A 54,767-nucleotide genomic window follows, 5' to 3' on the forward strand; every position below is an offset into this window, starting at 1 on the left:
GCGCACATCGGCACCGGCAATGCTGCGCAGCGTGCGTGTGCTGAACACCCAGGTGGGCGGTGTGTACGGCCAGGGCTGGCCCGCATCGATGGCATGTTTCAGCATCCATTCGTAGGTGTGTGATCCCATGGCCAGCGCGCCCACGCTGCGGATGAAGTCGGGGTAGCTGGAGCCTTCGATCTCGCCAAATTGCAGCAACCAGTCCAGGTCATGGTCGGGCGTGGCGATGAAGCCGTCGAGGCTGGACGCGCCGTAGAACTGTGTAGTGGTCATGCCCGCGCACTGTAGGGACCGGCTGCTGACAACGTGCTGGCAGCAGGCGCGGGTGGGGTCTGCCCGGTGCATTCATCGGCCAGAGGCCCCAGGTGACTCAAGGCAGCTGCACCGTCTCCGCCAGGTGCCCGTATACCGTCGCAATGCGCCGCAGGTGGCGCGACTCCGGGTGGGTCAGCAGCCACAGCTCGGTTTCGCCATCGGCCAGCGCGCCCGTGAGCGGGCGCAGGTCGCTGCGGCTCTGGGCCAGAAAGAGGGGCAGCACCCCCACGCCCATGCCCAGGGCCACCAGTTCCATCACCGTGAGCAGGTTGTTGACGCGGTAGGTGGGCTGTGCCCGGGGGTATTGCTTCTTGCGCCAGCGCACTGAAGGGTGGTCGGGCAGCGCGTCGTCGGGCGCAATCCAGGCGGCGCGGCCGGCCTCCACGTCCGACAGGGCCAGCGGGCTGGCAGCGCCTGCATACAGGGCCGAGCGGATCATGCCCAGCTGGCGCCCCACCAGGTGCTGCGGCGGGCGCTTGGTGGCGCGCACGGCGATGTCGGTGTCACGCCGCGTCAGGCTCACCAGCTCGTTGCCGGCATGCAGCTCGTACACCAAGGCCGGATGCCGGGGCTGCAGCAGCTGCAGGGCGGGGGCGATGAGGCCATGCAGGATGGTGTCGGTGGTGGAGATGCGCACCGTGCCCGACACCTGTTCGGGCTGTGCCTGCGCGGCAGAGCGGGCGGCCTCCAGGGCGGCTTCCACACGCTCGGCCTGCTCGGCCAGGGCCTGGGCCAGTTCCGACGGGCGATAGCCAGCGCGTGACCGGTCGAACAGCGACTGGCCCAGCCCGCGTTCAATGCGCTGGATGGCGCGGAACACCGTGGACGCGTCCACACCCAGCCGCTCCCCGGCGGCGGCCAGGGTGCCGGTGCGCACCATGGCCAACAGCACTTCCAGCTCGGCGGCGCCCAGCTGGTATTGCACTGATGCAACGGTTGATTTCATGGTCGCTTATTTTATTTGCGTTGTTGCAAGCGTAGATTCTGCCTGTCGCTGGCCGTTGCTGTGTACCGATGGGTATCCGTGGGTGCCGAGGAGCGACATATTCCAACCCTTTTTACAGAAAGCCCCGTTCCCATGAAGCTCTACTACGCCCCCGGTGCCTGCTCGCTCGCCGTGCACATTGCCCTGCGCGAGGTCGGCGTTCCGTTCGATCTGGTCAAGGTGGATCTGGTGCACCACACCACACAGACCGGTGCCAGCTACCTCGACATTTCCCCGCGCGGCTATGTGCCCCTGCTGGAGCTGGCCGACCAGTCGCGCCACACCGAAGCGGCGGCGCTGCTGCAGTACGTGGCCGACCTGGACCCGTCGCGCGCATTCATCGGACAGCCCGGCTCCAGCGAGCGCCTGGCCGTGCTGGAGTGGCTTACCTTCGTCAGCACCGAGCTGCACAAGGGCTTCAGCCCCTGGCTGTGGCACAAGGAGACGGCCGACTCCACGCGCCAGGCCGTCAAGGCCAAGCTGGCTGTGCGTTTTGCCGAGATGGACGCCGTGCTGTCGCGCAGCGACTTTCTGGCGGGCCGCTACAGCGTGGCCGATGCCTATGGCTTCACCATCGTCAACTGGTCGCACCTGCTGGGCATCCCGCTCAATGCCTACCCGCACCTGCAGGCCTGGATGGCACGCGTGGCGGCTCGCCCGCAGGTGCAGGCTGCGCTGCGCGCTGAGGGGCTGCTGGCATGACTGCCCCGAACACCGGGCCCGCAGCGCCCGCAGCGGCACCCGCCGCGCTCACGCTGGTCTCGCACGCGCTGTGCCCCTACGTGCAGCGCGTGGCCATCGTGCTGCACGAAAAGGGCCTGGCGTTTGACCGCCGTACCATCGACCTGGCCCGCAAGCCCGACTGGTTTCTGGCGATCTCGCCGCTGGGCAAGACCCCGGTCTTGCAGGTGCGCGGCCAGAGCCTGTTCGAGTCGGCCGTGATCTGCGAATACCTGGACGAGGTGGCCATGCCCGTGCTGCACCCGCAAGACCCGCTGCAGCGCGCACGCCACCGGGCGTGGATGGAGTTTGGCTCTGCGGTGCTGAACACCATCGGCGCCTTCTACGCCGCGCAGGACGAGGCCACGCTGCAGGCCCGCGCGCAAGACCTGCGCAGCCGCTTTGTGCAGATCGAAGAGGCGCTGGGCCAGCGCAGCGCACCGGGGCCGTACTTTGCGGGGCCGCACTTTGGCATGGTGGATGTGGTGTTCGGCCCGGTGTTCCGGTACTTCGACGTCATCGACACCTTGCCAGGCATGGATGACTTGGCGCTCTGGCACGGCTTGCCGCTGGTGCAGCAGTGGCGCGCAGCGCTGGCGGCGCGCCCTTCGGTGCAGCAGGCCGTGGGTGCGGACTATGCCGAGGGCTTGCGGGCCTTTCTGCGTGCGCGCGGGTCAGCGTTGTCTCGGCGCATGCAGGCGGTGGCAGCGTAGACCCACACGCCTGCTGGCTCAATCTGCCCAAGTTCCCGGTGCCAGCCCGTCCAGCGTGTACGGTCCGATGGCCGCGCGGATCAGCCGCAGCGTGGGGTGGCCCACGGCGGCGGTCATGCGGCGCACCTGGCGGTTGCGGCCTTCGCGGATGATGAGTTCGATCCAGGTGGTGGGAATGTGTTTGCGCTCGCGGATGGGTGGGGTGCGGTCCCACACTTGGGGTGCGGGCTCCAGCAGCCGTGCGCGGGCGGGCAGGGTGGGGCCGTCGTTCAGCACCACGCCGTTGCGCAGCGCGGCCAGCGCAGCCTCATCGGGGATGCCCTCCACCTGCACCCAGTAGGTCTTCTCCATCTTGAAGCGCGGGTCGGCAATGCGGGCCTGTTGCTTGCCGTCGTTGGTCAGCAGCAGCAGCCCTTCGCTGTCGGCGTCCAGCCGCCCGGCCACGTACACGCCGGGCAGGTCGATGTAGTCCTTCAGGCCCTGCCACTTGCCCTCGGGCGTGAACTGGCTCAGCACGCCGTAGGGTTTGTTGAAACGGATCAGGCGCGGGGTCATGGGGCTGGTTTCAAGCAAAAAGGGCCGGATGCGCTAGTGCAATATGCACTGGATGCTATCAATTGCATAGTAATGAAGCCCTGCACCATCAGGCCGGCACGAACAGCGCGGGGTCCACCATGGTGCGGTTCAGCATCACGCCCCAGTGCAGGTGCGGGCCGGTCACGCGGCCGGTGGCGCCCACCTTGCAGAACGCGTCGCCGGCCTGCAGCACATCGCCCACGCGCACGTCCATGCTGCTCAGATGGCAGTACATCGTCAGCAGGCCTTGGCCGTGGTCCAGCCACACCGTTCCGCCGTTGAAGAAGTAGTCGCCCACGTCAATCACCCGGCCCGGCAACGGCGCCACGATGGGCGTGCCGGTGGCGGCCGCAATGTCCATGCCGCTGTGCGGGTTGCGCGGCTGGCCGTTGAACACGCGCCGCAGCCCGAACGAGCTGGACCGTCGCCCCGGCACGGGCACCCGCATGCGCAGCGATGCCAGCGCCACACCGGCGGGTTGCTCGGTGAAGGTGGCCATCACCTGGGCCTGGTGGTCGCGCTCGCGCTCGTAGCGGGCCTGGTCCTCGGGCGACAGGTCCACCGTGCGGGGCGATACCTTGAGGTGCTGCTCCTTGTACTGCTTGGGGGCCACGCTGTAGTGCACCAGGCGCGGGCTGCCGCCGCCTTCGGGCAGCACGCTGATGAAGGCATCGCCCGGCGCCGCAGCCAGCGGTATGCCCACGATGGCCGTCCACTCGATGGCATCGCCCACCACGCGCAGCGGCACATCCACCTCGCCCTGGCGCACCTGCGCCACCGGCCGCGTGGCCGCTGGGCCCAGCGACAGCCGTGCCACGCCCCCGGGCACCTGCAGCGCCTGGGGCCACACCGTGGGTGCGGGGGGCAGAGGCTTGGCGTGCAGGGGCGCCACCAGGGCAGGCTGCGCCAGCAGGCCCGCCGTGCCGATCAAGGCGCTGCGGCGGGTGACGGAGAGGGTGGGGCGGAGGGGAGCAGGGCGGGCAGATTCAGACACGGCAGAGAAGGGCGAGAGCAAAAGACAAAGAGGCAGCACGAGGGGGGCGATGGACGGAGCGCACCGCTGTCGCGGCCGACAAGGGCCATTGTGCCCCCGGTGTTGGCGGCGTCCGCCTACATCGCGCGTGCATGGTGCCACCTACCATCGAGCCATGCCACCCGCCGCCCCTCGCCGCCGCCGCTCCACCATGCTCACTGTCTTGCTCACGGCCCTGGCCACGGGGGCCCTTGTCCTGTTGGCACTCAACTTCACGGCGGGCGAGAAAAAAGTGCAGCAGCAGCTGCCGCGCCAGTACAACACGGCCCACCCGCAGTTCGAGCGCGCCTTGGGCAGTCTGCTCGGCCCGGGCATTGTGGGGGGCAACGCGGTGACGGAGCTGATCAACGGCGACCAGATCTTTCCGCCCATGCTGGCCGCGATCAAATCCGCTCAGAAAAGCGTCACCTTCGAAACCTACATCTACTGGTCGGGCGACATTGGCAAGCAGTTTGCCGACGCCCTGAGCGAGCGCGCCCGCGCCGGCGTGCCTGTGCATGTGCTGCTGGACTGGGTGGGCAGCGCCAAGATGGAAGAGAGCTACTTGGCCGAGATGAAGGAGGCCGGGGTGCAGATTGAAAAGTTCCACAAACCCCACTGGTACAACCTGGCCCGCCTGAACAACCGCACCCACCGCAAGCTGCTGGTGGTGGACGGGCAGGTGGGCTTTACCGGCGGCGTGGGCATTGCGCCCGCGTGGACGGGCAACGCGCAAGACCCCGACCACTGGCGCGACTCGCACTACCTGGTGCGCGGCCCCGCCGTGGCGCAGATGCAGGCCACGTTTCTGGACAATTGGCTCAAGGTCACCGGCAAGGTGCTGCATGGCGAGGCGTACTTTCCGGCCATTGCACCCGCGGGTGGGCAAAAGGCGCAGATGTTCTCCAGCTCGCCATCGAGCGGTAGCGAGAGCATGCAGCTCATGTACCACCTGGCCATCACGGCAGCCGAGCGCAGCATCGACCTGTCGGTGGCCTACTTTGTGCCCGACGACCTGACCCGCAAGCTGCTGATGGATGCGCTGGCACGCGGCGTGCGCGTGCGCCTGGTCACCCCCGGCGAGCACACCGACACCGAGACCGTGAAGGCCGCATCCCGCGCCACCTGGGGCGAGCTGCTGCAGGCCGGGGCCGAGATTTATGAATACGGGCCCACCATGTATCACTGCAAGGTCATGATCGTGGACCAACTGCTGGTGTCGGTGGGCTCCACCAATTTTGACAACCGCTCGTTCCGCCTGAACGATGAGGCCAACCTGAACGTGTATGACGCCACGTTTGCGCAGCGCCAGACCCAGGTGTTTGAAGACGATATCCGGCGGTCACGCCGCGTGACCTATGAGGCCTGGCTGGAGCGGCCGTGGAGCGAAAAGCTGCACGAAAAGATGACCGGGCTGCTGCGCTCGCAGTTGTGAGGCGACTGCAGCGCCCGGTGTTTCACGGGTCAGTGCGTCACAAACTCGTACGCTACTTCTTCGCTCTCCACCATCTCCAGCACCTCGTTGAGCTCGTCTTCGTTTTCGCTGCTGCTCCACATGTCTTCGGGGTCGTTGGCAAACAGGGGTTCGATGGCCAGATCCAGAAACTTGTTGTCGGCCATCTGGATGACGGGCGTGCCTTCTGAGGTTTCGACCAGTTGCCAGTCGTCGGGTACGGTCATTTCGAGCTGGATGGTGACGTTGAGTTTTTTCATGAGGTTCCTTGTTGGGTAGGGGCGGTGGGTGGTTGGCGCCAGCCGTTGGCAGCGCCTTCAGGGCATGCAGGGTAACCCAGCAGGGGGCAATGCCTGCGCGGTGCCATCATGGGGCACGCACAGTGACACGCACATGGCACGTTGAATGCTTGGTGCTGGCGTATTCTTTGGTGGCCCCGCCTCGTCTGGTGCGCGCAGCATTGGCCGGGCGGGCCGATTCATCCCTTCTGCACCCCTTTGCCTTCTGGAGCCCTTTCCCATGATTCCCAAGAAATCACTCGCCGTGGCTGCGGCCGCCCTGTTTGCCGCCATGTCCCTCGTCTCCCAGGCCGCGCATGCCGGCCCCCGGCTCGACAAGATCATGGAGGCCAAGGTCATCCGCGTCGGCACGCCCGGCGACTACCGCCCCTTTGCCATCAAGACCGATGCGGGCTACAGCGGCCACGACATCGATGTGATTGAAACCATGGCCAAGGAGCTGGGGGTGAAGATCGAGTACGTGCAGACTTCGTGGCCCAACCTGGTGAAGGACCTGCAGGGCGACAAGTTCGACGTGGCCGTGGGCGGCATCACCCGCAACGTCAACCGCATGCGCATTTTTGACATGCTGCCCGGCTACGCCCCCTTCGGCAAAGTCGCCCTGGTGCGCGCGGCCGACAAGGCCAAGTACACCAGCGTGGACGCGATGAACCAGCCCACCGTGCGCGTCATCAAGAACCCCGGCGGCACCAACGAGACCTATGTGCTCGCCAACCTCAAGGCCGCCCAGGTCAGCACACACGACAAGAACGCCGAGATCCCCGCACTCATCGCCGAGGGCAAGGGCGACGTGATGATCACCGAGACGTACGAAGCCCTGCACTACGCCAAGGCCGACCCGCGCCTGGCCGCCGCGTTTGTGGACGCACCGCTCACGCCCAAGAACTACCTGGGCTTCATGCTGCCCACCGACGACGCCGACTATGTGCGCGTGATGGGCTTTGTGTGGGGCCTGGTGGACAGCCGGGGCACCATCAAACAAGCGGCAGACAAGTGGCTGAAGTAATTCAGCTGCAGTGACCTGAGCCGGGAGTTCTGCGCGTGTGTGTCACTCGCCCGGAATCTCCGGCTCCACCAGCAGCGCCAGTAGCTGCAGCGACTCCTGCCAGCCGAGGTAGCACATCTCGGTCGGGATCACCGCCGGGATGCCCGCCTGCACGATGGACACCTCGGTGCCCGTCATCACTTTTTTGAGCTGAATGGTGGTGCACATCTCGCCGGGCAGGTTCGGGTCGTCAAACCGGTCGGTGTGCACGATGCGCTCGCCCGGCACCAGCTCCACATACTCGCCGCCAAACGCGTGCGTGCCGCCGCTGCTCAGGTTGGTGAACTGCATGCGGTAGCTGCCGCCCACGCGCGCATCCAGGCTCAGCACCCGGCCCGTGAAGCCGTGGGGTGGCAGCCATTTGCACATGGCGTCTGCATCCAGAAACGCGCGGTAGATGCGCTCGGCCGGGGCGCGCAGCACACGGTGCAGGGTGACGGTGCCGGTGGCGGCGGTCGGGGCTGCGGAGGGGTTGGGGTTCGTCATGCAGGGTCTCCTTGCGGGAATCGGGGTGGATGGATGACAGCGTGCGCTCCAACACCATGGCGGTCAATGGCCTGGGGCGTCAACGCGTTCACACCTCTACGACGAACGGGCCGGTGCGTTTTCGACAACCGGCCCTTTGCATCACCACATTTTTTTGTGGCGCCGGCTCAGGCGGCGATGGTGCGCACCGCAAAGCGCTCGCTGCCCTGCGCCCAGGCCAGCAGCCGGTCGATGTTGGGGTGCTTGCCCGGAAAGGCGCGCGCATCCGCCACATGCTCCGCATACCACTCCAGCCCCAGGCTGGCGGCTGCAGGCGTGATCTGCCCGCCATACAGCGCCGCCAGCGCGGCATACACCACCAGCGACCCGGTCTGGCCGGGCTTGTTCTCGATGGTGGCCTGCACCTGGCCGTCCGCGCCCAGCAGTTGCAGGGCGGCGAGGTGGCTGGCGGAGGGGAGTTGCTTAAGGCGGTCTGCGAAGTTCATGGCGGTCAAATTCAAGTGAAATGAGCCGCAAGCGCTAGAAGATCATGCGCGAGCAGCTATAAAAAAGTGAGTGGTTGAATCAGCGGGGCGGAATCTTAGATGATGCGCGTGGGGCCCAGACTTAGAACAGGCGCCTCCCTTGACTAGGCGCTCACGCCTGCCACACCCCAAACCCCGCCGAGCGCAGGTCGATGCCGATCTCGATCTCCCGGTCCACCGCCTCCTCGTAGGTCATGGGGTTGAAGCCCTCGTACAGGTCCGGCAGCAGCCGCAGGCCGTACTGCGTCACAAACCGGTTGGCCTGGATGCCCGCCTTGTGCTTGTCAAACCGCACATCCGGGTCCAGCCCCGTCATGCCCACGTACACGCAGGGCTTGCCGTCGATGTAGCCGGGGTTGCATTTGCGAAAGCGCGGCTCCAGCAGCACGTCTTTGGAGAGCTCGACCACGTAGACGTGGTGGTGGGGCTTGCGGCGGCGCATGGGGGGCTGGTGGGGTGGGGCGGTGTGGGTTTGGGCTGCTTTGCGCAGTCCGTCTGGCGGGCTACTCGTCGTCCTCGTCCGCCAGCCCGTCGTCCCGCAGGCGCCGGTCCAGCTTGCCGCGCAGCGCATCGGCGTCTTGCAGGAACTGGTCCACCGGCACCGCAGGGGCCACGCGCAGGGCGGGCGGGAACAGGCTGCTCATGTACAGCTCGCTGCCCAGCCGCATGCGGTTGAGCCACTGCGCACCCAGCCACGACGGCACGCCCAGCAGCACCACGGCCGCCATGGCCCAGGCCAGGCCCACGCGGCGGCGGGGCAACACGGTAGCCAGGTGCGCGTACAGCGCGCCGGCCAGCACCAGCACCATCAGCACCGGGGCAAACCGCGACAGCGACTCTAGCGAGAACGCGAAGGCCGTCAGGTAGCTCAGCAGTTGCACCGCGTCGGCCACCAGCACGGCGGCGCACGCAATGCGCACGTGGCGCCAGAACTGCAGCTGGCTGCCAAACAGCTTGTTGGCCACAGCCCATGCGCCCGACCACAAGGTCACTACCGCCAGCGTGGTCAGCAGCAACAGGGGCACCGCCTTCAGGTATTGCGCGGCGTCGCGGGCCTCTAGCCACGACTCTCCCAGCCCGGCCAGCAGCACCAGCACCGCCAGCACTGCAGTGGTGCCCACAGTGCGCCACGGAAACTGCGGCAGCGCCTGCTCCTCGGCAATGGGCGCATCGGCCAGGCGCAGGTTGATGTGGGTGTGGCCCAGGTCGATGGGCGTGCCATCGGGCCAGTCAAAGCGTTCGCCCTGGGCATGCTGCTTGCGCTGCAGGCGTGCGCCGTTGCGTGTCTCCAGCACCTCCACCTGCACGGTGCGGGGCTCGTCCACCGCGCGGTCAATGCGCACGTGCCGGGGCGCCACAAACGGGTCGTCCAGCACCAGGTCGCAGTCCAGCGCGCGGCCCACCGTCACGGGCCAGCGGGTGATGGGCGCACGCGCCAGCAGCGCGCCGTGGCGGTCAAAGGCCTCGATCAGCCCCAGGGTGGTGGTGGTCGGCATCGCGCTCATGGTGCGGCCTCCCAGCGGAAGGCCTTGAGGTAGTGGCTGGCCAGCTTCATGCCGTTGTCAAACGCAATGCCCTGCACATCCAGGCGGCCCAGCACGCCCTGCGTGGGCTGGTTGACCGAGATGGCCAGCACCGTCATGTTGTACAGGCCGGTCAGCTTGCGGTAGGCCGACAGGCACACCACCGCGCGCAGCGGCACGCTGCCGGGGTCCACAAACCGCTCGGTGCACTCGGCCGCCGTCTGGTGGCGGTTGCCGCGTGTGGGCAGGCGCTCGTTGGCAAAACTTTGCGAGTACATGCGGGCAAACCGGGCGGCGCCCAGCGTGGGCGCGTTGTAGGCCTCGTAAGACAAGCGCACCGCGCCGGTGCTGAAGTCGCCCGCCACCACATCGCTGTCGGCCTGGCATTGCGTGCGTTCCAGGTTGAGGCCCGGAAAGGCCGGGTCACGCCCCGATCCCCAGCACCGCGCCAGCGCGTCGTCGGGCACCGGCAGGCGGTAGTTGCCGTGGCGCTGCTCACGAAACGGCGCTTTCAAGAACCGGTCTGTCAGCAGTTGCTGGTGCTCCATCAGCTGCCGCGTCATCTCGGCGTGCGCGGCCTGCGTGATGGGCTGGGCATTGGCTGCGCGCTGCACCAGCGCCTGCGCAAACTCGGCCGGTATCAAGAAGCTCACCTGCTCACCATCGAGCCGCTTGGCCACGTTGACGCCCAGCACCCGGCCCGCGTCGTCCACGGCGGGGCCGCCGCTCATGCCGGGGTTGAGCGCGCCGCCAAAAAAGATGCGCGGGTAAAAGCTGCGCTTGACCAGGCCGTTGTAGGTGCCCTCGGTCACGGCAAAGCCGATGTCCAGCGGGTTGCCCAGCGAGTAGATGCGCTCGCCCTGCGCCAGTGGGTCGGTGGTGGGGCGAAAGCTCAGCACCGGCGCTGCCGCCGTGCGCCCCTTGGCGCGCAGCACGGCCAGGTCGCGCTGCACGTCAAACGCCAGCAACTCCACCTCGCCCTCTTGCCCCTCCATCGTCACGTACACGCCCCGGTAGCGCTCGGGCTCCAGCGCCAACTGGCTGGCCACGTGAAAGTTGGTGACGATCAGCCCATCGGCCGACACAAAAAAGCCCGAGCCAATCGACGCCTGAGTGTTGGCGTTGCGCAGCAGCGTGCGGATCTGCACCAGCTTGTCGCGCGACAGCTCGTAAATGCGCCGCGCGTCGCGCGAGAGCAGGGCCGCATCGGCGGCGGTGGGTGCGGCGGTTGTAGCGCCCCCCGGTGTGGGTGCTGAGCCATCCACAGCGGCACTGCCCACCGGGCGCGTGGCCGGGGCGTTGGCAGCAGCGGGTGGAGGGGCGGGCTGTGCGTGCGCCAGCGCACACAGCAGCAAAAGCAGCGACGAGGTCGCCAGCCGCAAGGGCCGAATCGAAGGGAAGGGCATCGCGGTATTCTATGAACGCCGTGCGACAAGCCTTAGAACGTGTTTACGATCTTTTCGGGGCCGCGTTGGGGCGCAATCGGGATGAGTGGATGCTTCGGATGCGCCGCATGGGCTCGTGCCCATGCAAGCAGTCGAGGCGTCCAATCGCCCGATTTCGCCCCAACCCTTCGGGCAAGTGCCTTGCCGGGCGGTATGCGGCGTTGCGGCGCTTGTGGATAGCCGGGCTATCCACGGCGCACCGCGCCTTGCATCCCATCCCGGCAAGGTACTTGCGCGGCCCCGAAAAGATCGTAAACACGTTCTTAGAGCGGCTAACAAAACTCTTCTGGCGTCGTTGCTGTGTCTTGTCGTACTGCGCGTACTGCCTGCGACACAGCGCCTGGCCAGAACCGCTTCGCTGAGTTTTGTTAGCCGCTCTTATTGGCGTTGTCCTTTCCGTCGGCCCCGTTTTGCCGCCGGGCCCACCATTCACCTGCCACTCCATTCCAAGCACCCATGCAACCCACCTCCACCTATCCCATCGGCACACCCGGCCAAGCCTGGGGCGCAGCAGAACGCGACCAGTGGCGCGCACGCCAGGTGCGCCAGCGCAGCTACGCCGACGACGTGCTCACGGCCATCGAGGCGCTGCGGGGCCGGTTGGATGTGGAGATGTATGGCGACGTGATTTATGCCGATACCCAGCACCCGGCAGAGCGCTTTCCCTTGCGGGCCCTGCGCAGCCGCAACTGGCAGTCCGGCCTGCCCAGCGTGCTGGTCACCGGCGGGGTGCACGGCTACGAGACCAGCGGCGTGCACGGCGCGCTGCGGTTTGTTGACATGCAGGCCGAGCGCTTTGCCGGCCGCGCCAACCTGCTGGTGGTGCCCTGCGTCAGCCCCTGGGCGTATGAGCGCGTTCAGCGCTGGAACTTCGACGCCATCGACCCCAACCGGTCATTCCGCGACGGCTCGCCCGCGCAGGAGTCCGCCGCCCTCATGCGCTTGGTGGCGCAGCACCAGGCGCAGTACGGCCCGTTTGCTGCCCACATCGACCTGCACGAAACCACCAACACCGACGAATCCGAATACCGCCCCGCCGTGGCCGCACGCGACGGCAAGGTGTTTGAGCCCGGCAGCATCCCCGACGGCTTTTACCTGGTGGACGACGCCGACAACCCGCAGCCCGCGTTTCAGCAAGCCATCATCGACGCCGTCAGCCGCGTGACGCACATTGCGCCAGCGGACGAGAAGAACGAAATCATCGGCTCGCCCGTGGTGGCGCCGGGCGTCATCCACTACCCGATGAAGCAGTGGGGCCTGTGCGCGGGCATCAGCGGCGCGCGCTACACCACCACGACGGAGGTCTACCCCGACAGCCCCCGCGCCACGCCTGAGCAGTGCATTGCGGCGCAGGTGGCGGCGGTGTGTGCGGCGGTGGAGTTTGTGCTGGCCGACGCCCAACACTGAGGGTTATGGCCCCCAGCGGCACGGCTTCATATTTTTCTGGTGCTTTCTTGGCGCTCGTTACCCAGCGCTTCCCAACGCGCCCAGCAGCCGGGCACTCACCTCGGCCTCATCCAGCGCCGCGAACGCCATGTTGTGCTGCTCCGTCAGCGGCCCATGGCCCGGCTCCATGCGGCCTGCGGCGTCGTAGCCCATGGCCTTGAACTTCCAGACCCCGCCGACCAGCTTGAGCGAGCCTACATGCGCGCCATCGGCTGTGTGCACGGACACCACGGCGGCGTTGATGGGCAATAGCTGCAATGGCCCTGCCAGCGGGCCTGGCGGTATGTGGGCGAAGGTGGGGTGTTTCAATCCTGCTCGTCCAGCAGAGTCTGTACCGCGCGCAGCAAGGCGGGCAGCGCCGTTTGGGTGATGTTCCACACGGTACCCACGTTCACCGTGGCGTAGCCGTGGATGAGCTGGTTGCGAAACGCCACGATCTGCGCCAGGTCAGGAATGCGGGCGGCCATGGCCGCATCCAGCTTGGACAGTTGGTTGAGTGCTTCGCCAATGATTTCAAACTTGCGCTCTACCGCCGCCTGGGCCATGGCGTTGGAGCCATAGGCTGCTGCATCCATGCCCTTGGTAAAAGACTCAATGGCGGCAGCCGCCTCGCGCACATCCCACAAAAAGGCGCGCGGGTCACGCTGCATACACAGCCTCGCGGTGGCGGTTGATGTTGGCTAGCACGTACGGGTTGCGCACAGCGCCGGGTTCCACCAGGTCCACGCCCCGGCCGAGCAGGGCTTCCAGATCGGCTTTGGCTCCAAAAATGGAGTGGAGCCCGGGTTCAACACCCGGAGCAAACTCCACCAGAAAGTCGGCGTCGCTGTGGGCGGGGTCAAAGTCACTGGCCCGTGCCGCCGAGCCAAACACCTCCAGCCGCCGAATGCCGTAGCGCTGGCAGATAGCGGCAATGCCGGTGCGGTATTGGGCGATGGCGGGATGCATGGGCGCAGTTTAATCGAGCACCTCATTGACCACCATATTGGCCTGTAGCGCTTGTTTGATAAGCGGGAAGTGCTATGAAGAATATAGCGAATTAGTGCGATGCCTAAAACGATGACCCCGGTTCGCTCAAAAACGCCAGCTCTTCGGCCGTGGATGTGCGGCCCAGCAGCGCGTTCCGGTGCGGGTAGCGCCCAAAGCGGTCGATGATGGCCTTGTGCCGGCGCTCAAAGTCCAGGTTGTTTTCCATGCCCGGCTGCGCAAACAGGTCAAGCGCTTGTTCATGAATCACGGCAGATTCGCTGTGCATGTACGGCATGTAGGCAAACACGCGCTGTGCCGTGGGCAGGCTGCGGTCTTGCCCGCTGGCCACCAGCTCTTGCGCCAGGGCCAGGGCCAGCGCGTCTTGCGCAAAGGCGCGGGCGGTGTCGCGGTACACATTGCGCGAGAACTGGTCCAGCACCAGGATTTCTGCCAGCCGGCCCTCGGGCGTTGCGCGCCAGCGAAACAGTTCGCAGCGGGCTGCGGCCTCCAGCGAGGGGCCGAAGCGGGTGCGGATGGATTCGTCGAGGGCAGCGTCTTTGACGAAGTGCTGCTGGGGAGTGAGTTCAGTGAACCAGAAGTGGAGGACGTTTTCAGGCTGCATCGCACAAGGATATCCGCCGCCTAATGCTGAGGTTTGCCGGTGGGCTCCAAACGAGCTGCCCGTGTTCGCCGCTTGACGCGTTTGTCCCAAGATGTGACCCCGTGTCGCCGCGGGTCAGTTCAAGGCCAAATCCTGCGGCCACAGAAAGTAAGGGCCAAAGCGGGACTTAGCGACAAACTCCACACCAGCCTGCTCACCCTTGGCAGTGAGCGCGTGTTTGTCCCCTTGCTGCGAGAGATAGCCCAGGTCGGTGGCCCGGTCCAGCAGTTGTGCCGTTTTAAGTCCGAACTTCTGAGCCAACTTGGACGATGGCAGCTTGTCGCCACTGGATGTTTCGCTGTCGGTGCCAGAGGCTTCCGAAGCGGGCGTTGCCGCAGGTTCTGGATCGCTGCAGGCGACGCGCTCCAGAGAAATGCGCACCTCGTCGCTGATACGAATGATGCGCTGCGCCTCTTCATAAGCGTCTTTATAGAGCTGCCCGTCGTCGCTGCGATGAATCAAGATGCCCATCTCGTTGTTGTTCACCTGGCTGAATTCGTACAGATTCAGGCTGGTGATGATGCACATCTCCTCATTCATGTAGCACTTGGCATGCAAGTTCTTGCAGAAGCTGGTGCGAATGTAGGTCAGACCGCGCAGCCATTCGATCTCTTGTGGCTGCAACTCACTTTTCCCGTAGACGATGCGTACATCGATTTTCAGACGGTTTTTATCGGCCAGCAGTTCCTTCATCCGATCGTTCAGCTTGAGGAAGGGGCTGATCAGAATCAGGCGATCTGACGCACTCTTGATGAGTTCCTCAAGGTGGTAGTTGGTGCCGGTTGTCGAAAGAAACTTTGCCATTGATGTTTATCTCCTTTGAAAAAGAGCGCTCATGGTTTGTTGATTGTGGCTAAACCAATAATCAACGAAGGCAAAAGGCAAGACCTGACCCTGCTGTCCTCATGAATGAGCTAGTCAAAAGGCAAGACCTGACCCATCTCGTGTACGGACGGAAGCTGATATTTAGGCTAGACCCCAATGTATTGGACGCCAATAAGCAACAGCTAGCTACTTATCTCTTTCTACTGTTCTTTCGAACTAGCTGTTCATTGGCATATACCCTAATGTATTCATCCAGTAGTTTTGATAGTTGCATGTCGGCAAAATCGTGTTTCTGAGGGCTTCTTAGTTTGCTCAGTGCTGCATTTAACCAATTAGCAGTCAATTTAACGATCATGTGGCCTGATTCGCTTCTATAGAATTCCCTGAATGCCGAACTTTCAGTGTGATCTAGCTCAATATTTTTCGAGCGACATATGATGAATGCAAGTTTTCCATACTCCCTGCCCAGGTAGCCGTGAACTTGCCGAAATTCATTTATTGACAAAGATTCGTAATTTTTGACTTCGAATATAATTTGCCGAGATTTATAGTCTTCAACAATTCGGCGCCATACTGAACTAGTTCCCAAATTTGTGCCGACGACGTCGCGTCTCTGCGAAGCGTTGCGATTGGGGTGTAATTCCACGTTGCTGATTTGCGTGGAGAAGCAGAAATTTATTGCATCTCTACACCATTCTTCAAAACGAGTTGCTCCATCAGTGCCTAGTGGAATTGTGTTCAACGCGGAAATTGTTCGGCCGAGTATTTGTGAGCGCTGATCTGCATCGGCTGAATATATGGTTACTTCATACTCGTCGAATATTTCTTCTGCGAAATTTTCGTCATCGCCAATATCATTTTTTCCAAGTGCAGACCAATAGCATGGATGTATGATTAGCTCTGAATCTTGGGTTATTGTTTTTGATGGTTGTCTGCCATCGTGGCAAAAAACAAATGTTCTGCTCAGGTCGTTTCTAACGCCCAAAAAACCGATGCTGTAAAGTGCAAAAACTCCACCAAGATCTTGCGATAGTATTGTGAGGTGCTGTCGCTCTTCATTGCTCAAATCATCGGTTTTTAATGCCGCGTGGAAGTAATTTTGGACCTCTTTTCCTGTAATTCTTAGATTTGATGAATCAAAGCGGCTAATAATTTTTTGAAGTCCTGGGAATACTGAGTTGTATTCCTTTTCAAGATCGTCAAGGCGCGATTTGGAAATGGATTTTGCTGCAATGTCTATGTCTGCTTCGATCAGCGTAGAGCGTTTTGCCTTTGGGCCTGATAGAAGGCGGAGTTGAGTAGTGCAATAACATCTCTTGGGCGATAAAGGGTGTGCCGAAGGCAGCGCCTAAATCCGCTGATTCCATGTAGTTCATTAGCAGTGCAGCTATTCCATGTTTTTACTTCGCTTTCTTTGTCGACGCTTAACGCAACCCGCAATCGCGCAGTCGCCATGTACATTAATTCCTGTGGATCCCAATGGAGTCTAAGTACTTTGGGTTCGATGTTTCTGGAGAAATCGTTGTCATATGTCTGGATGGATCGAAAAATATTATCCCGTAAAAATACTAGAGAAGTAATATTTTCTGAGAGAGCCTCCCGGAATTCTCCAGTGCCGTACACAAGTCCGTCCACCACGCCGATGCCGACCGTGTCTGGGTGCCATCCTTCATCGAGGCGATCTACCAAAATCACTCCGGATTTGGCATTCTGTCGAAGAATATGTATTAGCTCCTTGAGAATTGAAGATAGCTCAAGTCGGTCTGCAATCTCACCAATACGCGTCTCTGGGGAATCTAGGGACTTGAGCCAATCATAATGCGCTCTCCGTAGCTTTGAGAATGGACCGCCTGGATGGCTTTGCCATTTTTTTAAATGATCACGCAATAATGAAGATTGTTTTATGCTTTCGGATGTTTTGTAATATCGCGAGAGAGAATCCACGAATTGAAGTGCGAGAGCGTATTTCCAAAGATTCTTGACGCCTGCGCGAATCATTGCAACCGTCTGCCCAAATAATGCGGCTATAGATCGAAATCCGATTAGCTCTTCTTCGTTAGGTGCAATTTCGATGCAGAATTTTCTCTCGTTGCGCCAATGCTGGCCCAAACGATAGACGAGTGCGCTTTTTCCGGTGCCGCGGCGCCCTACAACAACGTATCGGGTCGAATCAGAAAGTAGGGCTTTGTAGTCGCTCCACTCGTAAAATGCATGATCAAGCATGTGCTGATCGTGTTCAGCACGTCCGTCACCGATTGGGTCCACCGCGAACTCTCTCAAAATAGATCTCCCTCTAGTTATTCGTCTTCCCCTGCTGCTCGCACTTTTTTGCTATTTACCCCAACTATCCTTCAACCCCACCGCCAAGTTAAACACCGGCTTCTCCGCTTTGTGATCAATCCGGTCCGCCACAAAATACCCGTGCCGCTCAAACTGAAACTTGTCGTCCGGCTTGGCATTGGCCAATGATGGCTCCACGATGGCGGTCACCACCTTCAGGCTGTTCGGGTTCAGGCTTTCGATGAAGTCCTTGCCGCCCGCGTCGGGGTGGGCGTCCAGGAACAGGCGGTCGTACATGCGCACTTCGGCGTTCACGCCGTCGGCCACGCCTACCCAGGTGATGGCGGCTTTCACCTTGACGCTGTCGGCGCCGGGGGTGCCGCTCTTGGTGTCGGGCACCACGGTGGCCAGCACTTCGGTGATGTTGCCGTCGGCGTCCTTGGTGCAGCCGGTGCATTCAATGACGTAGCCGCCCTTCAGGCGCACCTTGTTGCCGGGGAAGAGGCGCTTGTAGCCCTTGGGGGGCACTTCTTCAAAGTCTTCGCGCTCGATCCAGACTTCCTTGCCGATGGTGAAGTGGCGCACGGGGATTTCCACCCCTTCCGCGACGCCTTGTGTCGCTTCGTGGTTCTGGTGGGGCAGTGCGGGCAGGCTGCAGGGCTCCAGGTGGCCGGCGCCCATCACGTCGTCCCAGTTGGTCAGCACCAGCTTGACAGGGTTGAGCACGGCCATGCCGCGGTGGGCTTTCAGTTCCAGGTCTTCGCGCAGGCAGCCTTCTAGCGTGCTGTAGTCGATCCAGCTGTCGGACTTGGTCACACCGATGCGTTCTGCAAAGGTCTGGATGGCGGCGGGCGTGTAGCCACGGCGGCGCAGGCCCACGATGGTGGGCATGCGGGGGTCGTCCCAGCCGTTGACCTTGTGGTCGTACACCAGTTGGGCAAGCTTGCGCTTGCTGGTGATGACGTAGGTGAGGTTCAGGCGCGCAAATTCGTACTGGCGGGGGGGCGGGCTGGCCAGCAGGCCGCCTTCGGTCAGGCGCTCCAGCAGCCAGTCGTAGAAGGGGCGCTGGTCTTCAAACTCCAGCGTGCACAGGCTGTGGGTGATCTGCTCCAGCGCGTCTTCAATGGGGTGCGCGTAGGTGTACATGGGGTAGATGCACCAGGTGTCGCCCGTGTTGTGGTGCGTGGCGCGGCGGATGCGGTAGATGGCCGGGTCGCGCATGTTGATGTTGGGGCTGGCCATGTCGATCTTGGCGCGCAGCACCATGGAGCCGTCTTCGTGCTTGCCGTCGCGCATCTCGCGGAAGATGCGCAGGTTCTCAGCCGGGGTGCGGCTGCGGAAGGGGCTGTCCACGCCGGGCTTGCTGAAGTCGCCCCGGTTCACTCGCATTTGTTCGGCGGTTTGCTCGTCCACGTAGGCGTGGCCGGCTTCGATCAGGTATTCGGCCGCGCGGTACATGAAATCGAAGTAGTCGCTGGCTTGGTAGGGGGCGGCGCTGCCGGGGGCCTGGCCGATCTGTGTCCAGTCAAAACCGAGCCATTTCACGGCGTCGATGATGCTGTTGACGTATTCGGTGTCTTCTTTTTCGGGGTTGGTGTCGTCAAAGCGCAGGTGGCACACGCCGCCGTAGTCACGCGCCAGGCCAAAGTTGATACAGATGCTCTTGGCGTGGCCCACGTGCAGGTAGCCGTTGGGTTCGGGCGGGAAGCGGGTGCGAATTTTGGCGGGGTCGGGTTCACCCTGGGCGTGGTGGGCGGCGTCGCCGGGGGTGCCGGCCCAGCGGCGGGTGGCGTAGGTGCCTTTTTCCAGGTCGTGTTCGATGATCTGGCGCAAAAAGTTGCTGGGCTTGACGGTTTCAGCGGCCGCAGAAGTGGCAGTGGCGGCGGTATTGGCGGGGGAGGGGGTGCTCATCCAGCCATTTTAGGCGGCGGTTTCGTGACGGTTTACGCATTAAAACAAGCGCGTGTACGTTCAGACACAACGTAAAGACGGTTTTGTGCCATCCTTTTAGGCACTTGGTGCGTTGTGTACCGGTGAGGTGTGTCCTTTTGGTGGGCCGCCCTCATTCACTAGGAGATTTCCATGACGAAAACCCGTTCTGTTTCTACTGCGGCCGCTGTGGCGGGTGTGGCACTGGCCCTGTTGGCTGGTGCTGGCTCCGCCCAGGCCCGCGATGTCAATTGGTCCGTGGGCATTGGCGTGCCCGGCGTGGTGGTGGGGGCCAGCAATGGCTACTACGCCCCCGCCCCGGTGTACGTGGCACCGCCCCCACCGGTGTATTACGCTCCCCCTCCACGCCCCGTGTATTACAGCGCTCCCCCGGTGTACTACACACCACCCCCAGCGGTGGTTTACGGCGGTTATGGCTATGGCCATCGCCACCACGGGCACGGCCACGGTCGCCACTGGGACCGTTGACTAGCCCCCAGCGGCTGGTCTGTCACCAACCTCTTGGGCGCGAGTCGCTCACAGGCAGCGTTGCACAGGCTGCCTTTTACAGCGGTCCTTCGGGGCCGCTTTTTTCTTGGCGCCTCATAATCCCGCACTCTGGCCTGCCAGCGTGGCAGGCGCATCGCCCCGGAGACTTGTCTGTGACTGCCAATAAAACCGTTTTTGTCCTCAATGGCCCCAACCTGAACCTGCTGGGCACCCGCGAGCCCGCCGTGTACGGCGCCGCCACCCTGGCCGATGTGGAAAAGCTCTGCACTGACGCCTGCAATCGCCACGGTTTTGCGCTGCGTTTTCACCAAAGCAACCACGAAGGGGCCTTGGTGGACTGGATTCATGAGGCTGGGCGCCTGCATGCAGCGGGCGAGCTGGCAGGCGTGGTCATCAACGCCGGGGCCTACACCCACACCAGCATTGCCCTGCACGACGCCATCAAGGGCACGGGCATCACCCTGATCGAGCTGCACATCAGCAACGTGCACGCGCGCGAGGCCTACCGCCACCATTCGTACATGGCGGCCGCCGCCAAGGCGGTGATGTGTGGATTTGGCGTGCTGGGCTATGGCCTGGCGATTGACGGGCTGGCGCAGTTGCTGGCCCAGCAGCCAGCGGCCTGATGACCGGGCGCGGGGGATCTCACCACCATGGCCCCGCTGCCCCTGCAAATTTCTGAGGACGAGGTCGAAATCACAGCCATGCGCGCCCAGGGCGCGGGCGGGCAAAACGTCAACAAGGTATCGAGCGCGGTCCACCTGCGGTTTGACGTGGCGGCATCGTCGCTGCCCGAGGGCGTGAAGGAGCGCCTGCTGGCCCTGCGCGACACCCGCATCACCCAAGACGGTGTGGTGGTCATCAAGGCCCAGCAATACCGCAGCCAGGAGTTGAACCGCGCCGACGCCCTGGAGCGCCTGAACGCGTTGGTCAACAGCGTGGCCGTGCCGCCCCGCGTGCGCAGGGCCACCAAACCCACCTATGGCTCGCAACAGCGGCGCCTGCAAAGCAAGACGCAGCGGGGCGAGACCAAGGCGCTGCGGGGCCGGGTGCGCGACGGGTCCTGAGGCTTGCGCGTCAGGAGGGATGTGCAGGTGTTGCCCACCGTGCGCCATCGGCCTGTCAATGGTTGATTGGCATCACCCGTAGAACAATCTGTCTGCCCTGCAGGGCTTGGTATCGCAGGCTATCAGTCCTACATTCATGGCATCCCTTGTTGGAGTTGTCATGTCTGCCTCTGCCCAAGCCCCCGTTCCAGTTTCTGCTGCCATTCCCGCCCTGTTTGTGTCGCACGGCGCGCCCTTGTTTGCGCTGGATGCGGGCACGACCGGTCCGGCGCTCACGCAATGGGGCCAGAGCCTGAAGTCGCAGTACCCTGGCTTGCGGGGCGTGGTGGTCATGTCGCCGCACTGGATGGCGCGGTCGGCGCAGGTGATGACCGGGCCGCAGCCCGCCACCTGGCACGACTTTGGCGGGTTCCCCCCTGCGCTGTACCAGCTGCAATACCCGGCCCCCGGCTCACCCGCGCTGGCGCAGGAGGTGCTGGGCCTGCTGCAGGCCGCTGGCGTGGCCGCCCAAGGTGACGCCGCACGCCCCTTTGACCATGGCGCCTGGGTGCCGCTGATGCATTTGTTCCCGCAGGCCGACGTGCCTGTGGTGCAGGTAGCTTTGCCCGGGGGCGCTGGCCCGGCCGATGTGTATGCGCTGGGCGCTGCCTTGCGCAGCCTGCGCAGCCAGGGCGTGCTGGTGGTGGGGTCGGGCAGCATGACGCACAACCTGGCCGAGTTTTTTGGCGGAGAGCGCGAACCTGCGCCCTATGTGCTGGAGTTCAGCCGCTGGATCGAGGATGCTCTGGCCCGTGGGGACATGGCCGCGCTGCTCAACTACCGCAGCCAGGCCCCCCATGCCCACCGCGCGCATCCGACCGAAGACCACTTTCTGCCGATCTTCTTTGCGCTGGGTGCGGCGGGCGACGACCTGCACGCAAACTACTTGAGCCGAGAGGTGATGTACAGCATGCTGTCGATGGACGCTTTTGCGCTGGAGCCGGTGCACTGACACGGAACTTCTCGCACTCCACCCGTTTTTGGCCCTAAACCGTTCGAGGCGCACATCTATGCTTACCTTGCCGCTCTCCTTTTTGCAGCGCCCCGCTGCCGCCACCACGCCACGGCCCTGGCTGCTGGTGCTGATGCATGGCGTGGGCAGCAACGAGCAGGATCTGTTCAGCCTGGCCCCGCAGATCCCGGACCGGTTCCATGTGTTGAGCCTGCGGGCGCCGTTTCGTATGGGGCCGGGCTCGCACGCGTGGTTTGATTTCTCCATCGAGCCCAATGGCGAGCGCACCATCAACGAAGAGCAAGAGGCACAAAGCCGCGCCCTGGTCGCCCAGGCGGTCGAGTCTGCCGCCGAGCAGCTGGGCATTCCGCCCGAGCGGGTGGTGGTGGGCGGCTTCAGCCAGGGCGGCATCATGGCGCTGTCGCTGTTGCTCACCCGGCCCGCGTTGATGCATGCAGGCCTGGTGTGGCACAGCCGCCTGCTGCCGCAGGTGGTGCCGCTCACCGCACCTGCCGATGCGCTGCGCGGCAAGCAACTGTGGCTGAGCCACGGTACCCACGACAACGTGATCCCGCTGGCCAACGCCCAGGCCATCGCCCACCACATGGCGCCACTGCCGGTGACGGTGACGTACCGCGAGTTCCCCAGCGCACACGAGATTCGCCCCTCTGAGTTGGCCGCCACTGTGGCATGGCTGGAGTCGCTGTCCACCACACCGACGGCGTTTTAAGCAGGGCATTCTCCCGGGCCGGCCCCGGGGCGGGCTACATCGCGTTACCGGGGCCTGGGTGTGCGGCTGTCCAATCGTGCACGCCCCATGTGGGGCTGAGAGGGAACGCCTGGCGCCATGGAGGCTCGGACAGGGGTTGTTCCTGTGTTGAAGGAGAGCCCATGCCCGATCAAGACACCGCAGAATTTCGCCCCGCGCCAGAGCGCACTTCTCCCGCCCTGTGGATCGTGCTGGTCACCTTCGCATGCGTAGTAGCGGCTGGCGCTGCCTGGTGGTTCTGGCTGCGGCCGGTAGAGCCAGCGGTAGCGCCACCCCCTGTGGTTGTAGCCCCTGAGGCACCGGCAGCACCCCCGCCCGCCCCCGAGGCGTCGGGGCCGCAGAACCCGGTGGATGCGCTGGCACCGCCCGACGCAGCCTTGCCTGCGCTGGCTGAGTCCGACGCCAGGGTGACAGAGCTGTTGGCCGAGCTGCTGGGCCGCGACAAGCTGGCGATGTTTCTGCAGACCGACGGTTTTGTTCGCCGTGTGGTGGCCACGGTGGACAACCTCGGCCGCGCCCACGCGCCATCGCGCATGTGGCCGGTGCAACCTACGCTGCAGCGGTTTGTGGTGGATGGCACTGGCGACGCGCCCACCACCGTCGCCGCGGCCAATGTCGCACGCTACAGCGCCTTCTTGGCGTTTGCCGAAGCGGTACCGATGGAGCCCGCCGTGGCGCTGTACGCGCGGCTGTACCCGCTGTTTCAGCAAGCGTATGAAGAGCTGGGTTACCCCCGGCGCTACTTCAACGACCGCCTGGTGGCGGTGCTGGACCAACTGCTGCAGGCGCCCGAGCCCGCAGGCCCGTTGCAGGTCAAGCTCACGCCCGTGAATACCGACGTGCCCAACCTGCGCCCCTGGGTGCGCTACGAGTTTGTGGACCCCGCGCTGGAGGCGCTGCCCAGCGGCCAGAAGATCCTGCTGCGCATGGGCCCAGCCAATGAGGCACGTGCCAAGGCGCTGATCCGCGAGCTGCGCAAGCGGGTGGCGACGAGTGACGTGGCGCGCAAATAGGAGGGCTGCGTTGCTTGCAGCAGTTTGTGCGCTCAGGCGCTGGGCAAGGGCAGGGCGGTCTTGTAGCGCACCTGCTTGAGTGCAAAGCTCGACCGGATCTTCTCCACGCCTGGAATGGGCGACAGCTGCTCCAGAATGAACCGCTCCAGCGCCCCGATGTCGGCAAGCGCCACGCGGATCAGGTAGTCGCTGTCTCCGCTCATCAGGTAGCACTCCATCACCTCATCGTGCTCGGCAATGCGGCGTTCAAAGTCGGCCAGGGCTTCCTTGCTTTGCGCTTTGAGGCTGATGCTGATGAACACATTCAGGCCCAGCCCCAGCGCCGCCGCATTGGCCAGCGCCACATAGCGACTGATGACGCCTGCTGCCTCCAGTGCCTTCACCCGCGCCAGGCAGGGCGAGGGCGACAGGTGCACGCGCCGCGCCAGTTCCACGTTGGACAAAGATCCATCGGCCTGCAACTCGGCCAGGATGCGCAAATCTAGGGTGTCCAGTTTCATGTGCTGCAGTTTACGGCTTTGACGGCATAAAGTGCTATGACAGCATGGCGCGAAAGGCAAAACGGCAACTCATTTGGAGCCAGCCTCGCTACAGTGGCTGCCATGAACGCCCTCACACCCCACGCCCTGTTGCAACAAGCCCCCGGCGCCCCGCTGGACGCCGACCCCGAAGAAACCGCCGAGTGGCGCGATGCCTTCCTGGCGCTCGTCGCCACCGAAGGCCCCGAGCGCGCGCGGCACATGCTGCAAGAGCTGGTGCGGGTGGCACGCGCGCAGCGCATTGGCTGGCAGCCCGACCTGAACACGCCGTACGTGAACACCGTGGCGGTGCAGGACCAGCCCGTGTTCCCCGGCGACCTGGCCATCGAGGAGCGCGTGGCCTCCATCGTGCGCTGGAACGCGCTGGCCATGGTGGTGCGGGCCAACCAGGCGTATGGCGAGCTGGGCGGCCACATCGCCAGCTACGCCAGCGCGGCGGATCTGTTTGAGAGTGGCTTCAACCACTTCTTCCGCGCCCGCGAGGGGCTGGGCGATGGACAGCACCGTGGGGATCTGGTGTTCTTCCAGCCACACAGCGCGCCGGGTGTGTATGCGCGGGCTTTTCTAGAAGGGCGCCTGTCCGAGCTGGACCTGCAGCACTATCGCCAGGAGCTGACAGCGCCGGGCGCAGGCGCGCAGGGGCTGTCGAGCTATCCGCACCCCTGGCTGATGCCGGATTTCTGGCAGTTCCCCACCGGCTCCATGGGCATCGGCCCCATCAGCAGCATTTACCACGCGCGCTTCATGCGCTACCTCACGCACCGGAACCTGCTCAACTGCGAGGGCCGCAAGGTGTGGGGCGTGTTCGGTGATGGCGAGATGGACGAGCCTGAGTCGATGAGTGCGCTCACGCTCGCTGCGCGCGAGGGCCTCGATAACCTGGTCTGGGTCGTCAACTGCAACCTGCAGCGCCTGGACGGCCCGGTGCGCGGCAACGGCCGCATCATCGACGAGCTGGAGCGCCTTTTTGCGGGCGCAGGCTGGGACGTGGTCAAGCTGGTCTGGGGCAGCGACTGGGACGGCTTGTTTGCCCGCGACCTGACCGGCGCGCTGGTGCGTACGCTCGAAGGCACGGTCGATGGGCAGATGCAGACCTTTGCCGCCAAGGACGGCCGCTTCAACCGCGACAACTTCTTCGGCCAGAACCCGGAGCTGGCGGCCCTGGCGCAGGGCATGACGGACGAACAGATCGACCGCCTGAAGCGCGGCGGGCACGACCTCGTCAAGATCCACGCCGCCTATGCTGCAGCTAGCGCCCACAAGGGCCAGCCCACCGTGATCCTGGCCCACACCAAGAAGGGCTATGGCATGGGCGCGGCCGGCCAGGGCAAGATGACCACGCACAGCCAGAAGAAGCTGGACGAGACCGACCTCATCGAATTCCGCAACCGCTTCAACCTGCCCTTGAGTGACGAGCAGGCGACGAGCCTCGCTTTCTACAAGCCCGCCGAGGAAAGCGCCGAGATGCGTTACCTGCGCAGCCACCGCCAAGCCCTGGGCGGCTATCTGCCCCGCCGCGACACGACCTGCGAGGCGCTGCCTGTGCCCGCCATCGAAAGCTACGCACAATTTGCGCTGCAGGCCGATGGCAAGGAGATGAGCACCACCATGGCCTTTGTGCGCATGCTGGGCACGCTGCTGAAGGACGCCCAGCTCGGCCCCCGCATCGTGCCCATCGTGGCCGATGAGGCGCGCACCTTTGGCATGGCCAACCTGTTCAAGCAGGTGGGCATCTACAGCAGCGTGGGCCAGCGGTATGCGCCCGAAGACATTGGTTCGGTGCTGAGCTACCGCGAGGCGCTGGACGGCCAGATCCTCGAAGAAGGCATCAGCGAAGCGGGCGCCATCGCCAGCTGGACGGCGGCGGCGACGAGCTACAGCGTGCACGGCCTGGCCATGCTGCCGTTCTACATCTACTACTCGATGTTCGGCTTTCAGCGCGTGGGCGATGCCATCTGGGCTGCGGCCGACCAGCGTGCGCGCGGCTTTTTGCTGGGCGCCACCTCGGGTCGCACCACGCTGGGCGGTGAGGGCCTGCAGCACCAGGACGGCAGCAGCCATCTGGTCGCGGCCACGATCCCCAACTGCAAGGCCTATGACCCGGCCTATGCGGGCGAGATGGCCGTCATCATCGACGCCGGCATGCGCGAGATGGTGACCGAGCAGCGCGACTTTTTCTACTACGTCACGCTGATGAACGAGAACTACGCCCAGCCCGACCTGCCTGCCGATGCGGCAGAGGGTGTGCTGCGTGGTTGCTATGTTTTCAGGAGCTACTCAGGCAATATGCACCAGCGCGACAGCGCGATTTCGTCCCAAAGCGTCACCCTGATGGGCTCTGGCGCCATCCTGACCGAGGTGGTCAAGGCTGCAGAACAACTCGCCAGCGAGGGTGTGGACGTGACCGTGCTCAGCGTTACCAGCTGGAGCGAGTTGGCCCGCGATGGTGTGGCCTGCGAGCAGCGCTGGCTGGCGGGCGATGCCCAGCCTGCTCCCGCATGGCTGACCCAGCAACTGGCCTCAACCCGTGGACCGGTGATCGCCGCCACCGACTACGTACGTGCCGTGCCCGAGACGGTGCGCGCGTTCATCCCCGACGGCCGCAAGTACATCACCTTGGGCACCGACGGCTTTGGCCGCAGTGACACGCGGGCTGCGCTGAGGCAGTTTTTTGGGGTGGATGCTGCGAGCGTGGCCCAGGCCGCGCGGCGCGCGCTGGCTGCTGGCTGATGACGGGCCGGGCGCTGCATGAGCGCCTGCAGTCGTTTTGCTTTGTCTTCCGATCTGTCGCCGGATGGCCGCGGGGGTGGGGTGAGCGCCATTGCCCAATTTCGCCCAGGCTTCCTACAATGGTTCAGCAACCGTGAGAGGGCGCCATGGCACATGTCATCTGGGACCATAACCCGCCGACCACCTGGATAGCCAACGTGGACGGGCAAGCACTTTGCTCCATCAAGCGCAAAGACATTGGCGGGTGGACCGCCGCCTGGACAGACGACCGCCTGTGGCCGCCACCCGCCCATCTGCCCAAGGCCATGCCGCAGCCCACCCAATTTTTCAGCAGTCTGGAAGAAGCCAAGCAGGCGGTGGAAAGCGCTCTGGGCGCTTGAGGTGGCGCCCTGGAGCACGGCTGCAGTCTGAGTGACTGCGCTGGCATATACCGGCGGCGGCAGGCGCTGCGACTCCAATCAGTCTATGAAGAGCGTGGGCTCCCATGCGTGCGGCCACGCTCAGCCCACGGGGCGCTGGAAGAACGCATCCAGCACCGGCATCAACCCCGGAAATTCCTGGGCAAACCGTTCGCGGTTCACAAAGTACGCCTCGCAGGCCACGGCAAAGAATTCGGACTGCGAGGTGGCGCCGTACGCGTCCAGCCAGGGCCGTTCGGCGCCAAAGCGCTCGGCCATGATCACACGCTCGCGAAACTGTTCGTAGGCGGGCTCCCAGGCTGCCCACCACGCTTCATACGCCGCACGGCCGGTGCGTGCGCCCATGAAGCCTGCGGGTAAGGGCGGGCAGCCGTTGGGTTGGCCGTTTTTCATGTCGAGCTTGTGCACGAACTCGTGCACCACCACGTTGTGGCCGCGCGCCGTGTTCTCGGTGGCGTTGCTCACATGCTGCCAGCTGAGCATGATGGGGCCGCGCTCCATAGCCTCGCCCAGCAGCACCTGGGTGTGCTCGTGCACCACGCCTGCCTCGTCCATCGTCTGGCGGCGGGCCACGGCTTCGCCGGGGTGCAGCACGATGCCCACAAAATCGTCGTACCAGTCGAGTGCCTTGGCGGGGTCGCCCCAGTGCAGCAGGGGCAGGCAGGCCTGCGCGGCAATGTCGATGGCCATGGCGTCGGTTACCACGAGGCCATGGGCACCGTGGAATTCCTTGTGGTGCAAAAAGAGGGCGCTCAGCACGCGCAGTTTGGCCTGGTCGTGCAGCGACAGCGCGGCCAGAAATGGGTAGCGCTGCACGGTCTGCAGCCACAGCGTGGCCGAGATGTCCGGCACCGGGGCCACGGTGGCGCGCACGCGGCGCCAGAGGCGGTTGAGCAAGGGGGGCATGGCGATCGGGCTGCGGGAGGTGGGCCCGCTCAGTTCATGACCGCTGTTACTTGGGGGCCAGGGACAGCCGTTCCAAGCCCGCGCTGGACAAACGCAGTGTTTCCAGACGGGGGGGCAATGCCGCAGCATCCCAGTCGCTCAGCACCACACGTTGCAGCCCCGGGGCAAGCACATGGCGGGCTGGCCGGTGGGTGTGGCCGTGGATGAGGGTGCGTGCGCCAGCGGCCTGCAGCCAGGCGACGGCGGCGGGGCCGTCCACATCGGCATAGCTGGCGCCGGATTGTTTTTTGGCCTCGCTCTCCCGGCGGATGCCGCGCGCCTGTGCGCGGCGCGTGGCCAGGGGTTGGGTCAGAAACTGCTGCTGCCAGGCGGCGCTGCGCGCCTGCAGGCGAAAGCGCTGGTAGTCCACATCGTCCAGGCACAGCAGGTCGCCGTGGCTCAGCACATACCGCTGGCCGCCAAAGGTCAGGACCGTGGGATCTGCCAGGCCAGTGATGCCGCACGCAGCCTGGAAGTCAGGGCCTGCCAGAAAATCGCGGTTGCCGTGCATGAAGTACACCGGCAGGCGCTGCGTCGCAGCCCGCAGGAGCGTGCAACCCTGGGCCTCGAAGCTGCCGGGCTGGCGCAGGGCATCGTCGCCCACCCACACCTCGAACAGGTCGCCCAGGATGAAGAGGGCGTCTGCCGGGGTGCTTTCCAGATAGTGCTGGAATGCGGCCACGGTGGCGGGCTCGCTGGCCTGCAGGTGCAGGTCCGAAATGAAATCGACCGTGCGCCAGTACGGTGGAGCAACAAGCTCCTCGAACGGGGGCACGGTCGTCAACGGGGCGGCAGTCAAGGCCCGGGTCAGGCGGTGGAATTAAAGGGCCACGGCCTTGTCGATCACGACGGCGTCAAAAGGCACGTCGTCATGGAAGCCCTTGCGGGTGGTGCGCACGGCCTTGATGGCGTCCACCACGTCCTGGCCCTTCACGACCTTGCCGAACACGGCGTAGCCCCAGCCTTGTGCGGTGGGCGAGCTGTGGTTCAGGAAGGCGTTGTCCACCGTGTTGATGAAGAACTGCGCGGTAGCGCTGTGGGGGTCGCCAGTGCGGGCCATGGCCACGGTGTACTTGTCGTTCTTCAGGCCGTTCTTGGCTTCGTTCTCGATGGGGGCCTGGGTTTCCTTTTGCTTCATGTCGGCCGTCATGCCGCCGCCCTGGATCATGAAGTTCTTGATCACGCGGTGGAACACGGTGCCGTTGTAGAAACCGCTGTTCACATAGCTCAGGAAGTTGGCGGTGGACTTGGGGGCTTTCTCGGCCTCCAGTTCCAGGGTGATCACGCCCTGGGTAGCGGTCTCGGCCACGTTGATGGTCACGTGGAGTTCAACTTGTGGATTGCTCATTGCAGTGCTTTCTTCAAAAAATTACTTCACCACGGTGGCGGAGTTGATGGTGATAGGGGTGTTGGGCACGTTCTGGTGCGGGCCCTTGTTGCCGGTGGCCACAGCCTTGATCTTGTCCACCACGGCGGTGCCTTCGACCACCTTGCCGAACACGGCATAGCCGTGGCCGTCGGGGCTGGGGGCGTTGAGCATGGCGTTGTCCTTCACGTTGATGAAGAACTGCGAAGTGGCCGAGTTGGGATCACCGGTGCGCGCCATGGCGATGGTGTAGGTGTCGTTCTTGAGGCCGTTCTTGGCTTCGAGCGGAATGGGTGCCTTGGTGGGCTTTTGCTGCATGTCGGGGGTGAAGCCGCCGCCCTGGATCATGAAGCCGTCGATCACACGGTGGAAGATCGTGCCGTCGTAGTGCTTGCTGTTCACATAGGCCAGAAAGTTCTCGACCGTCTTGGGAGCCTTGGCCGCATCGAGCTGCACCACGATGTCACCCATCGACGTGGCCAGCTTGACCTTGGGAGCGTCTTGCGCCTGGGCGGGTGCTACTGTAAACATAGCAGCCAGGGCAATACTTGCCAGCGCTACCGTCGAATTTCTTCTGGAAATCATCCAATCACTCCTTCGAAAAAGATCTGCCATTGCTGGCCGCGGCGCGTCCAGTACTGGCGCTTGACCGGTCCCGTGCGTGCGCCTTCAGCGACTTCGCCGAACGTTACCACCATGGTGTCGGCCGAGTCTGTCCACCGCAGGTAAGACTTGTCCTTGAGCTGGAGTTCCCGTCCCTTGAGGGCGCGGGCCTCGGCCTGCAGCACCTGGGTCCATTCTTCCAGAGGCTTCTTGCGGTAGCTCTGGAAGTCGGGCGCATAAAAGCCCAGCAGGCGCTTCATGTCCCCTTCCGTCTTGGCAGTGCGCCAGGCATTGAGCACCGCGTCGAACGATTTGCGGTCGGCGGCCACGCTGTGGGGTTGTACCCATTGCAGCTGCCGCGCAATGACCACGGGGGTGGAGCGGGGCTCCACCGTGCGCAGGATGCGTTCGAGGTCGGGGTTGGCCAGCACCAGGCAGCCGTCGGTGGCCAGGGGTGCGCGCGAGAACTGGTCGGGCGGCGTGCCATGCAGCCAGATGCCGCTGCCGGTCTTGCCCCGGCTCTGGTCCAGGGGGTTGGGGTAGTTGATGGGCAGGGCGCCCGCGCCGTAGAAGTCCTTGAGCTTGGCCGGGTCCAGGCGGCTGGTGATGAAGTAAACCCCCAGCGGCGTGCGCTGGTCACCTTCCACCTCTTTTTCAATACCGAGCTTGCCCACGGAGGCGTAATAGTCGGCCACCAGCCGCAGGCCCTGCGCGGTGTTTTCAAAGAGGTACAGCCGCGAGCGCGAGGTGTCCACCGCAATGGCGTGGCGCGAGCGGGGCGACAGCTCCAGGAACTGCGCGGGGATGGCGTTGGCGGGGGGGCGGCTGCGTTGCGCATCCACGCGCTGGCGCGATTCGGTGCGCAGCTCGGCCAGCGCCGCTGCTGCCTGGATGCTGCGGGCCGAGTCCGGCTCGGGGGCCACATCTCCCAGGTGCTGCAGCGGGCGCGTGCGCGACATCAGTAGGTCGCCCACCGCCAGCTGGGCCAGCTGGAAGTTGGGGTAGTCGCGCGCCAGGCTTTCTGCCTGGGCCAGGGCTTCCCGTCCGCGCCCTTCGGCGACCAGTTTGTAGACCGCCATGAGGCGTGCCTCCGCCTGGCCGTCGCGCAGCTCTGCCGGCGCGGGGGCGACAGGGGGCTTGGTGGATGCTGCGTGCGCAGCGGCCGCACGCCGTGCCTTGGCGCCTTGCGGCAGGGCGGGCGTGGCCAGCGAGGTGCCCAGCAGCAACAGCATCGCCGATGCGGCCCGGCGGCCCGGGGAGGTCAGGGGCACGAACATGCGAAACATCAATCAGCTGTGCGCTGGGGCAAAAAAAAAGCCCGCGCGGAAGGCGCAGGCGCCGCCTCGGGGAGCATGGTCAACCGCCCGTGGATTCGCGGACGATGGTCCAGCGACCGTTGTTGTAGACCAGGTCCAAGGTCTTGCGGCTGCTGACGTTCAGCGAATCAGCGCTGTAGGCCTGGCGGAAGCGGGCGGTGGCTTTGTCGCCTTGCACCGACACGTTGATGTCGGACAGCTTCACGCTGATCTTGGACTTGCCGACGATGCGCGCCTCGCGCTCCTTTTCCCAGGCAGCACGGCCCTGGCGGCCTGGCGGGTCGAACGACTTGTCGTAGGCGCCCAGATAAGCCTTCATGTCCTTGGCGGCCCAGGCTGCTGCCCAGGCCTGAACGGCGGCGGTCACCGCCTGGGTGGACGCGTCAGCCGCAGCTGCTGCGGCAGGGGCCGGCGCGGGCGCCGCCGCGGGGCTGGCCGCTGGCGCGGGAGCTGCCGCAGGCGCTGGAGCCGGGGTGGTCGGCGCTGGTGCAGCCGCTGCAGGGGCCGGGGCTGGCGTGGGCGCAGGCGCTGCTGCGGGACGCTGGGTCACCACCACGGCGGGCGCTGGTGCTGCGGCGGCAGGGCGGCCGGCCTTGCTGCCGGGTTCGTTGGAGAACAGCTCGCGGATCAGCGCCAGCTTGGGTTTGACGGAGTTGGCGTTGTTGGCATCCAGCTGCAGCGCCTTGTTGTAGGCCTGGCTGGCGAGCTTGGCGTAGATGTCGCCCAGGTTTTCCTGCGCGGTGGCGTAGCTGGGGTTGGTGCGGATCGCCATTTCCAGCGCCGTGCGGGCCTTGTCCAGCTGGTTCTGGTTGGCGTACAGCACGGCCAGGTTGTTGTAGGGCTCGGGCAGCTCTGGGTACTCTTCGGTGAGCTTGGTGAAGGTGGCGATGGCGTCGGCCTGCTTGCCCGAGTCCGTCTGGGCCACGCCGCGCAAGAAGCGCAGTTGGGGGTCACGCGGGTTGGCAGCCAGGCGCTGGTCGGCCTTGGCCAGCGCCTCGGACGCCTTGCCTGCCTTGAGCAGCTGGGTGATGTCGGCATAGTCGTCCGCGTGGACCACGCCCGTGCCCATCAGGGCGGTCAGTGCCAGAAGGCGCAGGAGGCGTGGGAGTGTGCGTCGGACTTGCTTCATGGGGGTACAAAGGAGTTGGGCGGCAGCCAGCCCGGGCGGGGGCTTATACTGCGGCGGATTGTAGCTGAGGGGGTTGTCATGACGGTACGCTGTTGCCGCTGGTGATTTTGCTGGACGCCCCTTGCCGGGCCACCCCCTTTCAAGGGCTGAGTTCCGCTGCTGCCGGGTGAGTCTCAGGCGCTCACCCACCCCCATCAAGTCTCCCGTTACTGAAATCCCATGAGTTTGCGCATCTACAACACGCTGTCGCGTGCATTGGAGGACTTTTCCCCGCTCGAACCTGGCCATGTGCGCATGTATGTGTGCGGCATGACCATTTATGACCTGTGCCATATCGGCCACGCCCGGATGATGATGGCGTTCGACGTCGTGCAGCGCTGGCTCAAGGCCAGCGGCCTGCGCGTGACCTACGTGCGCAACATCACCGACATCGACGACAAGATCATCAAGCGTGCGCTGGAGCGTGGCATCACCATCCGCCAGCTCACTGACGAGATGATTGCCGCCATGCACCAGGACATCGGCCTGCTGGGCATCGAGCCACCCTCGGTGGAGCCGCGTGCCACCGAGTACGTGCCGCAGATGCTCTCGCTGATCGGCCAGCTCGAAGGCAAGGGGCTGGCCTACCGCGCGACCAACGGGGATGTGAACTACTCGGTGCGCAAGTTCGAGGGCTACGGCAAGCTCTCGGGCAAGTCGCTGGACGAGCTGCGCGCCGGCGAGCGCGTAGCAGTGCTGGACGGCAAGGAAGACCCGCTCGACTTCGTGCTGTGGAAAGCCTCCAAGCCCGAGGAACCCCCCGAGGCCAAATGGGACAGCAGCTTTGGCTCGGGCCGACCCGGCTGGCATATCGAGTGCTCGGCCATGTGCGGCGCCACGCTGGGCGAAACCTTCGACATCCACGGTGGCGGCGCGGATCTGCAATTCCCCCACCACGAGAACGAAATCGCCCAGAGCGAAGGCGCCACGGGCAAGCCGCTGGCCAAATTCTGGGTGCACAACGGCTTTGTGCGGGTGGACAACGAGAAGATGTCCAAGAGCCTGGGCAACTTCTTCACCATCCGCGACGTGCTCAAGACGTATGACGCCGAGACGGTGCGCTTTTTCATCGTGCGGGCCCACTACCGCAGCGCGCTGAACTACAGCGATGCCCACCTGGACGACGCACGCCAGGCGCTCAAGCGTCTGTACACGGCCCTCAGCCTGGTGACCCCGGCGCAGGTGGCGTCCATCGACTGGACCAGCCCCTACGCCACCCGCTTCAAGGCCGCGATGGACGAGGACTTTGGCACGCCCGAGGCGGTGGCCGTGCTGTTTGACCTGGCGAGCGAAGTCAACAAGACCCGTTCTGCCGAGCTGGCCGGGCTGCTGAAGGCGTTGGGTGGTTGCCTGGGTATTTTGCAGGGCGACCCGCAAGCGTTTCTTCAGTCCGGTGCGGCGGGAGTGGATGAGGCCGAGATTCAGGCGCAGATTGCCGCCCGGGCCGCAGCCAAGGCGGCCAAGAACTTTGCCGAGGCCGACCGCATCCGCAACCACTTGCTGGCCCAGGGCATCGTGCTCAAGGACTCTGCCGCCGGTACCACCTGGGAAGCCGCCCAATGAGCATGGTCTTGAAGCCAAATATGCCAGTGGTGCAGGTGGAATAAGCGGTGGCAGCTTCTAAAAAGATAGCAAGCGACGCCGCGGCGCCGCCACTGGTGCTGGCCACGCCCGACTACTGGGCCGAGGCCTGTAAGCACCTGGTGAAAAAAGACCGGGTGATGAAGCGCCTGATCCCGCAGTTTGGCGACGCCGCGCTGCAAACCAAGGGCGACCCCTTCATCACCCTGGCGCGTTCCATCGTGGGCCAGCAGGTGTCCGTGGCTTCAGCGCAGGCCGTGTGGGAGCGTTTTGTGGCGCTGCTGCCGCGCGGCCTGAAGCCCGCCAGCGTGCTCAAGCTCAAGATCGATGACATGCGGGCCGCAGGCCTGTCGGCCCGCAAGGTGGACTACCTGGTGGACCTGGCCATGCACTTTGAGGGTGGCAAGCTGCACGTCAAGGACTGGGCCGCCATGGACGACGAGGCCATCATTGCCGAGTTGGTGGCCATCCGGGGCATTGGCCGCTGGACGGCCGAGATGTTTTTGATCTTCTATTTGATGCGGCCCAATGTTTTGCCCCTGGACGACCCGGGGTTGATCAGCGGGATCAGCCAGAATTACTTCTCTGGCGACCCGGTGAGCCGCAGCGACGCCCGCGAGGTGGCCGAGGCCTGGGAGCCCTGGTGCAGCGTCGCGACTTGGTATATTTGGCGGTCTCTGGACCCCCTGCCTGTAACCTATTGACACCACTGCAGGCACGCCGGTTACAGTGCGTGCCATTCGTGGCAACCCCGCCGGGTGCGATCCCCAAGGAGAAAAACGTTGGCGAAAAAGACCTTTCTGGATTTCGAGCAGCCCATCGCCGAGCTGGAGTCCAAAATTGAAGAACTGCGCTACGTGCAGACCGAGAGTGCCGTCGATATCTCGGAAGAGATCGACCAGCTGAGCAAGAAGAGCCAGCAGCTCACCAAAGACATCTACAGCGAACTGTCGCCCTGGCAGATCACCAAGATCGCCCGCCACCCCGAGCGCCCCTACACGCTCGACTACCTGCGCGACATCTTCACCGACTTCGTCGAGCTGCACGGCGACCGCCACTACGCGGACGACCTGTCCATCGTGGGCGGCCTCGCGCGCTTCAACGGCCACGCCTGCATGGTGCTGGGCCATCAGAAGGGACGCGACACGAAGGAGCGCGCCATGCGCAACTTTGGCATGAGCAAGCCAGAGGGCTATCGCAAGGCCCTGCGCCTGATGAAGACGGCCGAGAAGTTCAAGCTGCCCGTGTTCACCTTTGTGGACACGCCCGGCGCCTACCCCGGTATTGATGCCGAGGAACGCGGCCAGTCCGAGGCCATTGGCCGCAACATCTTCGAGATGGCGCAGCTGGAAGTGCCCATCATCACCACCATCATCGGCGAAGGCGGCTCCGGCGGCGCCCTGGCGATCAGCGTGGCCGACCAGGTCGTGATGCTGCAGTACGCCATCTACTCGGTCATCAGCCCCGAAGGCTGCGCGTCCATCCTCTGGAAGACCAGTGAGAAGGCGCAGGAGGCTGCCGACGCCCTGGGTATCACCGCCCACCGCCTCAAGGCCCTGGGCCTGGTGGACAAGATCGTGAGCGAGCCTGTGGGCGGCGCCCACCGTGACCACAAGCAGATGGCGGCCTTCCTCAAGCGCGCGCTGGGCGATGCCTTCCGCCAGGTGGCCGACCTCAAGACCAAGGACCTGCTGGACCGCCGCTACGAGCGCCTGCAGAGCTATGGCCGGTTCAGCGACACCAAGGCAGACGCCCGCTGAGCCGCCTTGAACCCGGCGCTGGCCGGTGGCTTTTGCACCAGTCCGGTGCGCTTTCAACGACCCTTCGGGGTCGTTGTTGTTTTTGGCGCTGAATCGTTCACGTGGCGCCTGTTTCCCCTCTGGAGCGCAGACTGCTACCGGATGTAACATCTTCGAACACCGCCTGCGCGGGCGGTTGAAGGGGTGCTCCATGTCGCTTCTGAAGACGCTCAAGGGCCAGATCCTGGTGGTATCTGCCGCCTGTATGGTGGCCGCCTTGCTGGTGCTTACGCTGGTCAACTATTTCTCCGCCCGCGCACAAGCGCGGGTAGCGTTGGCAGAGGAGGGGCAGGCCACCGCCAAGAGCCATGCGGAGGCCATCGAAGAGTGGACCCGCGCGAAGGCGGGCATCATCGCGGCCTCCATCGCCGCGTTTGAAGAGCCAGAGCCCGCCAAGTCCCTGGCCATGCTGCGTGATGCGGGCAAGTTCAGCACGGCGTACTTTGGCTACGCAGACAAAAAGTACGTTTTCTCCGAAGCCCGCAACCTCCCCGCCGACTACGACCCCACTGCGCGCCCCTGGTACAAGCAGGCTGCCCAGGCTGGCACGTCCGTGGTCACGCCGCCCTACATCTCGGCCTCCGACCAGAAACTGGTGGTGACCTTTGCGACGCCGGTGGGTGCGGGCTCCGCACTCAAGGGGGTGGCTGCTGGGGACGTCTACATGGAATCGGTCGTGGCCAATGTCGCGTCCATCCAGCCCACGCCGCAGAGCTTTGCCTTTCTGGTGTCTGCGGACGGCAAGATCATTGCCCACAAAGACCAGGGTCTCACGCTCAAGCCCATCACTGAACTCTCCAAAGACCTCGCGATCGAGCCGCTGCTGGCTGTTGCCAAGAACAAAGGACTGCTGCCGACCGACATCGCCGGGCGCAGTCGCCTGCTGAGTGTGGTGCCGATCGCCGGCACGTCCTGGATGCTGGTCGTGGCCCTGGACGAGGGCGAAGCCATGGCTCCGATCCGCGCCATGTTGGCCACATCGCTGATCTCCAGTGTGCTGGTGCTGGTCGTGGCCGTGGCGCTGCTGGGGGTGGTGCTCACCCGGCGCCTGCGCCAGCTCACGCTGGTGCGCGATGCCATGCACGAAATTGGCGCGGGCGACGGCGATCTGTCACGCCGCATTGACGCGCACGGCGAGGATGAACTGGCCCAGATCGCCGGCAGCTTCAACAGTTTTGCCGGCAAGCTCTCGGGCGTGCTGGCGCAGATCCGGGACGCCAGCAGTTCGGTGCGTGTGGCCGCCGAAGAGATCGCCACTGGCAATCACGATCTGAGCGGGCGCACTGAACTCACGGCATCCAGCTTGCAGCAGACATCGGCCTCCATGCAGCAGCTGACCGAAACGGTGCGGCACAACGCAGACTCTGCACGCCAGGCCAACCAGCTAGTCGCCCAGGCCTCCAGCGTCGCGCAGCACGGCGGTCAGGTGGTGGGCAATGTGGTGACCACCATGGACCAGATCAATGCGGCCTCGCGCAAGATCAACGACATCATCGGCGTGATCGACGGCATTGCGTTTCAGACCAACATCCTCGCGCTGAACGCAGCGGTGGAGGCCGCGCGCGCGGGCGAGCAGGGCCGGGGCTTTGCGGTGGTGGCGGGCGAGGTGCGCAGCCTGGCCCAGCGCAGCGCCGAAGCGGCCCGCGAGATCAAGACCTTGATCAATACGTCCGTCGAGCAGGTGGAGAACGGCTCGCGGCTGGTGCACGACGCAGGCACCACGATGACCGACATCGTGACTTCGGTGCAGCGCGTGACGGACATCATGGCCGAGATCACCGCGTCCACCAACGAGCAGAGCACCAGCATCAATGAGGTGGGGCAGGCTGTGGCCCAACTCGACCAGATGACCCAGCAGAACGCGGCGCTGGTGGAAGAGAGCGCTGCAGCGGCGCAGAGTCTGAAGGATCAGTCGGTGCGGCTGTCGGAGGTGGTGGCGACCTTCCGTCTGTCCACTACCGACTCCGCCCACGCTGCGCCACGGCTGTCCCCGCCGGGCGGTTGAGTTGTTAGGGGCGGGGCGTCGCGGCGCCCCCAATGCACCTAGCTGCCGGAGAGCGGGGCCCCGTGATAATCGGCGCCCATGAACTGTTGCCCCTGTCCAGATGCTTGTAGCCGTGAGTTGACTCCAATGGCTGCTGGTCCGAGCGCCAGGCCTTCAACGCCAGGAAGCCAGGCGCCATGACCCAATCCATGGACGTTGCACTGCAAGCGTTCGCGCCCGCATTGCCTCTGGCGGTGGCGTTGAGCGGCGGAGCGGACTCGACTGCGTTGTTGCTGGCCTGTGCGTGCCGCTGGCCCGGGCAGGTGTTGGCCATCCACGTACACCATGGGCTGCAGGCGGCTGCCGACGGATTTGAGCAGCATTGCGTGGCCTTGTGCGGCCAGCTGGGTGTGCCTTTGCGCGTGCAGAGGCTGGATGCGCGCCCAGCGCCCGGTCAGAGCCCGGAGGATGCTGCCCGGCAAGCCAGATACCAGGCTTTGACGGCTGTAGCGCTACAAGAACATGTCTTGGGTGCTATTCAATCCATAGCAATCGCACAGCACGCCGATGACCAGGTCGAAACCCTGTTGCTGGCCCTGTCGCGGGGAGCGGGCGTCGCGGGCCTTGCCGCCATGCCGGCCCAATGGGAGCGGGGAGGGCTGGTCTGGCATCGTCCTTTGCTGCAGGTGGCCGCGTCGGACGTGCGCCAGTGGTTGAAGGCGCAGGGCCAAGCGTGGGTGGAAGACCCCACCAACCGAGACGAGCGCTACACCCGCAATCGCATCAGGGCGCAGCTGCTTCCGGTTCTGGAGGCCGCCTTTCCGTCCTTTCGGGAGACCTTCGCGCGGTCAGCGGCCAACGCCGCCCAGGCGGCAGAACTGCTGCAAGAGCTGGCCGAGCAAGACCTGTTGCAGACAGGTCAGCCCCCGGAGATCAGGGCGCTGCAAATGCTCAGTCGCGCCCGCCAGGCCAACGTGCTGCGCCACTGGCTGCGCCACACCCACCTGACAACCCCGACGGCCGCACAGCTGAGCGAGCTGCTGAATCAAATCAGCGCCTGCTCCACGCGGGGCCACCAGATCCGTATTAAGGTAGGGAATGGGTTTGTGGTGCGCACGGGCACTACGCTCGATTGGCTGAAACCCTAGGCGGCGTCTGACTTGGCCGGGCGGCAACTGTGCTGCGGGTGTTCGTTATCTTCTGGGGCGTGTCGCCCTAGCCTATGGAGACTCACCGCTTAGCGGTTTGCACGAAGTGCCTTTGGGCCTCAACCATGGTTTGCGTGAGCCTGGCATCGTTTGGCGAAGGCTAGCCTCGGCGGGACCCCGTCCAAAATGAGGCATAATAGCGGGATTGGAAACGTGACCGAGTGGCCGAAGGTGCTCCCCTGCTAAGGGAGTATGGGGTGTAGAGCCTCATCGAGGGTTCGAATCCCTCCGTTTCCGCCAAGATAAGCCCCAAGTGCTCAAGTACTTGGGGCTTTTTCTTTGGCGCTTTCTGCCGCCCCGTTCCTGCAGGCATCGCCTGCGAACTGTCAGGCTCCTCGCTCAGGTCACTCGTCGATGGAGGCGCTCCATCGGCTGCCCCAATCGCTTCCTTTGTGGACCTTGTCGATCTCGCGGCGGTCGCGTTTGGTGGGGCGGCCTTCTTGCAAAGTGGCAGCCGGTTCGGGGGCCAGGCGGCGCATTTCCGATGCTTTTTCGCGGGCGGCGATGCTGTCGGGGGTCTCCTGATACAACTGTTGGGCCACAGGCGCGGGGCCCCGGGCGCCGCTCAGGCCCCGCACGAGCACGGTGCGCGCCACGGGCCCTTGGCGCAGCGCCACGGTGTCGCCGCAGCGCAGGTCGCGGGCAGGTTTGGCCAGTTGGCCATTGACGGTGACCCGGCCCTTGCCGATTTCTTCCGTGGCGAGGCTGCGGGTTTTGTAAAAGCGGGCGCACCAGAGCCATTTGTCCAGCCGCATCGTCTCCATCGTGTTCATGGATGAGATTGTGCCGCCTGCATCGCCGGCGCGCTGTCAGTCAGTGGCGCAGGAAGTGGCAGGCGGACAACCGCATCCAGCCCGGTCACCTTGTGGCCCTGGACCCGGTTGGTCAGCGCAATGCTACCTTCCAACGCCTGCACGATCTCGTGGCAGATGGCCAGGCCCAGGCCACTGCCGGTGCGCACATCGCCCGCCGAGAAGGGCTGGAACAGGCGGGCCGCCAGTTCGTCATCAATGCCGGGGCCGTGGTCGCTGATCGTGAGCGCCACGTGCCGTCCGTCGCTGCGCAGGTCCACGGTCAGCTCGCTGCCAGGTGGTGCGTGCCGCACGGCGTTGTGCAGCAGGTTGCGGCTCAGCTCGCGCAGCATCCATTCGTGTGACTGCACCAGCGCGGGTTCGGTGTGGATGCCGAAGTCGAGGTCGCGCTGGGCAATGAGCGGCGAGATTTCCAGTGCCACTGCGCGCAGGACCTCGTCGAACCGGGTAGCGGGCGGCGCACTTTGCTGGCGCAGCTGCTCCACCTTGGCCAGGGCCAGCATCTGGTTGGCCAGCAGCGTGGCGCGGTCCACCGTGTCGCTGATTTCGTGCAGGGCTTGCTGTGGCTCCACATCGCCGTGCAGGGCGGATTGCACCTGGGTCTTTAACACGGCCAGCGGCGTGCGCAACTGGTGCGATGCGTCGCGCACGAAGCGCTTCTGGTGCCTCAGCAGGTGGCGCAGGCGCTGCATGACCTCGTTGGTTGCGTCCACCAGCGGTTGCAGCTCACGCGGGGCCAGGGGAGCGGCGATGGGGCTCAGGTCGCCTTCACGCCGGGCCTGCAGCTGCTGGCTGAGCTGGCGAACGGGCTGGGTGGCGCGCTGCACCACCAGCACCACGGTGAAGGCGATCACCGCGATCAGCAGTGCCTGGCGCAGCAGGGTGTTGCGCAAGATCTGAAGGGCCAGGGTCTCGCGCACTTCCAGCGTCTCGGCCACCTGGATCACCGCCATGGCCCGCCCGTGGGAGCTGGCCACCGGCTGCAGCAGCACGGCGACGCGCACATCGCGGTCACGAAAGCGGTCGTCATAGAAGTCCACCAAGGCCGCGTAGGGCGGGCGAGCAGGGATGCTGCCATGCCACATCGGCAGGTCTTCAAAGCCCGACACCATCTCGCCCTTCAAGGTCGAGACGCGGTAGAACATCTGGCTCTGGTTGTCGGCTTCAAAGGCCTCCAGCGCGGAATAGGGCACGATGGCGCGCAGCTGCGCCTCCTCGTCAAAACCCTTCACATCCAGCTGTTCGCTGATGCTCTTGGCGGATGCCAGCAGGGTGCGGTCGTAGGCCGTGTTGAGGGATGCCAGGGTCTGGTGGTACAGGCTCCAGGTGTTGAAGCCGATGAACAGCACCACCGGCAGCAAGATGCCCAGCAGCAGGCGCCGCCTTAGCGAGTGGTGGCGCACGCCTTTGGGGTTCATGTGTCGGCCCGCAGCAGGTAGCCCAGGCCACGCAGCGTCATCAACGTCAGGCCCGTGCCTGCCAGCTTTTTGCGCAGCCGGTACACCACGACCTCGATGGCTTCGTATTGCACGTCCAGCTGGCCCGGAAACACCAACTCATACAGCCGCTCCTTGGTCACCGCATGGCCGGGCTGGGCCAGCAGGGCGTGCATCAAAGCGAGTTCGCGCGGCGTGAGCTCCATCACCTCGCCGTGGAGGTACAGGGCGCCGCTGTCCTTGTCGTAGCGGATGGCGCCGATCTGCACGGTGCTGGGAGCAAGGGGCGCCACTGCGGGGTCTGCGCTGCGGCGCACCAGGGCGCGCAGACGGGCCTCCAGTTCGTCCAGGTCAAAAGGTTTGGGCAGGTAGTCGTCGGCTCCGGCGTTCAGGCCCATCACCCGGTCGCCGACGGTGCCGCGCGCTGTCAGGATGAGCACGGGGGTGCGCAGGCCGCGCGACCGGGCCTGCTGCAGCACTTGCAGGCCGTCCAGGCCGGGCAGGGTCAGGTCCAGGATGACGGCATCGGGCTGCAGCGCGGTCCACTGGCTGAGCGCCGCGCGCCCGTCGCCCACGGCTGTGACCTCCATGCCGCGCCGGGTCAGCGCGCGGTGCAGCGTGGCTTGCATGGTGGGGTCGTCTTCTACAAGGAGCAATTGCATGCGCGGCACCATAGCACCGTCTCGTCGGGCCCCGCGCATGAGTGTTTTCCCTGAGTCTGAGGACAGCCGTTTGACAGGCAGTGCGCGCATCATCGGGCGGTTCGCAAACCTTATCAGGAGACAGACACCATGCGTCGCGATACCTTTCTGAAATCCCTGGCCGCCCTGGCCGCAGCGGGTGCGCTGCCCGTCTCGGCCCAGACGGCAGCTGCCATCAAGATGATGATCCCCGCCAACCCGGGAGGAGGCTGGGACACCACCGGTCGCGCGTTGGGCAAGGCAATGCAGGACGCAGGTGTTGCCAGCTCGGTCACCTATGACAACAAGGGCGGTGCCGCCGGCGCGATCGGTCTGGCGCAGTTCGTCAACGGCAGCAAGGGCGACCCGAATGCCGTGATGGTGATGGGTGCGGTGATGCTGGGCGGCATCATCACGGGCAAGCCCCCGGTGGGCCTGGACAAGGTCACGCCGCTGGCACGCCTGACCAGCGAATACAACGTGTTTGTGCTGCCTTCCAACTCGCCTTTCAAGTCGATGAAGGACGTGGTGGACCAGCTCAAGAAGGACCCCGGTAGCGTGAAATGGGGTGGCGGCTCGCGCGGCTCCACCGAACACATCGCAGCCGCCATGATTGCCCGTGAAGTGGGTGTGGACCCGGCCAAGATCAACTACGTGGCGTTCCGTGGGGGCGGCGAGGCAACTGCCGCCATCCTGGGCGGCAACGTCACCATCGGCGGCAGCGGCTACAGCGAGTTTGCCGAGTACATCGCTGCGGGCAAGATGCGGGCCATCGGGGTCACGTCCGGCAAGCGCCTCAAGGGCGTCGAGGTGCCCACGCTCAAGGAACAGGGCATCAACGTCGAGATCGGCAACTGGCGTGGTGTGTACGGTGCTCCCGGTATCGACAAGGCCCAGCGTGACGCGCTGATCGCCTCCATCGAGAAGGCCACAAAGAGCAAGGCCTGGAGCGAGGCGCTGGCCAAGAATGACTGGACCCCCGCATGGATGGCTGGCGATGCGTTTGCCAGCTTCGTGGACCAGGAATTCGCCAGCCTGCGCGCCACCATGGTCAAGTCCGGGATGGTGTGATGACTGAAGGCAGCACCATTCCATCGCCGCGCGCGCAGACCATCGTCGGCGCCGGTGTGCTGCTGGTGGCCGGAGGCATGGCCTTCGGCGCCTTGCAGATTTCCGGCGAGGCCGGTTACGGCGGCGTCGGCCCCAACTTTCTGCCGTGGCTGTGTACCGTGGTGCTGGCCATTTGCGGCGCGTGGCTGGTGTGGGAGGCACGCACCGGCGGCTACCGCGAGATGGCCGAAGCCAGCGGGCACCCCAAGGCCGACATCGGCTCTTTCGTGTGGGTGTCTGCGGGCCTTCTGGTTAACGCCGCGCTGATCGGTACCGTGGGCTTCATCGTGAGCTGCACGATCTGCTACGTGCTAGCTGTGCAAGGCCTCCGCCGCGCAGCACGGCAGCCCCAAGCCGGCTCCGTCGGCACGTGGGTGAAGGATGTGCTGACCGGGCTGGCGATCTCGGCACCCGTGTTCTGGGCCTTCACGCAGTTTCTCGCCATCAACCTGCCGGGCCTGACGGGAACGGGCTGGCTGTAAGGCCACCCGCCTCCTCTGCCGCAGCCCGGCAAGACCCCTGACAACAACATCAAGAAGAGGTTCTGATGGAAATCTTTGATGCGCTTCTGGCGGGCTTTGCCACCGCCATCACGCCAGCCAACCTGCTGTGGGCGCTGGTGGGCTGTGCCCTCGGCACGGCCGTGGGCGTGCTGCCTGGCATCGGGCCTGCCGTGGCTGTGGCCATGTTGCTGCCCATTACCGCCAAGGTCGAGGTCACGGCCTCGATGATCTTTTTTGCCGGTATCTACTACGGCGCCATGTACGGAGGGTCCACCACGTCGATCCTGCTGAACACGCCGGGGGAGACGGCAAGTATGGTGACCGCGATGGAGGGCAACAAGATGGCCAAGAGTGGCCGCGCCGGTGCGGCGCTGGCAACCTCGGCGATTGGCTCCTTCGTGGCGGGCACCATTGCCACGGTGGTCGTGACGCTGTTCGCACCGGGCGTGGCGGAATTTGCCGTCAAGCTCGGGCCGCCGGAGTACTTCATGCTGATGGTGCTGGCCTTCACCACTGTCAGCGCGGTGCTCGGCCAGAGCGCGTTGCGCGGCATGACGGCCCTCTTTGTGGGGCTGGCGCTGGGCTGCGTGGGCATGGACCAGATCTCTGGTGCTGCGCGCTACACCGCAGGCCAGATGGAGTTGCTGGACGGCATCGACATCGTTCTGGTGGCCGTGGGTCTGTTTGCCGTGGCGGAGGTGCTCTACGCTGCCATTTACGAAGGCAGTGTGAACGAGACGCAGAACAAGATGAGCCGTGTGCACATGACCGCACGGGACTGGAAACGGTCCTGGCCCGCGTGGCTGCGCGGTACGCTCATCGGCACACCGTTTGGCTGTATCCCTGCGGGCGGCACCGAGATCCCCACCTTCCTCAGCTACGCCACCGAGAAGAAGCTGGCCAAGGGCGAGGACAAGGCCGAGTTTGGGGGCAAGGGCGCCATTGAAGGCGTGGCCGGTCCTGAGGCGGCGAACAACGCCACCGTGACGGCTGCGCTGATTCCGCTGCTGACGCTGGGCATTCCTACCAGCAACACCACGGCCGTGCTGCTGGGCGCATTCCAGAACTACGGCATCAACCCGGGCCCGCAGCTGTTCACCAGCTCGGCGGCACTGGTGTGGGCGCTGATCGCCTCGCTGTACATCGGCAACATCATGCTGCTGGTGCTCAACCTGCCGATGGTGGGTCTGTGGGTCAAGCTGCTGAAGGTGCCGCGTCCGCAGCTGTACGCAGGCATCCTGATCTTCGCCACGGTGGGCGCCTACGGCATGCGCCAGAGCGCGTTCGACCTGTTCCTGCTGTACGCCATCGGCATTCTGGGGGTGGTGATGCGCCGGTTTGACTTCCCGACCGCGCCGGTGGTGGTGGGCATGATCCTGGGCCCCTTGGCCGAGGCGCAGATGCGCAATGCCGTGGCGCTGGGCGAGGGCAGCTGGTGGATCTTCCTGCAGCGTCCGATGTCGCTGACACTGGTGTTGATCGTGACTCTGGTGCTGGTGGTTCCGCGCGTGATGCGCCGCATGGCTGCACGCAAGCTGGCGTCTTCATAGACCCCTGCGTCTGCGCACTCGCGGCGCACGCTGCACGTAAAAAAACCGCGCTCCACGGCGCGGTTTTTTGTTTTCAGCTTGGGTTGTTGTTGCAAGCCTGGCACCGGGTTGTAGATCCCGAGCCTCCCCACCAGGAGACTTGCTCAACGGGGTTGGATGATATCATAAAATGCGAATAATTCTTATTTGCAAAGTGATGCATGGATTCACTTCCCCAGGAATTTATGGCGTTGTGCCGGCAGTGGGGTGAGGCGCAGCAACGCTGCAGCAAGCTGGTGGCCGCCCAAGCAGCGCAACTGGAAGCGCTGTCAGCGGAGGTGATGCGCTTGCGTGCTGCAGTGATCATCCGGGACACGCGCCTGGCGTGGGCGCAGGATGCCCTGGCACAGTGGCAGGCAGCTCAGCCGGGCCTGCCGCGGCGACAGTCTATGGCCCGCCATATCGCCGTGCTGGCAGAGCGCATCACCGCCTTGTCGCGCGAGTGCCTGCGATGGAAGCTGGCTGCTTCGATGCCGGGTGCGTCGTCTCAGGCCCCTGCAGCACCCCAGGGCGTGCACCCATGCACAGAGGTGGCTGTCGAGGAGGACGCGCCAGCCATCAGCGACGTGGCACTGCATACCAGCCTGGCGGCCGCAGACTGGGTGATTTGCCAGACCGGCTGCATCAGCCATGACCAGTACTGGCGGGTACAGGACCATTGCCGCCGCACCGGCAAGACCTGCATCCTGATGGACCAGCCTCTGGCGGTGCAGCCGGTGCAGCCGCCGTCCGTCGTGGTGCTGCACTGGGGGCGTGCCGAGGAACGTCAGGCAGCTGACAAGGTGCTGTAAATGCCTGATGCGCATATAAATCATGCCTTGAATGCTATAAATAGAGTAGCGGACCGTTGAGGGCTACGCGCTGTGCTGCCGGTGACCTTGGCTGGGACACGGATCCGCGTGCACTGCCGCGCTACCATCCGCCCATGCCCCTTCTCACCGATGACGCCCCCGCCTTGCCGCTGGATGCCCAGGGCATTCTGGAACTGGCGGCACGCTCCATGTTCCAGCTGTTCTCCAGCGTCAGCCAGGGCATGTTCCTGGTGGACCGCAGCGGGCGCATCGTGTGGGTGAATGAAGGGTATCAGCGCTTTCTGCCGGACCTCGGGTTTTCGTCGGTGGACCAGTTCGTCGGCCGCACGGTGGAAGAGGTGATCCCCAACACCCAGATGCGCCGCGTGCTCGAAACCGGCCAGCCCGTGCTGATCGATCTGCTCACCAACAAGGCGGGTACCTTTGTGGTCAGCCGCATCCCGCTACGCGACGATGCCGACCGCGTGATCGGTGCCATCGGCATCGTGCTGTTCGACCACCCCGAGACCACGCTGCAGCCGCTGATCAGCAAGTTTGCGCTGCTGCAGCGCGACCTGGACGACGCCCGGCGTGAGCTGGCCAGCCAGCGCCGACGCAGTCTTGCCGTGGCGGGCGATGGAGAGCGGCGGTCCAAGTACACCTTTGCCAGTTTCATCGGCTCCAGCCCTGCGGCGGCCGAGGTCAAGCGCCAGGCGCGCCGTGCAGCGCAGTCCACCAGCCCCGTGCTGCTGCTGGGCGAAACTGGCACCGGCAAAGAGCTGCTGGCCCACGCCATTCACGCCGCATCGAGCCGCGCCAGCGGCCCGTTCGTCAGCGTGAACATCGCCGCCGTGCCCGACACGCTGCTCGAAGCGGAGTTCTTTGGCGTGGCGCCGGGCGCCTACACCGGCGCTGACCGCAAGGGCCGCGACGGCAAGTTCAAGCTGGCCGACGGCGGCACGCTGTTCCTCGACGAAATCGGCGACATGCCGCAGAGCCTGCAGGCCAAGCTGCTGCGCGCGCTGCAAGAGGGCGAGATCGAGCCGCTGGGCAGCAACAAGCTCGTGCCCTTCAATGTGCGCATCCTGGCCGCCACCTCGCGCGACCTGGCCGCGCTGGTGCGCGAGGGCAAGTTTCGCGAGGACTTGTTCTACCGCCTGCATGTGCTGCCTGTGCGTGTGCCGCCGCTGCGCGTGCGGCGCAGCGACATTCCTGCGTTGGTGGAGGCCCTGGGTGAAGACCTGGCCCTGCGCAACGGCACTGCACCGCCCGAGTTGCTGCCCGACGCCATGGCCCTGCTGGCGGGCCAGCCCTGGCGCGGCAACATCCGAGAGCTGCGCAATGTGCTGGAGCAGGCGGTCATGCGCAGCGACTCGCAGTCCATCGACGCCGCGCAGCTGGAGCGCATTTTGCGCGAGGCCGGCGTGGAGCCCGCCGCCCCCGCCCCGGTGCAGGACCCTGGCCACGCCACCGATGCCGACGACGAAAGCCGCTACCTGCGCCCGCTGGCCGAGCAGGTGGCCGAGCTGGAGCGCAAGGCCATTGCCGCCGCCCTGAAGGCCCATGGCGGCAACAAGCTGGCCACCGCGCGGCAGCTGGGCATCTCGCGCGCCACGCTCTATGGACGTCTGGAAAACCCTGAATAAAAATCAGACAAATGTCTAATTATTGGACATTTAATGTGTATTGAAATCAGTCAGTGTCGCCAGGGTGTCAGTAAAAGTATCTTTGAAATCAAGCACTTGGATGCTGGCACAGACTGTGCAATAAAGAAGCATCACAACAGGAGACATCGCCATGCAACGTCGCACTCTGGTCGCCCTCGCTTCCGCAGCCGTTACCGTCGCCACACTTTCTGCCCCCGCGTTTGCGCAGACCGGCGAAATCCGCATCGCCCACATCTACAGCAAGACCGGCCCGCTGGAAGCCTACGGCAAGCAGACCCAGACCGGCCTGATGATGGGCCTGAACTACGCCACCGGCGGCAGCATGACCGTCAATGGCAAGAAGCTCGTCGTGATCGAGAAGGACGACCAGGGCAAGCCCGACCTGGGCAAGAGCCTGCTGGCCTCCGCCTACTCGGACGACAAGGCTGACATCGCCGTCGGCCCCACCTCCAGCGGCGTGGCCCTGGCCCTGCTGCCAGTGGCCGAGGAATACAAGAAGATCCTGCTGGTGGAGCCCGCCGTGGCCGACGCCATCACCGGCGACAAGTGGAACAAGTACATCTTCCGCACCGGCCGCAACAGCAGCCAGGACGCCATCTCCAACGCCGTGGCCATCGACAAGGCCGGCGTCACGGTAGCCACGCTGGCGCAGGACTATGCTTTTGGCCGTGACGGTGTGAAGGCCTTCAAGGACGCGCTGAAGAACGCCAAGCTGGTGCACGAGGAATACCTGCCCACCACCACCACCGACTTCACCGCCGGTGCCCAACGCCTGATCGACAAGCTCAAGGACGTGCCCGGCCGCAAGGTCATATTCATCATCTGGGCCGGTGCAGGTAACCCGTTCAAGATCGCTGACATGGACTTGAAGCGCTATGGCATCGAGATCGCCACCGGCGGCAACATCCTGCCCGCCATGGCTGCATACAAGAACTTCCCCGGCATGGAAGGTGCCACGTACTACTACTTCGGCATCCCCAAGAACCCCGTGAACGAAGCCATGGTGGCCGCGCACTACAAGGAGTTCAAGACCCCGCCAGACTTCTTCACGGCCGGTGGCTTCAGCTCTGCCATGGCATTGGTCACGGCCCTCAAGGCCACGAACGGCGACACCAACGCCAACAAGCTCATCAAGACCATGGAGGGCATGAGCTTCGAGACCCCCAAGGGCAAGATGACCTTCCGCAAGGAAGACCACCAGGCCATGCAGAGCATGTACCACTTCAAGATCAAGGTGGACCCGGCCTTTGCCTGGGGCGTGCCCGAGCTGGTGCGCGAGATCAAGCCTGAAGAGATGCAAGTTCCGATTCGCAACAAGCGATAAACGGTTTGCGTGGCCCCGCTGGCTGACGATTGTTCAGCCCAGCGGGGATCCATCCTCGCGGGGGCGGCCGCCCCTTTTTTTCCAGTGAATTGATGCATGAACCCCCGGGTGTACACGGGGGCTGGGTCGGTTTTTCTCAAAAATTATTTGGAGACAAGACAACATGGCTTTCAATTTCATCCGGGCGGCTGCGGCAGGGGCTGCGATGGCACTGTGTGGCGTGGGCAGTGTTCACGCTGCCGTCAACCTGCCAGCACTCAAGATCGACAAGACACAGACCACGGTGTCGGGCCTGTCCTCGGGCGGCTTCATGGCCGTGCAACTGCACGTGGCGTACTCGGCCACGTTTGCCAAGGGCGCGGGCGTTGTGGCGGGCGGCCCGTTCTATTGCGCCGAAGGGTCCATCGTCAACGCCACCGGGCGCTGCATGGCCAGTCCTGCAGGCATTCCCACCAGCACGCTGGTCAGCACCACCAACACCTGGGCCAGTCAGGGAGTCATTGACCCCGTGGCCAATCTGCAGAACTCCAAGGTCTACCTGTTCTCGGGCACGCTCGACAGCGTGGTCAAAACCGGGGTGATGGACGCGCTGCGCACCTACTACAACAGCTTCGTGCCCGCCGCCAACGTGGTCTACAAGAAGGACATTGCGGCAGAACACGCGATGGTGACGGACGACTACGGCAACGCCTGCTCCACCAAGGGCGCGCCCTACATCAGCGACTGCAACTTCGACCTGGCCGGCGCCATGCTGCAGCACCTGTACGGCACGCTGAACGCCCGCAACAACGCCACCCTGCCCACCGGCAATTACATCGAGTTCAACCAGAGCGAATTCATCAGCAACCACGGCATGGCCACCACGGGCTGGGCCTATGTGCCCCAGGCCTGCCAGGCGGGCGGCACGGCCACGTGCAAGCTGCACGTGGTGCTGCATGGCTGCAAGCAGAACATCAGCGATGTGCAGCAGCAGTACGTGCGCAACACTGGCTACAACCGCTGGGCCGACACCAACAACATCGTGATGCTGTACCCGCAGACCAGCACCGCAGCCACCAACAGCTGCTGGGACTGGTGGGGCTATGACAGCGCCAACTACTCCAAGAAGTCCGGCCCGCAAATGGCGGCCATCAAGGCCATGGTGGATCGCGTTTCCAGCGGCACGGGCGGTACCACGCCCCCCGACCCTGTGGCCCTGCCTGCCCCCACGGGCGTGAGCACTTCTGGCGCCACGGCCAACAGCATGGCCATCGGCTGGGCCGCCGTCACCGGCGCGGCCAGCTACAACGTGTACCGCAACGCCAACAAGGTCAACGCGCTGCCTGTGACCGCCACCAGCTACACCGACACCGGCCTGGCTGCCTCCACCACCTACAGCTGGACGGTGCGCGCTGCCGATGCCAACGGGGCCGAAGGCGCCACATCGGCCGCTGCATCGGGCACCACGCTGGCCGCATCGGGCGGCGGCACGGCCACCTGCACTACGGCCAGCAACTATGCACACACCCTGGCCGGGCGCGCTTATGCCGCCGGGGGCTACACCTATGCGCTGGGCTCCAACCAGAACATGGGCCTGTGGAACGTGTTCGTCACCAACACGCTAAAGCAGACCAGCACCAACTACTACGTGATCGGCACTTGTCCTTAAAGTGCCGGGGCGCGCTGCCGCAGGGCAGGGCGCCCCACCCATTCCATCAATTGACTCAGACCGTGAAAGTGAACCCCCACCCATGAGCACCTTGGCCACCAAGGACTTGACCATCCGCTTCGGCGGCCATGTGGCGGTCAACGGCGTGACCTGCTCTTTCGAGCCTGGCACGCTGACCGCCATCGTGGGCCCCAACGGCGCGGGCAAGACCACCTACTTCAACCTGATTTCGGGGCAACTCAAGGCCACCAGCGGCAGCGTGATGCTGGGCGGGCAGGACCTCACGGGTCAGTCCGTCTCGGCACGTACGCATGCGGGCCTGGGCCGGGCGTTCCAGCTCACCAACCTGTTCCCTAACCTCAGCGTGCTGGAGAACGTGCGCCTGGCCGTGCAGGCCACACAAGAGGGCAAGCACCGCCGGGGCATGAACCTGTGGAGCATCTGGAGCGACCACAACGCGCTGACCCAGCGCGCCCGCGTGATCCTGCAGGCCGTGGCTATGACCGACCGGGCCGACACGCCCGTGGCCAGCCTGCCGCACGGCGACCAGCGCAAGCTCGAAGTGGCACTGCTCATGGCGCTGGAGCCGCAGGTCTACATGTTCGACGAGCCCACGGCTGGCATGAGCCATGACGAGGCGCCCGTGATCCTGAACCTGATCCGCGAGCTCAAGAAGGACAAGACCAAGATCATCCTGCTGGTGGAGCACAAGATGGACGTCGTGCGCGAGCTGGCCGACCGCATCATCGTGCTGACCAATGGCACGCTGGTGGCCGACGGCCCACCGGCCGAGGTGATTGCATCGCCCGTGGTGCAAGAGGCCTACCTGGGCGTCTCCAAGGACGCAGAGAAGGAGGCCGCATGAGCACGACGCCAACGACCAACCTGCTCGAACTCAAGGGCGTGCACACGCACATCGGCGCGTACCACATCCTGCACGGCGTGGATCTGGCGGTGCCCAAGGGGCAGCTCACCATGCTGCTGGGCCGCAATGGTGCGGGCAAGACGACCACGCTGCGCACCATCATGGGCCTGTGGCATGCGTCGAAGGGCTCCATCCGCTTTGGCGGCAAAGACATCACGGCGATGAACACCCCCGCCATTGCGGGCATGAACATCGCCTATGTGCCCGAGAACATGGGCATCTTTGCCGACCTCACGGTGAAGGAAAACATGCTGCTGGCCGCCCGCAGCGCGCGCAATGCCGCGCAGATGGACGAGGCCCGGCTGCAGTGGATCTTCAAGCTCTTCCCCGCCGTGGAGAAGTTCTGGAACCACCCCGCCGGCAAGCTCAGCGGCGGCCAGAAGCAGATGGTGGCCGTGAGCCGCGCCATCGTCGAGCCGCGCGATCTGCTCATCGTCGATGAACCCAGCAAGGGCCTTGCGCCCGCCATCATCAACAACATGATCGATGCGTTCGACCAGCTCAAGAAGAGCGGCGTGACCATCCTGCTGGTCGAGCAGAACATTAACTTTGCCAAGCGGCTGGGTGACACCGTGGCCGTGATGGACAACGGCCAGGTGGTGCATGCGGGCAGCATGGCCGCACTGGCGCAAGACGAAGAACTGCAGCGCTCGCTGCTGGGGTTGGCGCTATGAGTCGTATGAGCAATTTCAGGTGTTTTCGGGCGGTAGCGCAGGTATCTATTGCCGTGGCAGCTATTAAATATGTAGCTGATGTGCGTGGTGCGGCAGTAGCTGCTGGAGGTCGGGCATGAGCATCACCCGTGATTTCGACTGGAAGCCGCTGGCGCTGGTGCCGGCGCTGGCGCTGCTGGTGCTGCCCTTCATCGGCTCGCCCAGCACCTGGCTCACGCTCACGGTGGCGGGGCTGGCCATGGGCATGATCATCTTCATCATCGCCTCGGGCCTCACGCTGGTGTTTGGCCTGATGGACGTGCTGAACTTCGGGCACGGCGTGTTCATAGCGCTTGGCGCCTTTGTGGCCACCAGCGTGCTGGGCGCGATGGGCGACTACACCCAGAGCGCCGAGCTGTGGCGCAACCTGATGGCCGTGCTGCCCGCCATGGTGGTGGCCATGGCGGTGGCGGGGGCCGTGGGTCTCGCGTTCGAGCGCTTCATCGTGCGCCCGGTGTACGGCCAGCACCTGAAGCAGATCCTCATCACCATGGGCGGCATGATCATTGGTGAAGAGCTCATCAAGGTCATCTGGGGCCCCGCGCAGATCCCGCTGCCGCTGCCCGAGGGCATGCGTGGCTCGCTGCTGGTGGGCGATGCCGCGATTGAAAAATACCGTCTGGTGGCGGTGGCCGTGGGCTTGCTGGTGTTTGGTGTGCTGGCCTGGACGCTGTCGCGCACCAAGGTCGGCCTGCTGATCCGCGCTGGCGTGCAGGACCGCGAGATGGTCGAAAGCCTGGGCTACCGCATCCGCCGCCTGTTTGTGGGCGTGTTCGTGGTGGGCTCGGCTTTGGCGGGCCTGGGCGGCGTGATGTGGGGTCTGTACCAGCAGAACGTGGTGCCCCAGATGGGCGCACAGGTCAACGTGCTGATCTTCATCGTGATCATCATCGGCGGCCTGGGCAGCACGGGTGGCGCGCTCATCGGCGCGCTGCTGGTGGGGCTGATGGCCAACTACACCGGCTTCCTGGTGCCCAAGGTGGCACTGTTCTCCAACATCGCGTTGATGGTGGCCATTCTCTTGTGGCGTCCGCAGGGCGTCTATCCCGTGGCCAACCGCTGATGAGGAGCCGACTGACATGCTGAACCGACTTCTCTCCGGCGACTATCCGCGCAGCAAGGTGCTGGCGGTGATTCTGGTGGCCATCTTTGTGGGCCTGGCGTTCGCGCCGTTCCTCTTCCCGGGTGTCAAGGCGCTGTCCGTGGCGGCCAAGGTGCTGATCTTTGTGGTGCTGGTCGCCAGCTTCGATCTGCTCTTGGGCTACACCGGCATCGTGAGCTTTGCGCACACCATGTTCTTTGGCATCGGGGCCTACGGCATTGCAGTGGCCACCACCCGTATGGGGCCCACGTGGTCGGCGCTGCTGGTGGGGCTGGCCGGGGCGCTCGTGCTCTCGCTGTTGCTGTCGCTGGCGGTGGGGCTGTTCTCGCTGCGCGTGCGGGCCATCTTCTTTGCCATGATCACGCTGGCCGTGGCCGCCGCGTTCCAGACGCTGGCCTCACAGCTGTCGGACATCACCGGCGGCGAAGACGGCCTGACCTTCAAGGTGCCCGAGTTCCTGTCGCCAAGTTTCGAGCCGTTTGACGACCCCTTCCTGGGCGTGAGCATCGACGGGCGGCTGATCTGCTACTACCTGCTCTTCGTCACGGCTGTGGCGCTGGTGCTGGCGCTGCTGCGCATCGTCAACTCGCCCTTCGGCCGCGTGCTGCAGGCCATCCGCGAGAACGAGTTCCGCGCCGAGGCCATTGGCTACCGCGTGGTGGTGTACCGCACCACGTCCAGCGTGCTGTCGGCACTGTTTGCCACCATGGCGGGTGCCATGCTGGCGCTCTGGCTGCGCTACAACGGGCCGGACACCTCGCTCAGCTTCGAAATCATGATGGACTGCCTGCTCATCGTGGTGATCGGCGGCATGGGCACGATCTACGGCTCGGCCATTGGCGCGGTGCTCTTCCTGGTGGCGCAAAGCTACCTGCAGGATCTGCTGCGCCTGGGCAGCGAGGCCGCCTCAGGCCTGCCCTGGCTGTCTGCGCTGCTGTCGCCCGACCGCTGGCTGCTGTGGCTGGGCGTGCTGTTCGTTCTGTCCGTTTACTACTTCCCCACCGGTGTGGTGGGGCGCCTGCGCGCGGCAGCTGCGCGCAAGGTGGGGTGAGTGGCCCGGCCGCGCCGGGTGACTGGCGTGGCCTGGGTGTGTGGGTGAGCTGTGCAACAAAGACGCAAAGAAAAAACTCCAGGAGACAAGCACATGAAGATGAGCATGAAGAACCCGCGTTTTCGTCCCTTTTCTCGTCCGTTCGTTCCCGCAGTGCTGGCCGCTGCGGTGTTGACTGCCTGCGGCGGCAGTGATGGCGACA

At 64.6% G+C, this 54,767-nt stretch carries 58 protein-coding genes and 1 tRNA gene (2 of these 59 running past the window's edge); 31 read left to right on the forward strand and 28 right to left on the reverse strand.

Features of this window, described 5'->3' with window-relative positions; all coding sequences use genetic code 11:
* Both DNK89_RS16635 and DNK89_RS16640 read right to left on the reverse strand, forming a co-directional pair.
* Positions 1–273, reverse strand: the 5' portion of a protein-coding gene (locus DNK89_RS16635; protein WP_110961024.1) for a dihydrofolate reductase family protein. It extends 282 nt beyond the left edge of the window; 273 of the gene's 555 nt are visible here — the first part of the coding sequence; the start codon lies at positions 271–273; the stop codon falls past the left edge of the window.
* 97 nt (positions 274–370) lie between these two features.
* Entirely contained in the window at positions 371–1,261 is an 891-nt protein-coding gene (locus DNK89_RS16640; protein WP_110961025.1) for a LysR family transcriptional regulator, read from the reverse strand.
* A gap of 132 nt (positions 1,262–1,393) precedes the next feature.
* Here DNK89_RS16640 and gstA point away from each other — a divergent pair, with 132 nt between their 5' ends.
* The gene (gene gstA / locus DNK89_RS16645) at positions 1,394–2,002 is read left to right on the forward strand and encodes a glutathione transferase GstA (protein WP_110961026.1); all 609 of its coding nucleotides are present in this window, start codon (positions 1,394–1,396) and stop codon (positions 2,000–2,002) included.
* Positions 1,999–2,733, forward strand: a complete 735-nt coding sequence (locus DNK89_RS16650) for a glutathione S-transferase family protein (RefSeq protein WP_110961027.1) — start codon at positions 1,999–2,001, stop codon at positions 2,731–2,733. The genes gstA and DNK89_RS16650 overlap by 4 nt, the downstream gene beginning before the upstream one ends.
* 18 nt (positions 2,734–2,751) lie before the next feature.
* On the opposite strand, the gene DNK89_RS16655 is transcribed toward DNK89_RS16650, so the two are convergent.
* Together DNK89_RS16655 and DNK89_RS16660 are read right to left on the reverse strand one after the other, a co-directional pair.
* A complete protein-coding gene (locus tag DNK89_RS16655) occupies positions 2,752–3,288 on the reverse strand; it encodes a pseudouridine synthase (protein WP_110961028.1) in 537 nt (178 codons plus the stop codon).
* Between the two features lie 88 nt (positions 3,289–3,376).
* A complete protein-coding gene (locus DNK89_RS16660; protein ID WP_110961311.1) occupies positions 3,377–4,303 on the reverse strand; it encodes a M23 family metallopeptidase in 927 nt (308 codons plus the stop codon).
* Positions 4,304–4,493: 190 nt separating this feature from the next.
* Between DNK89_RS16660 and DNK89_RS16665 the strand changes: the two genes are divergently transcribed.
* Complete coding sequence (locus tag DNK89_RS16665; protein ID WP_110961029.1) at positions 4,494–5,756, forward strand: phosphatidylserine/phosphatidylglycerophosphate/cardiolipin synthase family protein; 1,263 nt, start codon at positions 4,494–4,496, stop codon at positions 5,754–5,756.
* Between the two features lie 29 nt (positions 5,757–5,785).
* Here the strand turns inward: DNK89_RS16665 and DNK89_RS16670 are convergent, their stop codons facing one another.
* Positions 5,786–6,034: a hypothetical protein gene (locus DNK89_RS16670; protein WP_015014994.1), complete on the reverse strand. Its 249-nt coding sequence runs from the start codon at positions 6,032–6,034 to the stop codon at positions 5,786–5,788.
* A gap of 259 nt (positions 6,035–6,293) precedes the next feature.
* Between DNK89_RS16670 and DNK89_RS16675 the strand changes: the two genes are divergently transcribed.
* Complete coding sequence (locus DNK89_RS16675; RefSeq protein ID WP_203422325.1) at positions 6,294–7,079, forward strand: transporter substrate-binding domain-containing protein; 786 nt, start codon at positions 6,294–6,296, stop codon at positions 7,077–7,079.
* Between the two features lie 42 nt (positions 7,080–7,121).
* On the opposite strand, the gene DNK89_RS16680 is transcribed toward DNK89_RS16675, so the two are convergent.
* From DNK89_RS16680 to DNK89_RS16700, 5 genes are all read right to left on the reverse strand, one after another.
* Positions 7,122–7,604 carry an SRPBCC family protein gene (locus DNK89_RS16680; protein ID WP_110961030.1) on the reverse strand — a complete coding sequence of 161 codons (483 nt, stop codon included), beginning with the start codon at positions 7,602–7,604 and terminating at the stop codon, positions 7,122–7,124.
* A 167-nt stretch (positions 7,605–7,771) separates the two neighbouring features.
* Positions 7,772–8,089 (reverse strand): DUF2322 family protein, encoded by a 318-nt coding sequence (locus tag DNK89_RS16685; RefSeq protein WP_015014991.1) that lies wholly within the window; start codon positions 8,087–8,089, stop codon positions 7,772–7,774.
* 151 nt (positions 8,090–8,240) lie between these two features.
* Complete coding sequence (locus DNK89_RS16690; protein ID WP_015014990.1) at positions 8,241–8,570, reverse strand: hypothetical protein; 330 nt, start codon at positions 8,568–8,570, stop codon at positions 8,241–8,243.
* Positions 8,571–8,631: 61 nt separating this feature from the next.
* A complete protein-coding gene (locus DNK89_RS16695) occupies positions 8,632–9,633 on the reverse strand; it encodes an FHA domain-containing protein (protein WP_110961031.1) in 1,002 nt (333 codons plus the stop codon).
* Positions 9,630–11,057, reverse strand: coding sequence for a serine protease (locus DNK89_RS16700; RefSeq protein WP_110961032.1), 1,428 nt, complete (start codon positions 11,055–11,057; stop codon positions 9,630–9,632). The genes DNK89_RS16695 and DNK89_RS16700 overlap by 4 nt, the downstream gene beginning before the upstream one ends.
* A 495-nt stretch (positions 11,058–11,552) precedes the next feature.
* On the opposite strand from DNK89_RS16700, the gene DNK89_RS16710 reads away from it, so the two are divergent.
* Positions 11,553–12,503, forward strand: a complete 951-nt coding sequence (locus tag DNK89_RS16710) for a M14 family metallocarboxypeptidase (RefSeq protein ID WP_110961033.1) — start codon at positions 11,553–11,555, stop codon at positions 12,501–12,503.
* Between the two features lie 57 nt (positions 12,504–12,560).
* On the opposite strand, the gene DNK89_RS16715 is transcribed toward DNK89_RS16710, so the two are convergent.
* From DNK89_RS16715 to DNK89_RS16740, 8 genes are all read right to left on the reverse strand, one after another.
* Positions 12,561–12,851 carry a hypothetical protein gene (locus DNK89_RS16715; RefSeq protein WP_110961034.1) on the reverse strand — a complete coding sequence of 97 codons (291 nt, stop codon included), beginning with the start codon at positions 12,849–12,851 and terminating at the stop codon, positions 12,561–12,563.
* Complete coding sequence (locus DNK89_RS16720) at positions 12,848–13,192, reverse strand: DUF86 domain-containing protein (RefSeq protein WP_110961035.1); 345 nt, start codon at positions 13,190–13,192, stop codon at positions 12,848–12,850. The genes DNK89_RS16715 and DNK89_RS16720 overlap by 4 nt, the downstream gene beginning before the upstream one ends.
* Positions 13,182–13,490: a nucleotidyltransferase family protein gene (locus DNK89_RS16725; protein ID WP_110961036.1), complete on the reverse strand. Its 309-nt coding sequence runs from the start codon at positions 13,488–13,490 to the stop codon at positions 13,182–13,184. Before DNK89_RS16725 ends, DNK89_RS16720 begins: the two co-directional genes overlap by 11 nt.
* Before the next feature lie 103 nt (positions 13,491–13,593).
* Positions 13,594–14,133 carry a DUF924 family protein gene (locus tag DNK89_RS16730; RefSeq protein WP_110961037.1) on the reverse strand — a complete coding sequence of 180 codons (540 nt, stop codon included), beginning with the start codon at positions 14,131–14,133 and terminating at the stop codon, positions 13,594–13,596.
* A gap of 114 nt (positions 14,134–14,247) precedes the next feature.
* The gene (locus DNK89_RS16735) at positions 14,248–14,976 is read right to left on the reverse strand and encodes a phospholipase D family protein (protein ID WP_110961038.1); all 729 of its coding nucleotides are present in this window, start codon (positions 14,974–14,976) and stop codon (positions 14,248–14,250) included.
* A 211-nt stretch (positions 14,977–15,187) separates the two neighbouring features.
* Positions 15,188–16,063, reverse strand: a complete 876-nt coding sequence (locus tag DNK89_RS24290; RefSeq protein WP_153064292.1) for a hypothetical protein — start codon at positions 16,061–16,063, stop codon at positions 15,188–15,190.
* A 185-nt stretch (positions 16,064–16,248) separates the two neighbouring features.
* Positions 16,249–17,262 carry a P-loop ATPase, Sll1717 family gene (locus DNK89_RS24295; RefSeq protein WP_153064293.1) on the reverse strand — a complete coding sequence of 338 codons (1,014 nt, stop codon included), beginning with the start codon at positions 17,260–17,262 and terminating at the stop codon, positions 16,249–16,251.
* Positions 17,263–17,328: 66 nt separating this feature from the next.
* A complete protein-coding gene (locus DNK89_RS16740) occupies positions 17,329–19,188 on the reverse strand; it encodes a glutamine--tRNA ligase/YqeY domain fusion protein (RefSeq protein ID WP_110961039.1) in 1,860 nt (619 codons plus the stop codon).
* A 171-nt stretch (positions 19,189–19,359) separates the two neighbouring features.
* On the opposite strand from DNK89_RS16740, the gene DNK89_RS16745 reads away from it, so the two are divergent.
* From DNK89_RS16745 to DNK89_RS16770, 6 genes are all read left to right on the forward strand, one after another.
* Positions 19,360–19,695, forward strand: coding sequence for a hypothetical protein (locus DNK89_RS16745; protein WP_056640282.1), 336 nt, complete (start codon positions 19,360–19,362; stop codon positions 19,693–19,695).
* Between the two features lie 173 nt (positions 19,696–19,868).
* Positions 19,869–20,342, forward strand: a complete 474-nt coding sequence (gene aroQ / locus DNK89_RS16750) for a type II 3-dehydroquinate dehydratase (RefSeq protein WP_015014979.1) — start codon at positions 19,869–19,871, stop codon at positions 20,340–20,342.
* Between the two features lie 27 nt (positions 20,343–20,369).
* Positions 20,370–20,783 carry an alternative ribosome rescue aminoacyl-tRNA hydrolase ArfB gene (arfB, locus tag DNK89_RS16755; RefSeq protein ID WP_110961040.1) on the forward strand — a complete coding sequence of 138 codons (414 nt, stop codon included), beginning with the start codon at positions 20,370–20,372 and terminating at the stop codon, positions 20,781–20,783.
* Between the two features lie 160 nt (positions 20,784–20,943).
* A complete protein-coding gene (locus tag DNK89_RS16760; RefSeq protein ID WP_110961041.1) occupies positions 20,944–21,774 on the forward strand; it encodes a class III extradiol ring-cleavage dioxygenase in 831 nt (276 codons plus the stop codon).
* Positions 21,775–21,832: 58 nt separating this feature from the next.
* On the forward strand, positions 21,833–22,504 hold the full coding sequence (locus DNK89_RS16765) for an alpha/beta hydrolase (RefSeq protein WP_110961042.1): 672 nt from the start codon (positions 21,833–21,835) through the stop codon (positions 22,502–22,504).
* A 161-nt stretch (positions 22,505–22,665) separates the two neighbouring features.
* A complete protein-coding gene (locus tag DNK89_RS16770; protein ID WP_110961043.1) occupies positions 22,666–23,556 on the forward strand; it encodes a DUF3014 domain-containing protein in 891 nt (296 codons plus the stop codon).
* 32 nt (positions 23,557–23,588) lie between these two features.
* Here the strand turns inward: DNK89_RS16770 and DNK89_RS16775 are convergent, their stop codons facing one another.
* On the reverse strand, positions 23,589–24,056 hold the full coding sequence (locus DNK89_RS16775) for an Lrp/AsnC family transcriptional regulator (RefSeq protein WP_099730725.1): 468 nt from the start codon (positions 24,054–24,056) through the stop codon (positions 23,589–23,591).
* A gap of 102 nt (positions 24,057–24,158) precedes the next feature.
* On the opposite strand from DNK89_RS16775, the gene mdeB reads away from it, so the two are divergent.
* Both mdeB and DNK89_RS16785 read left to right on the forward strand, forming a co-directional pair.
* Positions 24,159–26,825, forward strand: a complete 2,667-nt coding sequence (mdeB, locus tag DNK89_RS16780) for an alpha-ketoglutarate dehydrogenase (protein ID WP_110961044.1) — start codon at positions 24,159–24,161, stop codon at positions 26,823–26,825.
* Between the two features lie 146 nt (positions 26,826–26,971).
* Positions 26,972–27,205, forward strand: a complete 234-nt coding sequence (locus DNK89_RS16785) for a hypothetical protein (protein ID WP_015014971.1) — start codon at positions 26,972–26,974, stop codon at positions 27,203–27,205.
* Positions 27,206–27,325: 120 nt separating this feature from the next.
* On the opposite strand, the gene DNK89_RS16790 is transcribed toward DNK89_RS16785, so the two are convergent.
* The 6 genes from DNK89_RS16790 to DNK89_RS16815 all read right to left on the reverse strand — a co-directional run bounded on the left by DNK89_RS16790 (position 27,326) and on the right by DNK89_RS16815 (position 32,603).
* Positions 27,326–28,150: a zinc-dependent peptidase gene (locus DNK89_RS16790; RefSeq protein WP_110961045.1), complete on the reverse strand. Its 825-nt coding sequence runs from the start codon at positions 28,148–28,150 to the stop codon at positions 27,326–27,328.
* A 46-nt stretch (positions 28,151–28,196) separates the two neighbouring features.
* Complete coding sequence (locus DNK89_RS16795; protein WP_110961046.1) at positions 28,197–28,973, reverse strand: UDP-2,3-diacylglucosamine diphosphatase; 777 nt, start codon at positions 28,971–28,973, stop codon at positions 28,197–28,199.
* A gap of 36 nt (positions 28,974–29,009) precedes the next feature.
* On the reverse strand, positions 29,010–29,537 hold the full coding sequence (locus DNK89_RS16800; RefSeq protein WP_110961047.1) for a peptidylprolyl isomerase: 528 nt from the start codon (positions 29,535–29,537) through the stop codon (positions 29,010–29,012).
* Positions 29,538–29,558: 21 nt separating this feature from the next.
* Positions 29,559–30,140, reverse strand: coding sequence for a peptidylprolyl isomerase (locus DNK89_RS16805; protein WP_060987110.1), 582 nt, complete (start codon positions 30,138–30,140; stop codon positions 29,559–29,561).
* Positions 30,137–31,435: a L,D-transpeptidase family protein gene (locus DNK89_RS16810; protein WP_203422327.1), complete on the reverse strand. Its 1,299-nt coding sequence runs from the start codon at positions 31,433–31,435 to the stop codon at positions 30,137–30,139. Before DNK89_RS16810 ends, DNK89_RS16805 begins: the two co-directional genes overlap by 4 nt.
* 79 nt (positions 31,436–31,514) lie before the next feature.
* A complete protein-coding gene (locus DNK89_RS16815) occupies positions 31,515–32,603 on the reverse strand; it encodes a tetratricopeptide repeat protein (protein WP_110961049.1) in 1,089 nt (362 codons plus the stop codon).
* A 219-nt stretch (positions 32,604–32,822) separates the two neighbouring features.
* Between DNK89_RS16815 and cysS the strand changes: the two genes are divergently transcribed.
* The 6 genes from cysS (at position 32,823) to DNK89_RS16845 (ending at position 39,454) form a co-directional block, all read left to right on the forward strand.
* Entirely contained in the window at positions 32,823–34,205 is a 1,383-nt protein-coding gene (gene cysS / locus DNK89_RS16820; RefSeq protein ID WP_110961050.1) for a cysteine--tRNA ligase, read from the forward strand.
* 47 nt (positions 34,206–34,252) lie between these two features.
* Entirely contained in the window at positions 34,253–34,927 is a 675-nt protein-coding gene (locus DNK89_RS16825) for a DNA-3-methyladenine glycosylase (protein WP_203422330.1), read from the forward strand.
* Positions 34,928–35,005: 78 nt separating this feature from the next.
* The gene (locus DNK89_RS16830) at positions 35,006–35,983 is read left to right on the forward strand and encodes an acetyl-CoA carboxylase carboxyltransferase subunit alpha (protein WP_110961051.1); all 978 of its coding nucleotides are present in this window, start codon (positions 35,006–35,008) and stop codon (positions 35,981–35,983) included.
* A 190-nt stretch (positions 35,984–36,173) separates the two neighbouring features.
* Positions 36,174–38,027 (forward strand): methyl-accepting chemotaxis protein, encoded by a 1,854-nt coding sequence (locus tag DNK89_RS16835; protein ID WP_110961052.1) that lies wholly within the window; start codon positions 36,174–36,176, stop codon positions 38,025–38,027.
* A 176-nt stretch (positions 38,028–38,203) separates the two neighbouring features.
* Entirely contained in the window at positions 38,204–39,154 is a 951-nt protein-coding gene (tilS, locus tag DNK89_RS16840) for a tRNA lysidine(34) synthetase TilS (protein WP_110961053.1), read from the forward strand.
* A 207-nt stretch (positions 39,155–39,361) separates the two neighbouring features.
* A tRNA-Ser gene (locus DNK89_RS16845) sits at positions 39,362–39,454 on the forward strand.
* Positions 39,455–39,558: 104 nt separating this feature from the next.
* Here the strand turns inward: DNK89_RS16845 and DNK89_RS16850 are convergent.
* The 3 genes from DNK89_RS16850 to DNK89_RS16860 are packed head-to-tail and all read right to left on the reverse strand — an operon-like array spanning position 39,559 to position 42,124.
* On the reverse strand, positions 39,559–39,987 hold the full coding sequence (locus tag DNK89_RS16850; protein WP_110961054.1) for an RNA-binding S4 domain-containing protein: 429 nt from the start codon (positions 39,985–39,987) through the stop codon (positions 39,559–39,561).
* Positions 39,984–41,444 (reverse strand): sensor histidine kinase, encoded by a 1,461-nt coding sequence (locus tag DNK89_RS16855; protein WP_110961055.1) that lies wholly within the window; start codon positions 41,442–41,444, stop codon positions 39,984–39,986. The genes DNK89_RS16850 and DNK89_RS16855 overlap by 4 nt, the downstream gene beginning before the upstream one ends.
* Positions 41,441–42,124, reverse strand: a complete 684-nt coding sequence (locus tag DNK89_RS16860; protein WP_060987090.1) for a response regulator transcription factor — start codon at positions 42,122–42,124, stop codon at positions 41,441–41,443. The genes DNK89_RS16855 and DNK89_RS16860 overlap by 4 nt, the downstream gene beginning before the upstream one ends.
* 129 nt (positions 42,125–42,253) lie before the next feature.
* On the opposite strand from DNK89_RS16860, the gene DNK89_RS16865 reads away from it, so the two are divergent.
* The 12 genes from DNK89_RS16865 to DNK89_RS16920 all read left to right on the forward strand — a co-directional run.
* A complete protein-coding gene (locus DNK89_RS16865; RefSeq protein ID WP_110961056.1) occupies positions 42,254–43,213 on the forward strand; it encodes a tripartite tricarboxylate transporter substrate binding protein in 960 nt (319 codons plus the stop codon).
* The gene (locus DNK89_RS16870) at positions 43,213–43,734 is read left to right on the forward strand and encodes a tripartite tricarboxylate transporter TctB family protein (RefSeq protein WP_110961057.1); all 522 of its coding nucleotides are present in this window, start codon (positions 43,213–43,215) and stop codon (positions 43,732–43,734) included. Before DNK89_RS16865 ends, DNK89_RS16870 begins: the two co-directional genes overlap by 1 nt.
* A 65-nt stretch (positions 43,735–43,799) precedes the next feature.
* The gene (locus tag DNK89_RS16875) at positions 43,800–45,305 is read left to right on the forward strand and encodes a tripartite tricarboxylate transporter permease (RefSeq protein WP_110961058.1); all 1,506 of its coding nucleotides are present in this window, start codon (positions 43,800–43,802) and stop codon (positions 45,303–45,305) included.
* Positions 45,306–45,505: 200 nt separating this feature from the next.
* Positions 45,506–46,135, forward strand: coding sequence for a DUF2325 domain-containing protein (locus tag DNK89_RS16880; protein WP_110961059.1), 630 nt, complete (start codon positions 45,506–45,508; stop codon positions 46,133–46,135).
* A gap of 134 nt (positions 46,136–46,269) precedes the next feature.
* Complete coding sequence (locus DNK89_RS16885) at positions 46,270–47,781, forward strand: sigma-54-dependent Fis family transcriptional regulator (protein WP_110961060.1); 1,512 nt, start codon at positions 46,270–46,272, stop codon at positions 47,779–47,781.
* 151 nt (positions 47,782–47,932) lie between these two features.
* On the forward strand, positions 47,933–49,126 hold the full coding sequence (locus DNK89_RS16890) for a substrate-binding domain-containing protein (RefSeq protein WP_110961061.1): 1,194 nt from the start codon (positions 47,933–47,935) through the stop codon (positions 49,124–49,126).
* A 163-nt stretch (positions 49,127–49,289) separates the two neighbouring features.
* Entirely contained in the window at positions 49,290–50,774 is a 1,485-nt protein-coding gene (locus DNK89_RS16895; protein WP_110961062.1) for a PHB depolymerase family esterase, read from the forward strand.
* An 82-nt stretch (positions 50,775–50,856) separates the two neighbouring features.
* The gene (locus tag DNK89_RS16900) at positions 50,857–51,639 is read left to right on the forward strand and encodes an ABC transporter ATP-binding protein (RefSeq protein WP_015014949.1); all 783 of its coding nucleotides are present in this window, start codon (positions 50,857–50,859) and stop codon (positions 51,637–51,639) included.
* Positions 51,636–52,373, forward strand: a complete 738-nt coding sequence (locus DNK89_RS16905) for an ABC transporter ATP-binding protein (RefSeq protein WP_110961063.1) — start codon at positions 51,636–51,638, stop codon at positions 52,371–52,373. Before DNK89_RS16900 ends, DNK89_RS16905 begins: the two co-directional genes overlap by 4 nt.
* 115 nt (positions 52,374–52,488) lie before the next feature.
* Positions 52,489–53,475, forward strand: coding sequence for a branched-chain amino acid ABC transporter permease (locus DNK89_RS16910; RefSeq protein WP_056640195.1), 987 nt, complete (start codon positions 52,489–52,491; stop codon positions 53,473–53,475).
* Between the two features lie 16 nt (positions 53,476–53,491).
* Positions 53,492–54,565, forward strand: a complete 1,074-nt coding sequence (locus DNK89_RS16915) for a branched-chain amino acid ABC transporter permease (protein WP_015014946.1) — start codon at positions 53,492–53,494, stop codon at positions 54,563–54,565.
* A 93-nt stretch (positions 54,566–54,658) separates the two neighbouring features.
* On the forward strand, positions 54,659–54,767 hold the 5' portion of the coding sequence (locus DNK89_RS16920) for a D-(-)-3-hydroxybutyrate oligomer hydrolase (protein WP_110961064.1). The gene runs 2,048 nt beyond the window's last position; 109 of the gene's 2,157 nt are visible here — the first part of the coding sequence; its start codon is at positions 54,659–54,661; the stop codon falls past the right edge of the window.

Source organism: Acidovorax sp. ST3 (assembly GCF_003231145.1).
GTDB lineage: Bacteria > Pseudomonadota > Gammaproteobacteria > Burkholderiales > Burkholderiaceae_C > Acidovorax.

Coding starts and splice junctions, on each gene's coding strand:
- DNK89_RS16640 (WP_110961025.1), bottom strand. CDS start 1,261: ATGAAATCAACCGTTGCATCAGTGCAATACCAGCTGGGCGCCGCCGAG.
- gstA (WP_110961026.1), top strand. CDS start 1,394: ATGAAGCTCTACTACGCCCCCGGTGCCTGCTCGCTCGCCGTGCACATT.
- DNK89_RS16650 (WP_110961027.1), top strand. CDS start 1,999: ATGACTGCCCCGAACACCGGGCCCGCAGCGCCCGCAGCGGCACCCGCC.
- DNK89_RS16655 (WP_110961028.1), bottom strand. CDS start 3,288: ATGACCCCGCGCCTGATCCGTTTCAACAAACCCTACGGCGTGCTGAGC.
- DNK89_RS16665 (WP_110961029.1), top strand. CDS start 4,494: ATGCTCACTGTCTTGCTCACGGCCCTGGCCACGGGGGCCCTTGTCCTG.
- DNK89_RS16670 (WP_015014994.1), bottom strand. CDS start 6,034: ATGAAAAAACTCAACGTCACCATCCAGCTCGAAATGACCGTACCCGAC.
- DNK89_RS16675 (WP_203422325.1), top strand. CDS start 6,294: ATGATTCCCAAGAAATCACTCGCCGTGGCTGCGGCCGCCCTGTTTGCC.
- DNK89_RS16680 (WP_110961030.1), bottom strand. CDS start 7,604: ATGACGAACCCCAACCCCTCCGCAGCCCCGACCGCCGCCACCGGCACC.
- DNK89_RS16685 (WP_015014991.1), bottom strand. CDS start 8,089: ATGAACTTCGCAGACCGCCTTAAGCAACTCCCCTCCGCCAGCCACCTC.
- DNK89_RS16690 (WP_015014990.1), bottom strand. CDS start 8,570: ATGCGCCGCCGCAAGCCCCACCACCACGTCTACGTGGTCGAGCTCTCC.
- DNK89_RS16695 (WP_110961031.1), bottom strand. CDS start 9,633: ATGAGCGCGATGCCGACCACCACCACCCTGGGGCTGATCGAGGCCTTT.
- DNK89_RS16700 (WP_110961032.1), bottom strand. CDS start 11,057: ATGCCCTTCCCTTCGATTCGGCCCTTGCGGCTGGCGACCTCGTCGCTG.
- DNK89_RS16710 (WP_110961033.1), top strand. CDS start 11,553: ATGCAACCCACCTCCACCTATCCCATCGGCACACCCGGCCAAGCCTGG.
- DNK89_RS16720 (WP_110961035.1), bottom strand. CDS start 13,192: ATGCAGCGTGACCCGCGCGCCTTTTTGTGGGATGTGCGCGAGGCGGCT.
- DNK89_RS16725 (WP_110961036.1), bottom strand. CDS start 13,490: ATGCATCCCGCCATCGCCCAATACCGCACCGGCATTGCCGCTATCTGC.
- DNK89_RS16730 (WP_110961037.1), bottom strand. CDS start 14,133: ATGCAGCCTGAAAACGTCCTCCACTTCTGGTTCACTGAACTCACTCCC.
- DNK89_RS16735 (WP_110961038.1), bottom strand. CDS start 14,976: ATGGCAAAGTTTCTTTCGACAACCGGCACCAACTACCACCTTGAGGAA.
- DNK89_RS16740 (WP_110961039.1), bottom strand. CDS start 19,188: ATGAGCACCCCCTCCCCCGCCAATACCGCCGCCACTGCCACTTCTGCG.
- DNK89_RS16745 (WP_056640282.1), top strand. CDS start 19,360: ATGACGAAAACCCGTTCTGTTTCTACTGCGGCCGCTGTGGCGGGTGTG.
- arfB (WP_110961040.1), top strand. CDS start 20,370: ATGGCCCCGCTGCCCCTGCAAATTTCTGAGGACGAGGTCGAAATCACA.
- DNK89_RS16760 (WP_110961041.1), top strand. CDS start 20,944: ATGTCTGCCTCTGCCCAAGCCCCCGTTCCAGTTTCTGCTGCCATTCCC.
- DNK89_RS16765 (WP_110961042.1), top strand. CDS start 21,833: ATGCTTACCTTGCCGCTCTCCTTTTTGCAGCGCCCCGCTGCCGCCACC.
- DNK89_RS16770 (WP_110961043.1), top strand. CDS start 22,666: ATGCCCGATCAAGACACCGCAGAATTTCGCCCCGCGCCAGAGCGCACT.
- DNK89_RS16775 (WP_099730725.1), bottom strand. CDS start 24,056: ATGAAACTGGACACCCTAGATTTGCGCATCCTGGCCGAGTTGCAGGCC.
- mdeB (WP_110961044.1), top strand. CDS start 24,159: ATGAACGCCCTCACACCCCACGCCCTGTTGCAACAAGCCCCCGGCGCC.
- DNK89_RS16785 (WP_015014971.1), top strand. CDS start 26,972: ATGGCACATGTCATCTGGGACCATAACCCGCCGACCACCTGGATAGCC.
- DNK89_RS16790 (WP_110961045.1), bottom strand. CDS start 28,150: ATGCCCCCCTTGCTCAACCGCCTCTGGCGCCGCGTGCGCGCCACCGTG.
- DNK89_RS16800 (WP_110961047.1), bottom strand. CDS start 29,537: ATGAGCAATCCACAAGTTGAACTCCACGTGACCATCAACGTGGCCGAG.
- DNK89_RS16805 (WP_060987110.1), bottom strand. CDS start 30,140: ATGATTTCCAGAAGAAATTCGACGGTAGCGCTGGCAAGTATTGCCCTG.
- DNK89_RS16810 (WP_203422327.1), bottom strand. CDS start 31,435: ATGTTCGTGCCCCTGACCTCCCCGGGCCGCCGGGCCGCATCGGCGATG.
- DNK89_RS16815 (WP_110961049.1), bottom strand. CDS start 32,603: ATGAAGCAAGTCCGACGCACACTCCCACGCCTCCTGCGCCTTCTGGCA.
- cysS (WP_110961050.1), top strand. CDS start 32,823: ATGAGTTTGCGCATCTACAACACGCTGTCGCGTGCATTGGAGGACTTT.
- DNK89_RS16835 (WP_110961052.1), top strand. CDS start 36,174: ATGTCGCTTCTGAAGACGCTCAAGGGCCAGATCCTGGTGGTATCTGCC.
- tilS (WP_110961053.1), top strand. CDS start 38,204: ATGACCCAATCCATGGACGTTGCACTGCAAGCGTTCGCGCCCGCATTG.
- DNK89_RS16850 (WP_110961054.1), bottom strand. CDS start 39,987: ATGAACACGATGGAGACGATGCGGCTGGACAAATGGCTCTGGTGCGCC.
- DNK89_RS16855 (WP_110961055.1), bottom strand. CDS start 41,444: ATGAACCCCAAAGGCGTGCGCCACCACTCGCTAAGGCGGCGCCTGCTG.
- DNK89_RS16860 (WP_060987090.1), bottom strand. CDS start 42,124: ATGCAATTGCTCCTTGTAGAAGACGACCCCACCATGCAAGCCACGCTG.
- DNK89_RS16865 (WP_110961056.1), top strand. CDS start 42,254: ATGCGTCGCGATACCTTTCTGAAATCCCTGGCCGCCCTGGCCGCAGCG.
- DNK89_RS16870 (WP_110961057.1), top strand. CDS start 43,213: ATGACTGAAGGCAGCACCATTCCATCGCCGCGCGCGCAGACCATCGTC.
- DNK89_RS16875 (WP_110961058.1), top strand. CDS start 43,800: ATGGAAATCTTTGATGCGCTTCTGGCGGGCTTTGCCACCGCCATCACG.
- DNK89_RS16880 (WP_110961059.1), top strand. CDS start 45,506: ATGGATTCACTTCCCCAGGAATTTATGGCGTTGTGCCGGCAGTGGGGT.
- DNK89_RS16885 (WP_110961060.1), top strand. CDS start 46,270: ATGCCCCTTCTCACCGATGACGCCCCCGCCTTGCCGCTGGATGCCCAG.
- DNK89_RS16890 (WP_110961061.1), top strand. CDS start 47,933: ATGCAACGTCGCACTCTGGTCGCCCTCGCTTCCGCAGCCGTTACCGTC.
- DNK89_RS16895 (WP_110961062.1), top strand. CDS start 49,290: ATGGCTTTCAATTTCATCCGGGCGGCTGCGGCAGGGGCTGCGATGGCA.
- DNK89_RS16900 (WP_015014949.1), top strand. CDS start 50,857: ATGAGCACCTTGGCCACCAAGGACTTGACCATCCGCTTCGGCGGCCAT.
- DNK89_RS16905 (WP_110961063.1), top strand. CDS start 51,636: ATGAGCACGACGCCAACGACCAACCTGCTCGAACTCAAGGGCGTGCAC.
- DNK89_RS16910 (WP_056640195.1), top strand. CDS start 52,489: ATGAGCATCACCCGTGATTTCGACTGGAAGCCGCTGGCGCTGGTGCCG.
- DNK89_RS16915 (WP_015014946.1), top strand. CDS start 53,492: ATGCTGAACCGACTTCTCTCCGGCGACTATCCGCGCAGCAAGGTGCTG.